The organism is Telmatospirillum sp. J64-1 (genome assembly GCF_006980715.1).
GTDB lineage: Bacteria > Pseudomonadota > Alphaproteobacteria > Rhodospirillales > Magnetospirillaceae > Oleiliquidispirillum > Oleiliquidispirillum nitrogeniifigens.
The window spans coordinates 1-57,671 of record NZ_SBHN01000019.1 but is presented as its reverse complement, the minus strand read 5'-3'; the positions used below and the strand labels follow the sequence as shown (position 1 = coordinate 57,671).

At 65.4% G+C, this 57,671-nt stretch carries 41 protein-coding genes (1 of these 41 running past the window's edge); 22 read left to right on the top strand and 19 right to left on the bottom strand.

All coding sequences use genetic code 11. The features are described from left to right. From EPD66_RS17165 to EPD66_RS17150, 4 genes are all read left to right on the top strand, one after another. A protein-coding gene (locus tag EPD66_RS17165; RefSeq protein WP_142849735.1) for a Tex family protein crosses the window boundary here: on the top strand, window positions 1–1,492 show its 3' portion. 848 nt of this gene lie to the left of the window's left edge; only the last 1,492 of its 2,340 coding nucleotides appear in the window; its start codon lies off the left edge, out of view; the stop codon is at window positions 1,490–1,492. 6 nt (window positions 1,493–1,498) lie between these two features. Continuing rightward, window positions 1,499–2,740, top strand: coding sequence for an ABC transporter substrate-binding protein (locus EPD66_RS17160; protein WP_142849734.1), 1,242 nt, complete (start codon window positions 1,499–1,501; stop codon window positions 2,738–2,740). Window positions 2,741–2,826: 86 nt separating this feature from the next. Next, window positions 2,827–4,602 (top strand): autotransporter assembly complex family protein, encoded by a 1,776-nt coding sequence (locus tag EPD66_RS17155; RefSeq protein ID WP_185961473.1) that lies wholly within the window; start codon window positions 2,827–2,829, stop codon window positions 4,600–4,602. 40 nt (window positions 4,603–4,642) lie between these two features. Next, window positions 4,643–9,094: a translocation/assembly module TamB domain-containing protein gene (locus EPD66_RS17150; protein ID WP_142849732.1), complete on the top strand. Its 4,452-nt coding sequence runs from the start codon at window positions 4,643–4,645 to the stop codon at window positions 9,092–9,094. Window positions 9,095–9,147: 53 nt separating this feature from the next. Here the strand turns inward: EPD66_RS17150 and EPD66_RS17145 are convergent, their stop codons facing one another. The 3 genes from EPD66_RS17145 to EPD66_RS17135 form a co-directional block, all read right to left on the bottom strand. Next, window positions 9,148–9,420, bottom strand: a complete 273-nt coding sequence (locus EPD66_RS17145) for a hypothetical protein (RefSeq protein WP_142849731.1) — start codon at window positions 9,418–9,420, stop codon at window positions 9,148–9,150. 86 nt (window positions 9,421–9,506) lie between these two features. Continuing rightward, entirely contained in the window at window positions 9,507–11,786 is a 2,280-nt protein-coding gene (locus EPD66_RS17140; protein ID WP_142849730.1) for an adenylate/guanylate cyclase domain-containing protein, read from the bottom strand. Next, window positions 11,783–12,163, bottom strand: coding sequence for a hypothetical protein (locus EPD66_RS17135; RefSeq protein ID WP_142849729.1), 381 nt, complete (start codon window positions 12,161–12,163; stop codon window positions 11,783–11,785). Before EPD66_RS17135 ends, EPD66_RS17140 begins: the two co-directional genes overlap by 4 nt. A gap of 92 nt (window positions 12,164–12,255) precedes the next feature. Between EPD66_RS17135 and EPD66_RS17130 the strand changes: the two genes are divergently transcribed. After that, window positions 12,256–12,909, top strand: a complete 654-nt coding sequence (locus EPD66_RS17130; protein WP_142849728.1) for a response regulator transcription factor — start codon at window positions 12,256–12,258, stop codon at window positions 12,907–12,909. 64 nt (window positions 12,910–12,973) lie between these two features. Here EPD66_RS17130 and EPD66_RS17125 read toward each other — a convergent pair whose 3' ends face one another. The 4 genes from EPD66_RS17125 to EPD66_RS17110 all read right to left on the bottom strand — a co-directional run bounded on the left by EPD66_RS17125 (window position 12,974) and on the right by EPD66_RS17110 (window position 21,611). Then, window positions 12,974–15,298: an NADP-dependent malic enzyme gene (locus tag EPD66_RS17125; RefSeq protein ID WP_142849727.1), complete on the bottom strand. Its 2,325-nt coding sequence runs from the start codon at window positions 15,296–15,298 to the stop codon at window positions 12,974–12,976. A gap of 327 nt (window positions 15,299–15,625) precedes the next feature. After that, the gene (scpA, locus tag EPD66_RS17120) at window positions 15,626–17,779 is read right to left on the bottom strand and encodes a methylmalonyl-CoA mutase (RefSeq protein ID WP_142849726.1); all 2,154 of its coding nucleotides are present in this window, start codon (window positions 17,777–17,779) and stop codon (window positions 15,626–15,628) included. Between the two features lie 69 nt (window positions 17,780–17,848). After that, a complete protein-coding gene (gene accC, locus EPD66_RS17115; RefSeq protein ID WP_142849725.1) occupies window positions 17,849–19,840 on the bottom strand; it encodes an acetyl-CoA carboxylase biotin carboxylase subunit in 1,992 nt (663 codons plus the stop codon). Window positions 19,841–20,078: 238 nt separating this feature from the next. Further along, window positions 20,079–21,611, bottom strand: coding sequence for an acyl-CoA carboxylase subunit beta (locus tag EPD66_RS17110; protein WP_142849724.1), 1,533 nt, complete (start codon window positions 21,609–21,611; stop codon window positions 20,079–20,081). Window positions 21,612–21,786: 175 nt separating this feature from the next. Between EPD66_RS17110 and EPD66_RS17105 the strand changes: the two genes are divergently transcribed. Next, complete coding sequence (locus EPD66_RS17105; protein ID WP_142849723.1) at window positions 21,787–23,235, top strand: short-chain fatty acyl-CoA regulator family protein; 1,449 nt, start codon at window positions 21,787–21,789, stop codon at window positions 23,233–23,235. A 127-nt stretch (window positions 23,236–23,362) separates the two neighbouring features. Continuing rightward, window positions 23,363–24,946: a sodium/solute symporter gene (locus EPD66_RS17100; RefSeq protein WP_142849722.1), complete on the top strand. Its 1,584-nt coding sequence runs from the start codon at window positions 23,363–23,365 to the stop codon at window positions 24,944–24,946. 69 nt (window positions 24,947–25,015) lie between these two features. On the opposite strand, the gene prfB is transcribed toward EPD66_RS17100, so the two are convergent. From prfB to EPD66_RS17085, 3 genes are all read right to left on the bottom strand, one after another. Then, a protein-coding gene (prfB, locus tag EPD66_RS17095; RefSeq protein ID WP_142849721.1) for a peptide chain release factor 2 occupies window positions 25,016–26,138 on the bottom strand; the annotation gives its coding sequence in 2 pieces (ribosomal slippage) (window positions 25,016–26,068 and window positions 26,070–26,138; 1,122 coding nt in all). Window positions 26,139–26,232: 94 nt separating this feature from the next. After that, window positions 26,233–28,893 carry a penicillin-binding protein 1A gene (locus EPD66_RS17090; RefSeq protein ID WP_142849720.1) on the bottom strand — a complete coding sequence of 887 codons (2,661 nt, stop codon included), beginning with the start codon at window positions 28,891–28,893 and terminating at the stop codon, window positions 26,233–26,235. Between the two features lie 104 nt (window positions 28,894–28,997). Next, complete coding sequence (locus tag EPD66_RS17085; protein ID WP_185961471.1) at window positions 28,998–30,209, bottom strand: N-acetylmuramoyl-L-alanine amidase; 1,212 nt, start codon at window positions 30,207–30,209, stop codon at window positions 28,998–29,000. Between the two features lie 607 nt (window positions 30,210–30,816). Between EPD66_RS17085 and EPD66_RS17080 the strand changes: the two genes are divergently transcribed. Both EPD66_RS17080 and EPD66_RS17075 read left to right on the top strand, forming a co-directional pair. Next, the gene (locus tag EPD66_RS17080) at window positions 30,817–33,480 is read left to right on the top strand and encodes a ribonuclease E/G (RefSeq protein ID WP_142849718.1); all 2,664 of its coding nucleotides are present in this window, start codon (window positions 30,817–30,819) and stop codon (window positions 33,478–33,480) included. Window positions 33,481–33,683: 203 nt separating this feature from the next. Continuing rightward, on the top strand, window positions 33,684–34,202 hold the full coding sequence (locus EPD66_RS17075; protein ID WP_142849717.1) for a hypothetical protein: 519 nt from the start codon (window positions 33,684–33,686) through the stop codon (window positions 34,200–34,202). 83 nt (window positions 34,203–34,285) lie between these two features. Here EPD66_RS17075 and EPD66_RS17070 read toward each other — a convergent pair whose 3' ends face one another. From EPD66_RS17070 to EPD66_RS17060, 3 genes are read right to left on the bottom strand one after another with little or no spacing between them, the layout of a single operon-like run. Next, complete coding sequence (locus EPD66_RS17070) at window positions 34,286–35,077, bottom strand: ferritin-like domain-containing protein (RefSeq protein WP_142849716.1); 792 nt, start codon at window positions 35,075–35,077, stop codon at window positions 34,286–34,288. Continuing rightward, window positions 35,074–35,538: a thioredoxin-dependent thiol peroxidase gene (gene bcp / locus EPD66_RS17065; protein WP_142849715.1), complete on the bottom strand. Its 465-nt coding sequence runs from the start codon at window positions 35,536–35,538 to the stop codon at window positions 35,074–35,076. Before bcp ends, EPD66_RS17070 begins: the two co-directional genes overlap by 4 nt. 15 nt (window positions 35,539–35,553) lie before the next feature. Next, entirely contained in the window at window positions 35,554–38,529 is a 2,976-nt protein-coding gene (locus EPD66_RS17060; RefSeq protein WP_142849714.1) for a bifunctional [glutamine synthetase] adenylyltransferase/[glutamine synthetase]-adenylyl-L-tyrosine phosphorylase, read from the bottom strand. Window positions 38,530–38,616: 87 nt separating this feature from the next. On the opposite strand from EPD66_RS17060, the gene EPD66_RS17055 reads away from it, so the two are divergent. Further along, window positions 38,617–41,751, top strand: a complete 3,135-nt coding sequence (locus EPD66_RS17055) for an AsmA-like C-terminal domain-containing protein (RefSeq protein WP_142849713.1) — start codon at window positions 38,617–38,619, stop codon at window positions 41,749–41,751. Window positions 41,752–41,761: 10 nt separating this feature from the next. Here the strand turns inward: EPD66_RS17055 and tyrS are convergent, their stop codons facing one another. After that, window positions 41,762–43,012 (bottom strand): tyrosine--tRNA ligase, encoded by a 1,251-nt coding sequence (gene tyrS, locus EPD66_RS17050; protein WP_142849712.1) that lies wholly within the window; start codon window positions 43,010–43,012, stop codon window positions 41,762–41,764. Between the two features lie 105 nt (window positions 43,013–43,117). Between tyrS and EPD66_RS17045 the strand changes: the two genes are divergently transcribed. Further along, window positions 43,118–44,233 (top strand): anhydro-N-acetylmuramic acid kinase, encoded by a 1,116-nt coding sequence (locus tag EPD66_RS17045; RefSeq protein WP_255448551.1) that lies wholly within the window; start codon window positions 43,118–43,120, stop codon window positions 44,231–44,233. 50 nt (window positions 44,234–44,283) lie between these two features. Here the strand turns inward: EPD66_RS17045 and EPD66_RS17040 are convergent, their stop codons facing one another. Next, on the bottom strand, window positions 44,284–44,997 hold the full coding sequence (locus tag EPD66_RS17040) for an alpha/beta hydrolase (RefSeq protein WP_142849711.1): 714 nt from the start codon (window positions 44,995–44,997) through the stop codon (window positions 44,284–44,286). A gap of 208 nt (window positions 44,998–45,205) precedes the next feature. On the opposite strand from EPD66_RS17040, the gene cysE reads away from it, so the two are divergent. The 10 genes from cysE to iscX all read left to right on the top strand — a co-directional run bounded on the left by cysE (window position 45,206) and on the right by iscX (window position 53,021). Then, window positions 45,206–45,943 carry a serine O-acetyltransferase gene (gene cysE, locus EPD66_RS17035; protein WP_142849710.1) on the top strand — a complete coding sequence of 246 codons (738 nt, stop codon included), beginning with the start codon at window positions 45,206–45,208 and terminating at the stop codon, window positions 45,941–45,943. A gap of 138 nt (window positions 45,944–46,081) precedes the next feature. Next, the gene (locus EPD66_RS17030; protein ID WP_142849709.1) at window positions 46,082–46,561 is read left to right on the top strand and encodes an Rrf2 family transcriptional regulator; all 480 of its coding nucleotides are present in this window, start codon (window positions 46,082–46,084) and stop codon (window positions 46,559–46,561) included. Between the two features lie 30 nt (window positions 46,562–46,591). Further along, entirely contained in the window at window positions 46,592–47,719 is a 1,128-nt protein-coding gene (locus EPD66_RS17025; protein WP_142849708.1) for a cysteine desulfurase family protein, read from the top strand. Between the two features lie 28 nt (window positions 47,720–47,747). Next, window positions 47,748–49,004, top strand: a complete 1,257-nt coding sequence (locus EPD66_RS17020) for an IscS subfamily cysteine desulfurase (RefSeq protein ID WP_221931017.1) — start codon at window positions 47,748–47,750, stop codon at window positions 49,002–49,004. An 18-nt stretch (window positions 49,005–49,022) separates the two neighbouring features. Next, window positions 49,023–49,424, top strand: a complete 402-nt coding sequence (iscU, locus tag EPD66_RS17015; RefSeq protein ID WP_142849707.1) for a Fe-S cluster assembly scaffold IscU — start codon at window positions 49,023–49,025, stop codon at window positions 49,422–49,424. Between the two features lie 55 nt (window positions 49,425–49,479). Then, window positions 49,480–49,821 (top strand): iron-sulfur cluster assembly accessory protein, encoded by a 342-nt coding sequence (locus EPD66_RS17010; protein WP_142849706.1) that lies wholly within the window; start codon window positions 49,480–49,482, stop codon window positions 49,819–49,821. A gap of 82 nt (window positions 49,822–49,903) precedes the next feature. After that, complete coding sequence (gene hscB, locus EPD66_RS17005; RefSeq protein WP_142849705.1) at window positions 49,904–50,542, top strand: Fe-S protein assembly co-chaperone HscB; 639 nt, start codon at window positions 49,904–49,906, stop codon at window positions 50,540–50,542. Between the two features lie 7 nt (window positions 50,543–50,549). Continuing rightward, complete coding sequence (gene hscA, locus EPD66_RS17000; protein WP_221931016.1) at window positions 50,550–52,445, top strand: Fe-S protein assembly chaperone HscA; 1,896 nt, start codon at window positions 50,550–50,552, stop codon at window positions 52,443–52,445. A gap of 33 nt (window positions 52,446–52,478) precedes the next feature. After that, complete coding sequence (locus EPD66_RS16995) at window positions 52,479–52,814, top strand: ferredoxin family 2Fe-2S iron-sulfur cluster binding protein (RefSeq protein ID WP_142849703.1); 336 nt, start codon at window positions 52,479–52,481, stop codon at window positions 52,812–52,814. 12 nt (window positions 52,815–52,826) lie between these two features. Further along, complete coding sequence (gene iscX, locus EPD66_RS16990; RefSeq protein ID WP_142849702.1) at window positions 52,827–53,021, top strand: Fe-S cluster assembly protein IscX; 195 nt, start codon at window positions 52,827–52,829, stop codon at window positions 53,019–53,021. Window positions 53,022–53,169: 148 nt separating this feature from the next. On the opposite strand, the gene EPD66_RS16985 is transcribed toward iscX, so the two are convergent. After that, complete coding sequence (locus tag EPD66_RS16985) at window positions 53,170–53,907, bottom strand: sulfite exporter TauE/SafE family protein (protein WP_142849701.1); 738 nt, start codon at window positions 53,905–53,907, stop codon at window positions 53,170–53,172. Window positions 53,908–54,008: 101 nt separating this feature from the next. On the opposite strand from EPD66_RS16985, the gene EPD66_RS16980 reads away from it, so the two are divergent. Then, complete coding sequence (locus EPD66_RS16980; protein WP_142849700.1) at window positions 54,009–54,722, top strand: FadR/GntR family transcriptional regulator; 714 nt, start codon at window positions 54,009–54,011, stop codon at window positions 54,720–54,722. Between the two features lie 3 nt (window positions 54,723–54,725). Here EPD66_RS16980 and EPD66_RS16975 read toward each other — a convergent pair whose 3' ends face one another. From EPD66_RS16975 to EPD66_RS16965, 3 genes are all read right to left on the bottom strand, one after another. Further along, window positions 54,726–55,100 (bottom strand): DUF2934 domain-containing protein, encoded by a 375-nt coding sequence (locus tag EPD66_RS16975; RefSeq protein ID WP_142849699.1) that lies wholly within the window; start codon window positions 55,098–55,100, stop codon window positions 54,726–54,728. A gap of 121 nt (window positions 55,101–55,221) precedes the next feature. Then, entirely contained in the window at window positions 55,222–55,458 is a 237-nt protein-coding gene (locus EPD66_RS16970) for a DUF2934 domain-containing protein (protein ID WP_255448550.1), read from the bottom strand. A 131-nt stretch (window positions 55,459–55,589) separates the two neighbouring features. Next, the gene (locus tag EPD66_RS16965; RefSeq protein ID WP_142849698.1) at window positions 55,590–57,080 is read right to left on the bottom strand and encodes a ribonuclease J; all 1,491 of its coding nucleotides are present in this window, start codon (window positions 57,078–57,080) and stop codon (window positions 55,590–55,592) included. Between the last annotated feature and the right edge of the window lie 591 nt (window positions 57,081–57,671).

Genomic DNA, 57,671 nt, shown 5'->3' with positions numbered 1-57,671 from the left:
GCGGGTGAAGATTCACCTGCATTTGGAGTTGGAACTGATGTCCCGGCTGCGCGAAAGCGCCGAGGAAGAGGCCATTGCCGTCTTCGCCCGCAACCTGAAGGCCCTGCTGCTGGCCGCCCCGGCGGGGATGCGCGCCACGATCGGCCTCGATCCGGGCCTGCGCACCGGCGTCAAGGTGGCGGTGATCGATGCCACCGGCAAGCTGGTCGATACCGCCACCATCTATCCCCATGTGCCGCGCAACGAATGGGACAAGTCCATCGCCGTGCTGGCCGCCCTGGCGATCCGCCACAAGGTGGAACTGATCGCCATCGGCAACGGCACCGCCTCGCGCGAGACCGACAAGCTGGCCGCCGACCTGATCAAGCGTCATCCCGAACTGAAGCTGACCAAGCTGGTGGTTTCCGAGGCGGGTGCCTCGGTCTATTCCGCTTCCGAAATGGCGGCCAAGGAATTCCCCGACCTGGATGTCAGCCTGCGTGGTGGCGTGTCCATCGCCCGGCGCCTGCAGGACCCGCTGGCCGAACTGGTCAAGATCGATCCCAAATCCATCGGCGTCGGCCAATACCAGCACGACGTCAACCAGACCCATCTGTCGCGTTCGCTCGACGCCGTGGTCGAGGATTGCGTGAACGCGGTGGGCGTGGACGTGAATACGGCATCGGTGCCGCTGCTGGCACGCGTCGCCGGGCTGACGCCGACCCTGGCGCGCAATATCGTCGAGTGGCGTGACCGCAACGGCGCTTTCCGCGACCGCAAGCAGTTGAAAGAGGTCGAGCGCCTGGGGCCGAAGGCCTTCGAGCAGGCGGCGGGCTTCCTGCGCATCCACAACGGCAGCAATCCGCTGGACGCCTCGGCGGTCCACCCGGAAGCCTATCCGGTGGTGCAGCGGATCCTCGCCCGCACCGGCCGCGACGTGAAATCGCTGATCGGCGATGTTCCCTTCCTGCGCTCGCTGGCGCCCGAGGACTTCACCGATGAACGTTTCGGCGTACCGACGGTCAGCGACATCATCGCCGAGCTGGAAAAGCCCGGCCGCGACCCGCGCCCAGAATTCAAGACCGCCGAATTCAAGGAAGGTGTCGAGAAGATCGAGGACCTGCAGCCCGGCATGATCCTGGAAGGCGTGGTCACCAACGTCACCAATTTCGGTGCTTTCGTCGATATCGGCGTCCACCAGGACGGGCTGGTGCATATTTCCCTGCTGGCCAACCGCTTCGTCAAGGACCCTCATGAAGTGGTGAAGGCCGGGGACGTGGTGCGCGTCAAGGTGATGGAGGTGGATGTCAAGCGCAAGCGCATCGGCCTGTCCATGCGCCTGGACGAACAGGCCGCCCGTCCGGCCTCCGGCGAGAAGCGCGAGCGGCGAGACGAGCGGCGGCCCGCACCGGGCAAGCCGCGCGACCAGCGCCCGCAGCAATCCCCTTCGTCCGGCGGCGCCATGGGCGGTGCGCTGGCCGAAGCCTTCGCCCGCGCCAAGCGCAAAGGGTGATCGTCCATGGTCCGGCTGTTCGGTGTGCTGCTTGGAGTGATGCTTGCCGCCGCCGCGCCCTCGGCGCGGGCGCAGCCGGTCCTGACCCTGCCCGAAGACCACATGGTGATCATCGGCTTCGTTTCCGGCCTTGGCGGGACGTCGGGCATTTACAGCCAGGACATCTATGACGGCCTGCGGCTGGGCCTGCGGCAATTGCAGGACCGTCTGGGCGGCATGGATGCCGAACTGATCGCGGCCGACGACCGCTCGGACCCCGAGGTTGCGGCCCAGGCCGTGCGGCGGCTGATCGAGCGGGATGCCGCCGACATCATCGTCGCGGGCGGCGACCCGGCGACCTTGCCGGCGATCCTGGAAGTCGCGGCGGCCTATGAACGCTTCGTCCTGGTCGCCAACCACGTCTCGGAGGAAGTCGCCGGGGAAGGCTGCAATCCCTTCCTGTTCGGCATGCTCGGCCGGATCGGTGCCGCCGACGAGATCATGGGGCGGTTCCTCCAGGGCCAGGGGTACCGCAACGTCTATCTGCTGGCCCCCGACAATGTACGCGGCGAGACCCATCTCGCCGCCTTCCGGCGCGGTTATACCGGCGATTTGGCCGATACGGTCGTGACCCGGCGCGGCCAGATGGAGTTCGGCCAGGAATTGCGGGCCTTGCGCCAAGCCAATCCCGAAGCCGTCTATACCGTCCATGGCGGCGGCCAGGCGGTCGAACTGGTGCGCCAGTATTATCGGGCCGGTTTGCGCGATATCTTGCCGCTTTTCGGCACCTGGACGACCTTCGACAGAACCACCTTGCCGGCGATGGGCGATGCGGCGCTGGACATCTACGACCTGGGGCCGTGGGCACGCAATCTCGAATACCCGTCCAATCAGAAGTTCATCACCGATTTCGAAAGCCAGTACAGCCGCCTGCCGTCCTCCATGGCCGCGGTGGGCTACGACACCGCCATGCTGATCGAGACGGCGGTGCGCTCGATCAATGGCCAGATGCGCAATGTCGAGGCGTTCCGCACCGCCTTGCGCCGCGCCGATTTCGCCTCGGTACGGGGAAACTTCCGCTTCGACAGCAACCATCAGCCGGTGCAGGACTGGTATCTGCGCCAGGTGGTCCGCAACGAGCAGGGCAAGATCGTTAACGAAATGCGCAGTGTCGTCGCAGCGGGCTGGCGCGATCCCCAAGCGGAACGCTGTGCCTTGCGCTGGACTCTTCCCCCGCAGCCGCAGACCGGTTCTCCCGCACGGCGCTGAGCCGCGGCAAGCCTTCCTCGCCAAAAGGCAAGGCATACCGCTAGCGCACTTGGGCTGGCGGGAAAGCGATGCTAAATAGCAGGGCGATGCCTCTTATTCGCGCCCTTCTCGCCTTTCTCGTGCTGGCCTTCGCCGTCTCTCCGGCGCTGGCGCAGGACGTGCCGTATCATGTCCATATCCGCGGAGTCGGGGAGGAATTGCTCGAGACCATCGAGCAGAATTCCCGGCTGGTGGGGCTGGCCGACCGTCCGCCGCCCAGCATGATCGCCTTGCGCCGCCGCGCCGAGGAGGACGAGGAGCGCCTGCTCGATGTGCTGAGCAGCCAGGGCTATTACGCCGGGACCGTCTCCGTCGCCATCGACGAGTCGGCCTCGCCGGTGAACGTGACCATCGATGTGGAACTGGGGCCGCCTTTCATCCTGACGGCCTATAACGTCCATACGCGCAATCCCGATCCCACCGCCCAGCCGATCACCATTCTCCTTGATGCCTTGGGGCTGAACCTGGGGTCGCGTGCCATTGCCGCCGATATCGTCGCCGCCCAGACCCGGCTGATCGAGGAACTTGGCCGCCATTCCTATCCCCTGGCCCGGGTTCTCGACCGCCGCGCGGTGGCGGATTTCGCCACCAACACCCTGACCGTCGACTTGACCATCGATACCGGTCCCTTCGCCCGCTTCGGCGAGGCGACGATTTCCGGCACCACCGATGTGGCGCCGATCTATGTGCGCCGCCGCCTGACCTTCGAGGAAAACGAAGCCTGGCAAAGCGACAAGCTGGAAGAAACCCGTCAGGTGCTGGCGCAGACCGGGCTGTTCGCGGCGGTGCGGGTGGATGCGGGCCGAGAGATGGACGAGGAAGGGCGGTTGCCGGTTGCGGTCTCCGTCACCGAACGTCCCCATCGCACCATCGGCGGCGGCATCGGCTGGTCCACCGCCATCGGCCCCAATGCCGAGGTCTTCTGGCAGCACCGCAACCTGTTCGGCGTGGCCGAGCGGCTGGACCTGGCGGCCCGCTACAGCGAGATCCGCACCGGCTTCGATGCCGCCTTCCGCAAGCCCGACCTGTTCGCGCGGAACCAGAACCTGCTGGCGACCTTCGTCCTCGAACAGCAGAATACCGACGCCTACGAAACCCGGACCATCGGGATCGGCGGGGCCTATGAATGGGTGGCGTCGGATCAGTGGACGCTGGTCGGCGGTGTCCAGATCGAATATACCCGCCAGACCGATTCGGTCACCGACGAGACTCAGGACTTCACCCTGGTTTCCTTTCCGACCGAGGCGCGGCGCGATACCACGGATGACTTCCTGAACCCGACGCAGGGCGGGCGCTTCTCGATACGCTATCAGCCCTTCGTGGACATCCTGGGCTCGACCACCAGTTTCCACCGCCTGGAACTCGCCGACAGCGTCTATCTCTCGCTGGACCAGGACAGCCGCTATGTGCTGGCCGGCTGGGCCTCGGTGGGCACGATCCTGGGGGCGGGGCATACCGATATTCCGGCGGATCGCCGCTTCTATGTCGGCGGCGGCGGCTCGGTGCGGGGCTATGGCTACCAGATGGCCGGTCCCCTGAACGCGTCGGGCGATCCGATCGGCGGCCGCTCCATGCTGGCCTTCGGCAGCGAATTGCGCATGCGCTTCGGCGAGAATTGGGGCGTGGTGCCCTTTGTCGAGGCGGGCAGTTCCTATGTCGACACTTATCCGGACCTCGGCGAGCGCCTGTTCTGGGGAGCGGGTTTGGGGCTGCGCTACTACACGCCTTTCGGGCCTGTCCGCGCCGATGTGGCCGTGCCTCTCAATCGCCGTTCCCAGGATGATGCCTTCCAGATTTATTTGAGTTTGGGGCAGGCATTCTAAGCGATTTTCTCCTACATTACGTTCTATGACACGTTCCGCATTGGCTGTACGCATCGCCGTAGGCATCGTCGTCGCGCTGGTGGTGCTGATCGCCGGTGCGACGGCCTTCATCCATTCCGAAACGGGCGGGAAATGGCTGACGGCGCGTATCGCTTCGGCCTTGGCCGGAGAGGATGGAGACGCCGAGGTCGAGGGCTTCAGCCTCTCCTGGCCCTTCCAGGCGCGGATCGACAGGCTGAGCATGGCCGACAGGGAGGGGGTGTGGCTGGACGCCCGGGGCCTGGCCCTGGTCTGGTCGCCGTCGGCCCTGCTGCGGCGCGATCTGATCGTCGACAACCTGGAAGCCAAATCCATCCGGATTTCTCGCCTGCCCGAGACGGAAGAGCGTCCGCAAGAGGAACGGGAAGGCCTGCCACGCTTGCCCGACCTGCCGGTGGACGTGGATGTGCGGCGCATTCAGGCGGTGATCCATCTGGACGAGGGCGTGGCGGGCGAGGCCGCCGCCCTGGCGCTGGACGGCAATCTGCGCTTGGCCAATGGTGCCGCTTCGACCGATCTCGACCTGCGCCGCATCGACGGCAGGCCGGCCCGGGCGGGTCTGGTCCTCGATTACGACGAGACCCGCAACCATCTGGGCGTGGACATGCGGATGGACCGCCATGCCGGGGCGCTGCTGATGGCCGTGGCGGGGCTGGAGGACATGCCGGAGCCTGCCGTTACCCTGCGTGGCGAGGGACCGCTGTCGGACTGGCAGGGGCGGCTGGACATGGTCGCGGCGCAGCGGCAATGCCTGGGGGCCGATATCGGCCTGGCGTTGGGCGATGCCCTGGGCGTGCGCGCCGACGGCCTGCTCGATCTCTCTTGCGTCGGTCAGGATTATCGGGCCCTGGCTCCGGAAGGGGTGACATTCGCCCTGGATGCCAGCCTGAACGAAGGCGACTGGCTGATCCGTGACTTGCGTGTCGCGGGCGAGGCATTGTCCGCCCAGGCATCGGGGCATCTGCGCGACGAGGAAATGACGCTGGACCTTTCCGCCCGTGTTCCCGAACTGGCGGCCTTGGCCGGTCTTGCCGGTGTCGAGATGATGGGGCCGCTGTCCTTCGCCGGTCATTTGGGGGGCACTCCGGCCGAGCCCAATCTGGAAGGACGCCTGGAAGCGGGCGAGGGCGGAGCCGCCGCGTTGCGCTGGCGTTCCATCGAAAGCAATTTCGCCGTCGCCGTGGCTGAGTGGATAAGCCTGCGCATGGATGCCGCCATCCACGGCCCGGCCACGGTCGAGGGCGAGTTGGGCCCCCTGGGCGACCGGCTGGACCTGCGTACCGTGGGGCGCTTGTCGCCCGAGACGGGACGGGTGGAAATCGAGGAGGTCAGCGCCCAGGCCGCCGCCCTGGCCCTTGCGGCATCGGGCGTGTTGGAGGATTGGGGCCTGAAGACGCAGATCGACCTGCGCGCCGAGGGTGATGCCGCCCTGCTGACCTCCGCCGCCGCCGAGGGCGAGGCGCCTGCGGAAGGAGAAGCCGCCGCAGGGGAAGGGCTGCGCGGCCTCCTGAAGTTGACCGGCCAGGTGACGGGCAATCTGCATGGGCCGGATCTGGTCGCGGCCTTCTCGGGCAATACCGAGAATTTCTCCATCGGCAATGCCATCGCCGACCAGGTGCTGGGACCGAGGCCGACGCTGGAAGGCCGCGTCCTGTTGCCGCCGGACGGAATCGTGATGGTCGAGCAGGTGGTGCTGGCCGGCGAGGGCGGGCGGATGCTCGTCCATGGTCAGGTCGGCGAGCAATACGACCTGCAGATCGATCTGGAAATCGCCGAAATGCTGCCCTTCGCCGTCGAGCCCATGCAAGGTGGCGGCGGCGGAGGGCGGGTGCCGGCCATCGCTCCCGGACGGCCCCTGACGGTCGATCCCATTCAGGACAATGGCGTCGCGCCGCAACAGCCTTTGCCCGAGACGGTGCCGCTGGAGATCGGGCCGTTGCAGGGACGAATCACCATCCGCACCCGTCTGATGGGGGCGCTGGATGCGCCGCGCCTGACCGGCACCGCCGAATTCGAGGGCCTGATGAATGACGAGCCCCTGTCGGCCCAGGCCCGTTTCGACCTGCCGCAGATCGGTGGCCGGGTGGCGGGGCGGGTGGAACTGGCGGCCAGACTGCGCGGCATGACGATCGATGGCGATACGCAGCTGAGCTTCGGCGAGGGGGAACTGGTCCTGAGCGATCTGTCCCTGCGCGGTCCGGGAGGGGCTGCCATCGGCGGCGATGTCCGAGTGGCGCTGGAGGAAGTTCTGGCCGAGGGGCGCCTGACCGGCGAGATCCGGGATATGGCGCCCTGGGGCCGTCTGGCCGAGATGGATTTGTCGGGTGCGACCTCCTTCGACCTGCGGCTGGTGCCCGCGCCGGGCCAGGCTGCGGCCATCATCATCGAGGGGCGGGATATCGCCCTGGGCGAGAATGCCGTCTCGCGCCTGGAAGCGCGGGTGGATGCCGGGAACCTGAGCGGCGACTCGCCCCAAGCGACCGCCATCCTGCGCGCCAGCGGTGTGGCGGCCGGTGGTTCGACCCTGACCAGTCTCGCGCTGGATGCCGAAGGCGGCGTCGAAAGCCTTGATTATACCCTCAGCGCCGACGGGCAGGCGGCGGATCATCCCCTGAGCCTGCGCTCGGCGGGGGTGGTCCGTCTGTCCGAGTCCCTGGCCCGCATCGCCAGCCTGGAAATGACCTATGCCGACCTGCCGCTGCGTCTGGTCGCGCCGACCGAGGTCGCCTTCGGCGACGATATCCGCCTGTCGCCGACCCAACTGGAGGCCGGACAGGGGCGGATCGAGATCGCGGGCAGCCTGGCCGGTGGGGAAAGGCTGGCGGGCAACCTTGTGCTCTCCGACGTACCCCTGTCCCTGGCCGAGCCCTTCGTGGGCGACCTGGGGCTGGCGGGGACCCTGCGCGGACAAGGCGCCTTGTCCGGCACTCTGTCCCGGCCGGAAGGCAGCCTGACCCTGCAAAGCGACGATCTGGCCTTGCGCCAGCTGGCCCTGACGGGCGGGCAGGCCCGGATTTCCGCCAATCTGGCCGAGAACGCCTTGGCGGCGGAGGGGAACGTCGCGGTGCCGGGTATCCTGTCCCTGTCCTTCGAAGCCGGTGTGCCGGTGGATTTGGATGGGCCGGAAATGCTGCCGCCCAACGGGGCGCTGGCGGGGCAGTTGAACTTCGACGGCGATATCGGCCGCATTACCGATGCCCTGCCGCTGGCTGCCCATCGCATTTCCGGTCCCGTCCAGGCCGCCTTCACCCTGGGCGGCACCGTCTCGGACCCGCAGGTCGGCGGCCAGGCCGCCATGAGCGGAGGGCGGTACGAGAATTACGACAGCGGCACCATCATCCAGGATATCCAGCTGACCCTGTCGGCCCGCGACAGCCAGTCCTTCGCCCTGGAAGGGCAGGGAACCGACGGCAGCGGGGGCCGGATGACGATCGGGGGGCAGGTGGAGATGGAGGAGAACGGCCTCTATTTCCGCGCCGAAGGGAATCTCAACAATTTCCAGGTGGTGCGCATGGATGAAGGCACCGCCTGGGCAAATGGCGCTCTTAATTTCGAAGGTCGAGACGATCAGGCGGCGCTGACGGGCAGGATCGACATCCTGCGCGCCCAGGTGGACCTGGATTCCGTGCGCGGCGGCGCCCAGGTGGTGACGCTGGACGTGATCGAGGTCAACCGTCCCGGCGGGCCGCGCGTGGTACTTGCCGAGGAAGGCGAACCGGGCGTGGATTTCACCGTGGCGCTGAGCGTCGAGTTGCGCGGGCAGCAGATTTTCGTCCGCGGCATGGGCGCCGATACCGAATGGCGCGCTGACCTCGTGGTGGGTGGGACGGCGTCCCAGCCGGAACTGATCGGCGAAGTGACGGCGGTGCGCGGCAATTACGACTTCCTCGGCCGTACCTTCCGCCTGTCGCGCGGGCTGCTGACCTTCGACGGCGGCGACCGCATCAATCCGGCCCTGGATGTGATGGCCGAGGCAGAGGCGGGCGATGTCACGGCCCAGGTGCTGGTCACCGGGCGGGCGGACCAGCCCAATGTGGAGATCGCCTCGACCCCCGCCTATCCGTCGGACGAAGTCCTCTCCCGGGTCCTGTTCGGCCAGGAAATGGGGGCGCTGTCGCCCATGCAGCAATTGCAGCTTGGCCGCACCGCCGCCGGGCTGGCCTTCGGCGGCGGCGGGCCGGGCTTCGATCCGGTGGGGCTGCTGCGCGGCGCCCTGGGGCTGGACATGCTGGAAATCGGCGGCGACGGCGAGGATGGTCCGGGCGTCACCGCCGGGCGCTATCTCGGCCGCGACATCTTCCTGCGCCTTGATCAGAGCGCCGCCGGTGCACGGGCGGCCATCGAAGTGGACCTGGGGCGGGGCCTGTCGCTGGAGGCCGAGGCCGGCCAGCATTTCGCCGATGATGCCGCCGCCAGCAGCGGCGTGGGCCTGCGCTGGCGGCGGGATTATTAAGGGATGGAAGCAAGGAAAGAGGAAGGAGGGGCGTCCTGTCCCTCCGGCCGCGCTTACTGCGGCGGCAGGTCCTCGACCATGATGCTTTCCCGCTGGACCGTCACCGGGGCGGCGGGCGGCGGCGGTTCGGGCGCGTAGGAGGCCGGCGCCGGCTGCGCTGCGGCGGGGGCGGCATTGGCCGCAGGCGCACCGGAACGTTCGCGCGAGGCGTTATGTTGTTCCTGGGTGACCTTGGTGAGATGGGCCACGGCATCGGGAATGCCGCAGCCGGCAAGGGACAGGGGAAGGGTCAACAGCAGGCAGGCACGCAGCTGCTTGCGCATCATGGAAACCTTTGTCTCTGGAGAACGGGAAACTGTCGAAACCATAGCAGGATGATTCGTGCGCTGCCATAGGATGGCGGAGCTGCTCCTCATTTGCTCTTCATCACCCAGACGCCATCCCAGCCGTCTCCCGGCGGCTCGCGTTGCAGCAGGGAGCAGCGCTTCACATACATGGCGGCCGCGGCATCCCCAGGATGCAGGGTCAGGGCCTCTTCGAATGCCTTCAAGGCCGCACCGAAGCGACCGTCGCGGTAAGCCTTTAGGCCGAAGCTGAAGGCGCTCAAGGCCTCCATCATATTGGGGAAAGTGGCATCATTGTGATAGTCCAGCACCTCGAACACGCCGACGGGCTGAGTCTTGCCCTTGACCACTACCTTGTCCACCTCGCGCAGGCGATAGGTACCGCGCAGCTTACATACCGTGTATTCGCTGACCAGCAGGCGCGCGCCATATTCCTTGCACGCGCTTTCCAGGCGGGCGGCCAGGTTCACACCGTCGCCGATGACGGTGTAATCCATGCGCTTGGGCGAACCGATATTACCCGAAACGACCATATCGGTGTTCAGGCCGATGCCCATTTCCACTGGCTTTCGGCCCTGGGCAAGGCGCTGGGCGTTCCATCGATCCAGTTCGCGCAGCATCGAGATGGCGGCCCGTACGGCGCGGTCTTCATCGTCGTCATGGGCCAGTGGCGTGCCGAAGACGGCCATGATGGCATCGCCGATGAACTTGTCCAGCATCCCGCCCTGGTTCTGGATGCAATCCACCATGATGGTGAAATATTCGTTCAGCAGGCTGACGGTGCCCTGGGCGCCCAGTTCCTCGGTCAGGGTAGTGAAACTGCGCACATCCGAGAACAGGATGGTCGCCATGCTGGACTGGCCGCCCAGGATGTCTTCCCCCGTGCCCAGCAGCTTGTCGGCCAGGGTCGGGTCCATGTAGCGCGCCATGGTGGATTTCATGCGCTTTTCGTTGCTGATATCCTCGATGACGACCATCGAGCCCGGCTTGGCCTCGCCCGCCGCTCGTAAGGGCTGGACGGTGACGTTGACCGAACGCTGTTCGCCATCGGCGCAGACCAACTGCGCATCCATCAGCACGTCTACGCCCTGGCTTTCGCGGACATGCTCCAGCTTTTCGCCCAGCCAGGCATTGGGGCCGCTGAAATACTCGGTGGCAGTCTGTTTCAGAATGGCATCGGGCTCGCAGCGCAGGATGCGCAAGGCGGCGGCGTTGCAGGTGACGATCTGGCCTTCGGCATCAAGCGTAACAACGCCGTTGGTCATGCTTTCCAGGATGCCTTCGTTGTAGGTCTTGATGGCCTGCACGTCCTCGAACAGCTTGGCGTTTTCCAGGCCGATGGAAATTTGTGAGGTGAAGGCCTTTAGCCGTGCCTCGTCCTCTGCCGTGAAGGCCCCGCCGCGCTTGTTCAGAACCTGAGTGACGCCGATTCGCTTGCCGTTCTTGTTGATCACGGGAACGCAGAGGATCGAGCGCGTGAAGAAACCGGTCTTGCGGTCGAAGGCGGGATTGAAGCGCAGATCGGCATAGGCATGAGGAATGTTGATGCTTTCGCCCGTGGTGAAGACCGCACCGGCGATGCCCAGGTGGTTGGGCATACGGATCTGGCTGGTCCCCAGTCCCTGGCCGACTTCCGTATAAAGCTCGCCGCTCTTCTCGTCATTGATGAACAGTGTGGAACGCTCGGCGTTGAGCATGCGGGTAATGGCCGAGATGATCTTCTGCAGCATGGGGCCGAGCTTCAGCTCGGTACTGATTTCCGAGACCACCGACAGGAATTCCAGTTCCTGCTGCCGGGCGTGCTCGATGGTTTCCACCGTGCGATGGCTTTCCAGTACGATGGCGGCCTGGCGGATCATGGCCTGGAGCAGTTCCAGGTCGTCCTCGGTGAAGTTGCCGTCGTTCTTGTTCAGAAGCTGTGCCACGCCGATGATGTCACCGCGCAGGGTGCGCAAGGGTGCGCAGAGGATGGTGCGGGTGGTGAAGCCGGTCATGGCGTCGATCTCGCTGTTGAAGCGAGGGTCGGCATAGGCGTCGTGGATGACGCAGCCTTCGCCGGTGGTGAAGACATGCCCGGCCACGCCGGTATGGTTCAGCAGGCGGATTTCACGGCTGAACTTGCCGTCGTCGATGCGCGAGAACAGCTCCTTCGTGGCGGGATCGTTCAAGAAGATCGAGCCACGTTCACTGTCCAGCGTGCTCACGGCGATGCGCCGCAAGGTTTGCAAGGCCTCCGACAGGTTGGCGGAAACGGCCATGCGGTTGGAAACATCCAGCAGCAGCTCGGTGGTTTGCCTGCGGTCGAGAGGGGCATCGATCAGGGGCAAGCTGCGATTGTCGGCACTCATTCCTGCTGCTCCAGACTCTCGCGCAACGCCTGTATCATGGCCTGCAATTCCCGCTTCTCGGCCTCGTGCTCCTGAAGCTGGCGCTGCTGCGTTTCCAGGAAGCGGTGGCGCTGGGCGTCCATCTCGTTGCGCATGGCGTCGATGGTCGCCTTGAGCTGGCCGATCTCGTCATGGGCGGCGGACAGGGCTTTCTGCACCCGTTCCTGTTCGCCGATGCGCTGGGTCTCCAGCATATCACGCAGGGCGTTGATGGTGGCCTTCAGTTCGTCACGTTCCGCCGAGGCGCTGGCGGCCGCTTCTTGCCGGCGACGTTCCTCCTCGAAACGCTGGTGCCGCAGTGCCTCGTCCCGCTCTTTTTCCGTGTCCCCGGGCACCATCTTTCCACCTATATGACTAAGTCTCTCTTCGCCTGCGTAGCTCTTTCGGGTAATGTGCATCATATTTTATGCGATTTGAATGGAAAGAACGAATGCAGGCAGCGAAGCCAGTATCGATCCTCCTTGTCGAGGATCAGGAACTGATTCGCCAAGGCATCGCGGCTTTGCTGGGTGCGGTGCCGGGCGTGATCGTTACAGGGCAGGCCGGGGATGGCCTGCAAGCGGTGCGGCAGGCGAGCAAATTGGAGCCGGATGTGGTGCTGATGGACCTGTCCATGCCGATCATGGATGGGGTCGAGGCGACGGGAGAGATCAAGAAACGCCGTCCTTTCATCCGGGTCCTGGCGCTGACCGTGGCGGATTGTGAGAAGAAGGTCGCCGACGTCCTGCGTGCCGGGGCCGACGGCTATGCGCTGAAACAGGCCGGGCGGGACGATCTGGTCGCCGCGATCAATTCCGTCATGCGCGGCGAGCGCTATCTCGGCGCTGGGCTGTCGCGCAGCATGGTCGAACGCTATTTGGCCGCGCCGCCGGAAGCCAATCCGTTGGCATTGCTCACCCCGCGCGAACGCCAGGTGCTGAAGCTGATCGCCCAGGGGCATCGCAACCGCGACGTGGCCGAGCAATTGTTCATCAGCATCAAGACGGTGGACAGCCACCGCACCAACATCATGCAGAAACTGGACCTGCATAACGCTGCTGAACTGGCGACCTTTGCCATTCGGGCAGGCCTGGTAAACGCGTAGAAGATGGCTGCACGAGACATAGATGAAAAGAAGCCCGCCACCCGGAGGTGGCGGGCTCTCTTGTTCAGACCTCGACCGGTTCCGCCTTGGCTTGGCGGAGTTTCGGGCGCTGGCTGGCTTCGTGCTGCTGGGCGTCGACGACGGCCAGGGCGGTGAGGTTGAGCAGGCCGCGCACGGTGACCGAGGGCGTGGCGATATGCACGGGCGCGGCGGCCCCCAGCAGGATCGGCCCGACGGACAGGCCGTCGCCCAGGATCTTCAGCATGTTGAAGGCGATATTGGCGGCATCCAGGGTCGGCATGACCAGCAGGTTGGCCTGTCCCTTGAGGCGCGAATCCGGCTGGATATGGCTGCGGATGCTTTCCGACAGGGCGGCATCGGAATGCATTTCGCCATCCACTTCCAGATCGGGATGGTTTTCCTCGATCATCGCCAGGGCTTCCCGCATCTTGCGGGCCGAGCGGCTGTCGGCGCTGCCGAAATTGGAGTGGGAGAGCAGGGCGGCCTTGGGCTCGATGCCGAAGCGCCTCACTTCCTCTGCCGCCAGTACGGTGATCTCGGCGACCTGGGCGGCGTCGGGCTCTTCGTTGACATAGGTGTCGGTCACGAAGAAGGTGCCCTTTTCCAGGATCAGCAGGTTCATGGCCGCCGCCGTCTTCACGCCCTTGCGCAGGCCGATGACGTCGGTGACATGCTGGAAATGGCTCTGATAGCGGCCCGACGAGCCGCAGACCATGGCATCGGCCTCGCCGGATTTGACCAGCAGCGCGGCAAAGACGCTGGGACGGGTGCGCACCACCGTTGCGGCGTAATCGGGCGAGACGCCCCGGCGGCGCATCAGGCGGCGATAGGTTTGGGTATAGTCTTGGTAGCGCGGGTCGCGGATGACATCGACGATCTCGGCATCCTCGCCGTCGCGCAGGCGCAGGCCCAGTTTGGCGATGCGTTCCTCGATGACGTCGCGGCGGCCGATCAGGATGGCGCGTTGGACGATACCTTCATCCACGGCGGTCTGGGCGCAGCGCAGCACGCGTTCGTCCTCGCCCTCGGCATAGACGACGCGCTTGGGGGCCTGCTGGGCACGCTCGAAGACCGGCTTCATGGCGAGGCCGGAGCGGAAGACGAAACGCCCTAGTTCTTCCCGATAGGCGCGGAAATCGGTGATCGGGCGGGTGGCAACGCCCGAATCCATGGCGGCCTTGGCCACGGCCGAGGCGACTTCGACGATCAAGCGCGGGTCGAAGGGCTTGGGCAGCAGGTATTTCGGCCCGAAGCGCAGCTCTTCGCCGCGATAGGCCGCCGCCACCACGTCCGAGGGCTCGGCCAGGGCGAGGTCGGCGATGGCCTCGACGCAGGCGATCTTCATTTCTTCGTTGATGGCCGTCGCGCCGACATCCAGCGCGCCGCGGAAGATATAGGGGAAGCACAGCACGTTGTTGACCTGGTTCGGATAATCCGACCGGCCGGTGGCGATGATGGCGTCGGGACGGGCGGCATGCGCCTCTTCGGGGGTAATTTCCGGATCGGGATTGGCCAGGGCTAGGATCAGCGGCTTGTCGGCCATGGTCTTGACCATCTCGCCGGTCAGCACGCCCGGGCCGGACAGGCCGAGGAAGATATCCGCCCCCCGCACCGCGTCTTCGAGGGTGCGCGCCGAGGTGTCGCGGGCATAGGCTTCCTTGAAGGCGTTCATGCCCTGGTTGCGGCCCTTGTAGACCACGCCCTGGCGGTCCACCATGGTGACGTTCTCGCGCTTCAGCCCCATGCCGATCAGCAGGTCCAGGCAGGCGATGCCCGCCGCGCCGCCGCCGATGGTCACCACGCTGACGTCTTCCAGGCGCTTGCCGACGATGCGCAGGCCGTTCAGCGTGGCCGCGCCGACGACGATGGCGGTGCCGTGCTGGTCGTCGTGGAAGACCGGGATCTGCATCCGGTCGCGCAGCTTGCCCTCGACCTCGAAGCATTCCGGCGACTTGATGTCTTCCAGATTGATTCCGCCGAAGGTCGGCTCCAGGCTGGCGATGATCTCCACCAGCTTGTCCGGGTCCTTCTCGTCGATCTCGATGTCGAAGACGTCGATCCCGGCGAATTTCTTGAACAGGACGGCCTTGCCCTCCATCACCGGCTTCGAGGCCAGGGGGCCGATATCGCCCAGGCCCAGCACGGCGGTACCGTTCGAGATGACCGCGACCAGATTGGCCCGCGACGTCACCTCGGCCGCCTGGTCGGCATTTTCCACGATGGCGTCGCAAGCCGCCGCGACACCGGGGCTGTAGGCCAGGGCCAGGTCATGCTGGGTCGCCATGGGCTTGGTGGCGGCGATGGCCAGCTTTCCGGGCCTGGGAAAGCGGTGATAGTGCAGAGCCTGTTTTTTCAGGTCGCTGGACATGTTTCCTCGTTTAACTTGTTTATGGTTAATGAAGGGTGGAGGTTTCTCCTTAACCGATTCTCTTAGAATCGAAGTCGGCGGCAAGCAACAGCTTTCCGGGATATTCTGGCGTAAGACATAAAAAAACCGGCCCAAGGTTTGGTGCCGGTGGGTTTTTTATTGTGCAATGCAGTAATCGTCTCTGCCCTGCACAATGGATTTGGTAATACCAGAAATATTCCCGTCACATTTTCCTTTCGCTTGAAACTGTAACGGCGGCTCCCTCCTCCCAGCCGCCGTTTCCTTCGCTCACCTGGCACGGCCTCTTTTATGATGGGCCGTTGTGCCTCACGCCGCGCTGGCGCGTTGGGAGCGGATGATGCCGAGGATCTGCGCCGCGGCCTCGGGGATGTTGGTGCCGGGGCCGTAGATGGCGGCGACGCCGCAGGCCTTGAGGAAGTCGTAATCCTTCGACGGGATGACGCCGCCGCAGACGACGATGATGTCTCCGGCCCCGGCCTTCTTCAGTTCCTCGACCAGTTGCGGCACCAGGGTCTTGTGCCCGGCGGCCTGCGAGGAGACGCCGACGACATGGACGTCATTCTCGACAGCCTGGCGGGCGGCCTCGGCCGGAGTCTGGAACAGCGCTCCGACATCGACGTCGAAGCCGATATCGGCGAAGGCGGTGGCGATCACCTTGGCGCCGCGGTCATGGCCGTCCTGGCCCATCTTGACCACCAGCATGCGCGGGCGGCGGCCTTCCTCGGCGGCGAAGGCCTCGATATCCTGCTTGATCCGGGCGAAGCCCTGGTCGCCCTCGTAATGGGAGCCATAGACGCCCGAGATCGAGCGGATCTCGGCGCGGTGGCGGCCGAAGGCCTGTTCCATGGCATCCGAGATCTCGCCCACCGTGGCGCGTAGCCGCGTCGCCTCGATGGCGGCGGCCAGCAGGTTGCCCTCGCCCGAGCGGGCCAGTTCGGTGATCTTCGCCAGGGCTTGGCGGCAGGCGGCCTCGTCGCGGGTTTCGCGGATCTTCTTCAGCCGGGCGATCTGTGCCTCGCGGACCTTGGCATTGTCGACGTCCAGGGTCTCGATCGGCTCTTCCTGCGGGGGGCGGTATTTGTTGACGCCGACCACGACCTCTTCACCCCGGTCGATGCGCGCCTGTTTGCGCGCGGCGGCTTCCTCGATCTTCATCTTGGGCATGCCGGTCTCGACGGCCTTGGTCATGCCGCCCAGCGCCTCGACCTCCTCGATCAGCTTCCAGGCCTCCTCGGCCAGGCTGGCGGTCAGGCTCTCGACGTAATAGCTGCCGGCCAGCGGATCGACGACATGCGGGATGCCGCTTTCCTCGGCGATGATGAGCTGGGTGTTGCGCGCGATGCGGGCCGAGAAAGGCGTCGGCAGGGCGATGGCCTCGTCCAGCGCGTTGGTGTGCAGGCTTTGCGTTCCGCCCAGCACGGCGGCCATGGCCTCGATGGTGGTGCGGATGACGTTGTTGTAGGGGTCCTTCTCGGTCAAGGACACGCCCGAGGTCTGGCAATGGGTGCGCAGCGCCAGCGACATCGGGTTCTTGGGGTCGAACTGCTTCATCACCCGCGCCCAGAGCAGGCGGGCGGCGCGCAGCTTGGCGACCTCCATGAAGAAGTTCATGCCGATGGCGAAGAAGAAGGACAGGCGCGGGGCGAATTCATCGACATGCAGCCCGCGCGCCTGGGCGGCGCGCACATATTCCAGGCCGTCGGCGATGGTGAAGGCCAGTTCCTGCACCGCCGTCGCCCCGGCTTCCTGCATGTGGTAGCCGGAGATCGAGATCGAGTTGAAGCGCGGCATGTGGCGCGCGGTGTAGTCGATGATGTCGGCGACGATGCGCATGCTCGGCGCGGGCGGATAGATATAGGTGTTGCGGACCATGAACTCCTTGAGGATGTCGTTCTGGATGGTCCCCGAGAGCTTGTCCGCGCTCACGCCCTGTTCCTCGGCGGCGACGATGTAGCCCGCCAGGATCGGCAGCACCGCGCCGTTCATGGTCATCGACACGCTCATCTCGTCGAGCGGGATGCCGTCGAACAGGATCTTCATGTCCTCGACCGAATCGATCGCCACGCCGGCCTTGCCGACATCGCCGATGACGCGGGGATGGTCGGAATCATAGCCGCGATGGGTGGCGAGGTCGAAGGCTACCGACAAGCCCTTCTGACCCGCCGCCAGGTTGGCGCGGTAGAAGGCGTTGGATTCCTCGGCCGTCGAGAAGCCCGCATATTGGCGGATGGTCCAGGGCCGGTTGGCATACATCGTCGCGCGCGGGCCGCGCACATAGGGCGGAAAGCCCGGTAGGCTGTCCAGATGTTCCAGTCCCTCGAGATCGGCGGCCGTGTAGAGCGGCTTGACCGCGATACCTTCCGGCGTCGTCCACACCAAAGTCTCGGGGGAGGCGCCCTTCAGGTCCTTGCTTGCCAGGGACTGCCAGTCCGCAAGCGTCTTCTTGGGGAAATCGGACATTCTGGACCTCCTTGAATTGGGGGCTGGAGGGGCGTCCCCCTCCAGCGGGCTTCCCTTTATTATTGTTGTTTACGCGGCGAATTCGACGATGATCTGATCCACGGCGAGGCTCGCGCCGGGCTGGGCGTGGATCTTGCCCACCGTGCCGTCCCGCTCGGCGCGCAGGACGTTTTCCATCTTCATCGCCTCGACCACGGCCAGAACCTCTCCGGCCTTGATCTCCTGGCCCTCTTCGACGGCGACGCTGACCAGTAGGCCCGGCATCGGCGAGAGCAGGAATTTCGACATGTCCGGCGGCTCCTTGTGCGGCATCAGCGCCTGGAGTTCCGCCCCGCGCGGGCTCAGCACCAGCGCCTCGGCCGAGGAACCGGCATGGGAGAGCCGGTAGCCTGCGCCCTTGCGGTCGATCTGCACGCAGACCGACTGTTCCTTGATCTGGGCGCGGAACAGGGGCTGGCCGAGCTGCCACTCGGTGCGCACGTCCACCGCCTCGCCGCCGATCACCACTGCCCAGCCGGTGGCGGCGCTGCCACGTACCTGCACCGGGGTCTGTTTGCCGTTCAGGATCACCACCCAGGACTCGCCCACCTTGGCTTCCAGGCCCGGAAGCTGGCCGGAGATCGAGGCTTCGCGCAGCGCCTCCATGTGACGCACCACGGCGGCCACCGCGACCAGGATGTCGGGGTCTTCGGCCGGCAGGGACGAGGCGGTGAAGCCCTCGGGGAATTCCTCGGCGATGAAGTTGGTGGTGAGATTGCCCGCGACGAAGCGCGGATGGGCCATCAGGGCCGCGAGGAAGGGAATATTGTGGTTCAGCCCGCGGATGTAATACTCGTCGAGCGCCGTGCGCATATGCGTGATGGCGGCCTCGCGGGTGGGGCCGTAGGTGATCAGCTTGGCGATCATGGGATCGTAGAACATGCTGATCTCGCCGCCCTCGTAGACGCCGGTATCGACGCGCACATAGGGGCCTTCGGCGGGCGGCTGGTAGCGGGTCAGGCGGCCCGTCGAGGGCAGGAAGCCACGGAAGGGATCTTCGGCATAGACGCGGGCCTCGACGGCCCAGCCGTTGAGCTTGACGTCTTCCTGCCGGATTGTCAGTTCCTCGCCATTGGCGATGCGGATCATCCATTCCACCAGGTCCAGCCCGGTGACCAGTTCGGTCACCGGATGTTCGACCTGCAGACGGGTGTTCATCTCGAGGAAATAGAAGTCGCGGTTGGCGCCGACGATGAACTCGACCGTACCGGCGGATTTGTAGTTGACGGTCTTCGCCAGGGCTACCGCCTGCTCGCCCATGGCGCGGCGGGTTTCCTCGTCGAGGAAGGGCGAGGGGGCTTCCTCGATGACCTTCTGGTGACGGCGCTGGATCGAGCATTCACGCTCGCCCAGATAGATGCAGTTGCCATGCCCGTCGGCCAGGACCTGGATCTCGATATGGCGGGGCTGCTCGATGAATTTCTCGATGAAGACGCGGTCGTCGGCGAAGGAGGCCTTGGCCTCGTTGGTGGCCGAGACGAAGCCTTCGCGGGCTTCGGTGTCGTTGTGCGCCAGGCGCATGCCCTTGCCGCCGCCCCCGGCGGAGGCCTTGATCATCACCGGATAGCCGATCTCGTTGGCGATCTTGACCGCTTCCTCGGCATCCTTGATCACGCCCATATAGCCGGGCACGGTCGAGACACCGGCTTCTTTTGCCAGTTTCTTCGATTCGATCTTGTCGCCCATGGCGAAGATGGCATGGGCATCGGGGCCGATGAAGGTGATGCCGGCCTTCGCCAGGGCCTCCTGGAATTCGCGCTTCTCCGACAGGAAGCCATAGCCGGGATGAACCGCCTGGGCGCCCGTCTTCAGGCAGGCCTCGACGATCTTCTCGACCTGCAGATAGGACTGCGCCGAGGGCGGCGGCCCGATATGCACGGCCTCGTCGGCCATCTGCACATGCAGCGCCTCCTTGTCGGCATCGGAATAGACGGCCACCGTCTTGATGCCCATCTTGCGCGCGGTCTTGATGACCCGGCAGGCGATCTCGCCACGATTGGCGATCAGGATTTTCTCGAACATGATCTTCTCATTGCCCCCAGATGCGCGTTCTCGATGAGCGGTGGTGCTGGCGATGGCCAGGGTTATGAGCCACCAAGACACCAAGGCACAAAGAAGACGGAGCGCTGCTGCCCGATGCCTCGGTCAGGACCGGCAGGTGAATATTAACTGCTTCGCTCCTTAACGGGCGAAGCCTTGGTGTCTTTGTGCCTTGGTGGCCAATCGCCATCACGGATGCCCGCATCACCGCCTCAAATCCTCAGAGCGGAATATTGCCGTGCTTGCGCCACGGATTTTCCAGCTTCTTGTCCTTGAGCATGGCGAGCGAGCGGCAGATGCGCTTGCGGGTGGCATGCGGCATGATGACGTCGTCGATGAAGCCGCGATGGGCCGCCACGAAGGGATTGGCGAATTTCTGCCGGTATTCCTCGGTGCGCTCGGCGATCTTTTCGGCATCGCCGATATCCTGGCGGAAGATGATCTCGACGGCGCCCTTGGGGCCCATCACTGCGATCTCGGCGGTCGGCCAGGCGAAGTTGACGTCGCCGCGCAGATGTTTCGAGCTCATCACGTCATAGGCCCCGCCATAGGCCTTGCGCGTGATCACCGTGATCTTGGGCACGGTGCATTCCGCATAGGCGTAAAGCAGCTTGGCGCCATGCTTGATGATGCCGCCGAATTCCTGGGCCGTGCCGGGCAGGAAGCCGGGAACGTCGACGAAGGTCACGACGGGGATGTTGAAGCAGTCGCAGAAGCGCACGAAGCGCGCCGCCTTGCGCGAGGAATCGATGTCCAGGCAGCCCGCCAGCACCATCGGCTGATTGGCGACGATCCCCACCGTCGCGCCGTCCATGCGCGCGAAGCCGGTCAGGATGTTGCCCGCGAAATCGGGCTGGATCTCGAAGAAATCGCCTTCGTCCACGACCTTGGTGATCAGCTCCTTCATGTCGTAGGGCTTGTTGGGATTGTCCGGCACCAGGGTGTCGAGGCTCATCTCCATGCGGTCCGAGCGGTCGGACGTGGGGCGCACGGGGGGCTTCTCGCGGTTCGAGGCGGGCAGGAAATCGATGAAGCGGCGCAGTTGCAGCAGCGCCTCGACATCGTTCTCGAAGGCCAGGTCGGCCACGCCGGATTTCGAGGTATGGGTGATCGCCCCGCCCAGTTCCTCGGCCGTCACCGCCTCATGCGTCACCGTCTTGACCACGTCGGGGCCGGTGACGAACATGTAGGAGCTGTCCTTGACCATGAAGATGAAGTCGGTCATGGCCGGCGAATAGACCGCGCCGCCCGCGCAGGGGCCCATGATCAGGGAAATCTGCGGCACCACACCCGAGGCCATGACGTTGCGCTGGAACACTTCGGCATAGCCGGCCAACGAGGCCACGCCTTCCTGGATGCGCGCGCCGCCCGAATCGTTCAGGCCGATCACGGGGGCGCCGACCTTGATCGCCTGGTCCATGATCTTGCAGATCTTTTCGGCATGGGCTTCGGACAGCGAGCCGCCGAACACGGTGAAGTCCTGGCTGAAGACGAAGACCAGACGCCCGTTGACCGTGCCGTAACCGGTCACCACGCCGTCACTGACCACCTTCTGCTGGTCCATGCCGAAATCCGAGCAGCGATGCTCGACGAACATGTCCCATTCCTCGAAGGAATCGGCGTCCAGCAACAGCTCGATACGTTCCCGTGCCGTCAGCTTGCCCTTGCCGTGCTGCGCGTCGATGCGGCGCTGACCGCCGCCAAGAGCGGCTTGTCTCCGTTTTTCGTCTAGCGCAGCGATAATCTCGGTCATGACTATCCCTCTGGTCGTTGCCGGCGGCCCTTTGCCCCACTTCCCTTCGATTTATTCGCAGGCCCGGGGTCATGGCAACTAAACCAAGGGAGGCCCGGGGCGACAAAAGGGCGGATTTGCGAAAGGATGTGTGTTAGCAATAAGTGGTTTTGCAAATTTTGTTAATCCCCGAGCCATGCAGAAAAAACTTTTCGTCGGTCCGAAGCTGCGCCGCCTGAGGGAGGCCAAGGGCATGACGCAGGTCGCGCTGGCCCAGGCCCTGAGTGTCTCGGCCAGCTATCTCAACCAGATGGAAAACAACCAGCGCCCGCTGACCCTGCCGGTGCTGCTGCGTATCTGTTCCATCTTCGAGATCGACCTGACGACCTTCGTCGAGGACGAAGAGGCCCGGCTGGTCGCAGATCTGCGGGAAGCCCTGGGCGATCCGCTTTTTGCCGGTGGCGGCATCAGCACGACGGAATTGCGCAATGTCGCCGCCGCCTCGCCCGAGGTGGTCCGCCGTCTGCTCAGTCTGCACCAGGCCTACAAGAAGCTTCAGGAACAGGTGCAGTCGCTGGCCGACGGCCTGTCGAGCCAGGAAAGCGGGCCCAGCCTGGCCGGGCCGCAATTCCCTTATGAGGAAGTGCGCGACTACTTCCACTACTGCAACAATTATGTCGGCGCGCTGGACGAGGCGGCCGAAACGCTGTGCCGGGAAGAGGAATTCCGCATCGGCGACATGCAGGCCGATTTGATCGCCTATCTGAAGCGCCGCCATGACGTGCGCGTGAAGATCGTGTCCGACGATGACGGCGCCACGGCCATGCGACGCTACGACCCGGTCAGCGGAACACTCTATTTGTCGGCGCAGCTGGACGTGGCCAGCCGCAGCTTTCATCTGGCCCATCAGATCGCCTTGCTGGGTCATGGCGAGACCATCGACGAGTTGATCAACGACGCCTCCTTCACCTCCGAGGATGCCAAATCCATTTGCCGCGTCGGCCTTGCCAACCAGTTCGCCGGGGCCCTGCTGATGCCCTATCAGATCTTCGCGCGGCAGGCCCGGGCGCTACGCCATGACGTGGAACAGCTGCAAAGCCGCTTCGGCACCAGCTTCGAGCAGGTCTGCCATCGTCTCAGCACCTTGCAGCGTCCCGGCGCGCGCGGCGTTCCCTTTTATTTCGTGCGGGTGGACCGGGCGGGGAATATCACCAAGCGCCACAGCGCCACGCAATTCCACTTCGCCCGCTTCGGCGGCGCCTGTCCCTTGTGGAATGTGCACGAGGCCTTCGCCCAGCCGGGCAAGATCCTGGTCCAGCATGCGCGGATGCCCGACGGCGTGAGCTATATCTGCATCGCCCGCACCATCACCAAGAGCGGCGGCGCCTATCTGCGTCCCAGCCGGGAATTCGCGGTCGGCCTGGGCTGCGAGGCGGCTTATGCCTCGGAAGTGGTCTATTCGGCCGGGTTGGACGTCAGCAACGATTCCGCCGCCGTGCCGATCGGCGTCAATTGCCGTATCTGCGAGCGCACCGACTGCCAGCAGCGGGCCTTCCCGCCGGTGGGCAGCGAGGTGTCGGTGGACGAATTCCACCGCAGCTTCGTTCCCTATCTCTTCGCCCGCCGCCAAGCCCCGGTGGGCTGAGGCCTGCCGCGTCAAAGGGCGCCTCCGTCCGGCTTCCCCTTCGATGCCGCATTTCCCCGAAAGGTGACGAGCGGTTGCCGCTTCCCGTCCGGGCTCTCACATGCTGCTCCAGCAATGGGAGGAGAGCATGCCGGATCTCGAGGTCAGCACACTCGACTACAGCATCGTCGGGCTATATGTGCTGGTGATCCTGGGAATCGGCTTCTGGGCGGGGCGCAAGAAGGAGAATTCCGAAGGCTATTTCCTTGCCGGGCGCAGCACGATCTGGCCTTTGGTCGGCTTCGCCCTGATGTCGGCCAATCTCTCGGGCACCTCCTATATCGGCTTGGCCGGGGCGGGCTATCACGACGGCATCGCCGTGTGGAATTACGAGTGGATGGCCACGCTGGTGCTGGTCTTCTTCACGCTGTTCATCCTGCCCTTCTATCTGCGCTCGAAGGTCAACACGATGCCGGAATTCCTGGAATGCCGGTATGACCGACGCTCGCGCTACGCCTTCTCCGCCTTCTCCGTCTTTACCGCCATGTTCATCGACAGCGCCGGGGCGCTGTTCGCGGGCGGCATCACCCTGCACCTGCTGTTCCCCGAGGTGCCCTTGTGGATCCTGATCGTCATCATCGCCGCGCTGGGCGGTGCCTATGTGGTCCTGGGCGGCCTGCGGGCGGTGGTGGTCACGGACACCATCCAGGGCGTGCTGCTGCTGACGGCCGGGGGCATCATCTTCTATTTCGTTTTCCAAGAACTGGGTTCGTGGTCGGCGGTGCGTGCGGCGGCGCCGGAGGACGGCTTCTCCGTCATCAAACCGGCGGATGACGACTTCCTGCCCTGGCCGGGCATCTTCACCGGCGTGTTGTGGCTGGGCTTCTATTACTGGACCACCAACCACATCGTGGTGCAGAAGGTGCTGTCGGCCAAGTCGATCGACCATGGCCGCTGGGGTGCCCTGTTCGCCGGTTTCCTGCAACTGCCGCTTCTCTTCCTGCTGGTCCTGCCGGGCACGATGGGGCGGGAGATCTTTCCCGAGCTGGACGATCCCGATCAGATCTGGCCGGCTTTGGTCTTCGGCTATCTGCCGGATGGGCTGCGCGGGCTGGCCTTCGCGGCCCTGGTGGCGGCGCTGATGTCCACCCTGGATTCGGTGCTGAACGGCGCCTCGTCGCTGGTCGTCAACGATTTCATCAAGACCCGCAAGCGGCAGTTCAACGAGAAGACGCTGCTGCTGATCAGCCGCCTGATGGTCGTCGTCTTCATGGTGGTGGCGGCGCTCTGGGCGCCGGTGATCCTGCAATTCCAGGGGATCGTTGAATATTTCCAATCCTTCCTCGGCTACATCACCATGCCGGTGGTGGTGGTCTTCCTGGGCGGATTGTTCTGGTGGCGCGGCACGCGCCATGGCGCCTTCTGGACGCTGGTGATCGGCACGCCGCTGGGGCTGCTGGGATTCCTGGGCGGCGAGATCTTCGAATGGTTCGACCTGCAATTCCTCTACGGCGCAGGCATCATGCTGGCCTTCAGCACGGCGCTGTATGTCGGCATCAGTCTGGCGACCGAAGCGCCGGATGCGGAAAAGGTGAAGGGCTATATCTGGACCCGCAAGACTTGGCAGGAGGAAAGCCAGGAACTGGCGGGCACGGCTTGGTGGCGCAATTACCGCTATCTCTCGGCGGGTCTGGTGGCGGTGACGATCGTGCTGGTGGGCCTGTTCGTCTGACGGGACAGGCTGACCTGCAAAAGAAAAGGCGCGGAAGAAACTTCCGCGCCCTTCTTAACCAGAATGAAGTTATTCGGCGTTGGCCTTGTCGTCGCCATGGATCTTGGCGGCCAGCGAGGCGGCCATGAACTGATCCAGGTCGCCGTCCAGCACCCCCTGGGTATCGGAGGTTTCCACCCCGGTACGCAGGTCCTTGATCATCTGGTAGGGCTGCAGCACGTAGGAGCGGATCTGGTGGCCCCAGCCGATCTCGGTCTTGGAATCGGCTTCGGCCTGGGCGGCTTCCTCGCGCTTCTGGAGTTCCGCCTCGTACAGGCGGGCCCGCAGCATGTTCCAGGCGGTGGCGCGGTTCTTGTGCTGCGAGCGGTCGCTCTGGCAGCTCACCACGATGCCGGTGGGGATGTGGGTGATGCGGATCGCCGAATCGGTCTTGTTGACGTGCTGACCGCCCGCGCCCGAGGCACGGAAGGTATCGATGCGGCAGTCCTTCTCGTTGATCTCGATCTCGATATTGTCGTCCACCACCGGATAGACCCAGACCGAGGAGAAGCTGGTATGGCGGCGGGCGGCCGAATCGTAGGGCGAGATGCGCACGAGGCGATGCACCCCGCTTTCGGATTTCAGCCAGCCATAGGCATTCAGGCCCGTGATCTTGAGGGTCGCGGATTTGATGCCGGCTTCTTCGCCCGAGCTTTCTTCCAGCAATTCGACCTTGTAGCCGTGCTGTTCCGCCCAGCGGGTATACATGCGCTGGAGGATGTAGGCCCAGTCCTGGGCTTCGGTCCCGCCGGCGCCGGCATTGATTTCCAGATAGCAATCGTTGGCGTCGGCCTCGCCCGAGAGCAGCGATTCCAGCTCGCGCTTGCGGGCTTCGTCGCGCAACTGGCGAATCGTGTTCTCGGCGTCGTCGACCATTTCCTGGTCGCCTTCGGCCTCGGCCAGTTCGGCCAGTTCCAGGGCGTCGGCCAAGCCGTTTTCCAGGCTGCGATAGCCGCTGATGGCGTTATCGAGCTTGGTGCGCTCGCGCATCACCTTCTGCGCAGCTTCGGCATCGTTCCAAAGATTGGGGTCTTCGGCGATGGCGTTCAGTTCGTCGAGGCGTCTAAGGGCGTTATCCCAGTCAAAGATGCCTCCTCAGCAGTGCCATCGACTGCTTGATCTCATCGGCCATCGCTTCGATTTCGGCGCGCATGTGCCAGTTGCTCCACTGTTTTCCGAAAATCACGAAGGGCCGTTTTACGGAAAACGGCCCTTCGCTTCAACCCTGCTGGATGCGGGATCGGGGATCAGTACAGCCCGCCCGCCTCGGGTACGGCCACCGGCGGCGGCGAGGCGGCGGGGGCGGGCCAGGCATAGCCGCCCGAGGGCCCGCCGGGGACCGGCTGCTGGGTGTAGATGCCTGCCGGCTGGGGCGGTGCCTGGGGCTGCTGGAAGTCCGGCTGCGGCTGGCTCACCATCGGCACGCCTTCCGACGGGGCCGCCGGGGAAATCTCGACCGAGAAGCCGCCTTCGGTGGGGGCGGGCAGGACGTCGAGGCCATAGCCGTAATTGTCGAAGCTGGGGAAGACGTCACCGCCCAGGACGGAAGGCGACATATCCGCTGTCGGCACGTTCTCGGGCTTGAAGGCTTCCCAGATGACGTTGCGGTCGCCGGGCTGGGCCGGGCGGCCGGTATCGGCATTGACGCGCACCAGGCGGATGCCCGGCGGCACGCGGAACGGCGTCGCCGGCTGATCCTTCAGGGCTTCGGCCATGAAATCCTTGAAGATCGGAGCGGCGACGGTGCCGCCGGTTTCCCGGCTGCCTAAAGTGCGCGGCTCGTCGAAGCCGACGAAGACCCCCACGGCAAGGTCGGGGGAAAAGCCGACGAACCAAGTGTCGTGGACATTGTTGCTGGTGCCGGTCTTGCCGGCGATCGGACGGCCCAACTCGGCGATGCGGCGGCCGGTGCCGCGCAGAACCACGCCTTCCAGGATGGACACCATCTGGTAGGCGCTGCGCGGGTCGGCCAGCTGCTCGCGCGTGTCGGGCAGGTGGGGCATACCCTGATTGGTGTAATGCTCGGAAAGGCAGCCTTCGCAGTCGCGCTGGTCGTGGCGGTAGACGGACCGTCCCTGGCGGTCCTGGATGCGGTCGATCAGGGTCGGCGTGATCCTCTTGCCGCCATTGACCATCATGGCATAGGCCGAGGTCAGGCGCAGGACGGTGGTTTCGCCCGCGCCCAGCGACATGGACAGGACCTTGGGCAGCCGGTCGGTGACGCCGAACTTCTCGGCATATTCGGCGATGTCGTCCATGCCCACGGCTTCGGCCAGCCGCACGGTCATCAGGTTGCGCGATTTTTCCATGCCGACGCGCAAGGTCGTCGGGCCCAGGAAGTCGCGGCTATAGTTCGACGGCGTCCAGAGGGGAAGGCCGGGGCCTTGCGAGAGGCTGATGGGGCCGTCCAGCACCAGCGACGACGGCGAAAAGCCCTTGTCCAGCGCGGTCAGGTAGACCAGCGGCTTGAAGGCCGAGCCGGGCTGGCGCAGGGCCTGGGTGGCGCGGTTGAACTGGCTGCGCTGGAAGGAGAAGCCGCCCGCCATGGCGAGAACGCGGCCGGTATGGGGATCCATGGCGACCAGGGCGCCTTCCACATCCGGGATCTGGCGCAGGGTATAGCTGCCTTCGGGCAGGTCCTTGCCGTCGAGCCCCTTGCGCACGGCCTCGACCAGGATCACGTCGCCGGGCTGGACGACATCGGCGGCGGAACGCGGTGCGCGGCCGACGCGCTGGCCTTCCAGCCAGGGCCGGGCCCAGTTCATCTCGGAGAAGGGAATAAGGGCGCGCGTGCCGCCGCGCAGACCGATCTCGGCCCCCTTGGCATCGGTGGACAGGACCACCGCCGTTTCCCAACTGGGCAGAGCGCCGCGGGGACGGGCCACCTCGCTCAGGCGCTGGGGCCAGCCGCCGCTGATCTCGATGCGGGTGACGGGGCCGCGCCAGCCATGGCGGCGGTCGTAATCCATCAGGCCTTCGCGCAGGGCGCGGGTGGCGATGGCCTGGAGGCGCGGGTCCATGGTCGAACGCACCGACAGGCCGCCTTCATACAGGACGCGCTCGCCAAAGCGGGCGGCGAGTTCGCGGCGGATGTCCTCGGCGAAATAATCGCCTTCGCGCACGACCTCGGTCTCGGCGCGGCGCCGCAAGGCCAAGGGCTCGCGCATGGCGGCTTCGGCCTCGGCCCGGGTGATGTGGCCGTCGTCGAACATGCGTCCGATCACCCAGTTGCGCCGTTCCACCGCCGCCTGCGGGTTGCGCAGGGGGTTGTAGTTGTTGGGCGCTTTGGGCAGGGCGGCCAGGAAGGCCGTCTCGGCGATGGTCAGCTCGTCCAGGCTCTTGTTGAAATAGTTCATGGCGGCGGCCGCCACGCCATAGGAGCCGAAGCCGAGATAGATCTCGTTGAGATAAAGCTCGAGGATGTGGTCCTTGCTGAAGGCGCGCTCGATGCGGAAGGCCAGCAGCGCTTCCTTGATCTTGCGGTCGAGGGAGACCTCGTTGGTCAGCAGGAAGTTCTTGGCCACCTGCTGGGTGATGGTCGAGGCCCCCACCGGGCGCCTGTCGCCGCCGAGATTGCGCAGGTTGACGATCACCGCGCGGGCGATGCCGGTCCAGTCCACGCCGGGATGGCGGTAGAAGTTCTTGTCCTCGGCCGACATGAAGGCGTTGGTGACGCGCTGGGGCATGGCCGAGATCGGGACGAAGGTCCGCTTCTCGGAGGCATATTCGGCAACCAGCCGCCCGTCGCCGGCATAGACACGGGTCGTCACCGGCGGCTCGTAATGGGCCAGTTGCTGGTAGTCGGGCAGGTCACGCCCGAAATGCCACAGCAGATACAATGCGCCGCCTGCGCCGGCGATAGCCAGCAACAGCAGCAGCGAGAACGTGATGGCCAGGAAGCGAAACATTTTTCCCAGGATGTGATACGAACCGCGCCGCCGCGAGGCGACCTACCCTAAGGGCCTAACGCTGAATTGCGGCAAGCTTATGGCCCCGATGAATGGCGGGGGCGTCAGGACCCGCGCGCCTTTTGTATTTGAGTGAAGTACCGGTCCACGGACCGGGCCAATGTACGAGCCAATTTGGCCCTGTATTGGTCCTGACGCAACAGGCGCTCGTCTTCCCTGTTCGAAAGATAGCCCAGTTCTACCAGGACGGAGGGGATGTCGGGCGCCTTCAGGACGGCGAAGCCGGCGAAACGGTGGGTATTGCGCAGCAAAGTGACTTCCTTGCCCAAGTCTTCGATCAGCTTGCCTGCGAAACCTGCCGACAGATTCATGGTCTCGCGCTGGGTCAGGTCGAGCAGGATGCTCGAAACCTCGGGCGATTCATGAGACAGGTCCAGGCCGCCGATCAAGTCGGCCTTGTTTTCCTTTTCGGCCAGGGCGGCGGCTTCGGCGTCCGAGGCCCGCTCGGACAGCGTATAGACGGATAGGCCGCGTAGGGACCGGTTGTTGTGCGAGTCGGCATGCAGCGAAATGAACAGTTCGCCTCCGGCCCGGCGGGCGATGGCCACACGCTCGCGCAAGGGAATGAAGATGTCGCGGTCGCGGGTCAGCACCACCTGATAGCGCCCGGTCTTTTCCAGTTCCGCCTTCAGCAGGCGCCCCATCGCCAGGGTCAGGTCCTTTTCATAAAGGCCGCTGACGCCGATGGCGCCGGGATCGACGCCGCCATGGCCGGGATCTATGACCACGACGGGTTTGGCGGGCCGTGCGGGATTGGGCAGGGGCACGGCCGCCGCGACCTTGGCCTCGGCGGCCAGGGCCGCCTGGGCACCGGCCGGACTGGTCGGCTGGCCGGCATCGGCGGGCACCGGGGTGTTGCGCATCGCCTGTTCGGTGCTGTTCTCCAGATCCAGCACGAAGCGCCAGCCGAAGCCGTCGCGCGGCGGGATGACGAAGGCCGCCTGGACCGCCGAGGGACGCGACAGGTCGAGCACAAGCCGCCCGGTGCCGGGACGGAACAGGCCGTAGCGGAGATTGGCGATATGGCCCACCGGCTGGGGCAGGGTGGTCTGCGCCTTCCAGTCGATTTCCGGCAGGTCGATGACCACGCGATAGGGGTCGACCAGAGTGAAGACGCGGAAGTCGATCTTGTCGGAAAGGTCCAGCACGAAGCGGGTCTTCGTCTGGTGATCACCGGCGCGCAAGGCGGTAACCGCCGGCTTGGCCCAGGCAGGGGTGAAAGCCGTCGTCAGTCCGGACAGCACGAAGACTGTCAACAGGAGCGCTAGGAATCGCAGCAAAACCGATACGAGCGCCATCAGCCGGGGACCCTTTGCCACATGATGGCCTTACTACCATCAAAGTTGTATCGGGTTCAATTCCAAAGGCATTGATTCCCTTGACACTCGTTCTGATTCAACCGGGGGTGCGGGGGGCGTCAACTGATTTCCGCCAAGAGAAAGAAGGTGATTGTAGAATGGCGGCCCTGCGGTTATTTTGAATCCTGCGAGAGCCCGCATCCGGGCCGTATCTCCTTGTGAGAGCGGTTGTTTGGCCCCTGACGCCCGAGACCCGATGGGAAGATGACTCCGTTGGGTGAGGTGGTGTTTTTTTGGGCCGGTTCCCGGCCCGGCGGCGGCGAAGCCGGCTGATCCGTCCCCAGACGGATGGCCATGCCATAGTATCTTTTTTTGCGAGAAATTCCGAAGCAGGGCGCGCAGCCCGTTTGGTTCCCAGCCATGACCGACGTCTTCCTGACATCCAAGACAGTCTTTGCGGGATCAGCCGATGGCGCCGCCGGCTTCGCCGGATCGAACACCTGCCCCTACCGCCGTGCAGCCTTGGGCGCGCGCCGCGGATCGGCAGCGTCTTGGAGACACGACATTGGTAAAACGTATGTTGATCGACACCACGCACCGGGAAGAAACCCGGGTCGTGGTGGTGAATGGGACCCGCCTGGAAGAGCTTGACGTCGAGACGTCAACGAAGAAACAGCTCAAGGGCAATATCTATCTGGCCCGCGTGGTCAGGGTCGAACCGTCGCTACAGGCAGCTTTCGTCGAGTATGGCGGCAACCGCCACGGTTTCCTGGCTTTTAGCGAAATCCATCCCGATTATTTCCAGATTCCCGCCTCGGACCGGCAGGCGCTGCTGCGCGAACAGCGCGAATCGATGCGCGAAAGTGCCGAGAGCATCGCGGGGGAAGCCTCGACCGACGCCGTCGAGGATGAAATGGGCAAGGAGCCCGACACCGTCCCCCTCGAAACCGTCGTCGAAAGCGCCAAAGCGGCGGCCGAGGACGAGGACGACGGCGATCTGGGCGGCGATGACGCCGAGGACGACCGCCGCCGCCGCCGCGCGATGCGCCACTACAAGATCCAAGAAGTCATCAAGCGCCGGCAGATCATGCTGGTGCAGGTCGTCAAGGAAGAGCGCGGCAACAAGGGCGCGGCGCTGACCACCTATCTCTCCCTGGCGGGCCGTTACTGCGTACTGATGCCCAACACCGCCCGTGGCGGCGGGGTGTCGCGCAAGATCACCAACACCGCCGACCGCCGCCGCCTCAAGGCCATTACCAGCGAACTGGATATTCCCGACGGCATGGCGGTGATCGTGCGGACCGCCGGCTCGGAACGCAGCCGCTCCGAAATCCGCCGAGACTACGAATACCTGCTGCGCCTGTGGAACAATGTGCGCGAGCTGACGCTGAATTCCGTCGCTCCGGCCCTGGTCTACGAGGAAGCCAACCTCATCAAGCGGTCGATCCGCGATCTCTATTCCCGCGATATCGAGGAAATCCTGGTGGACGGCGAGGAAGGTTACCGCCTCGCCAAGGATTTCATGCGCATGCTGACGCCGAGCCATGCCAAGCGCGTCCAGCCCTATCGCGATCCCTTGATCCCGCTGTTCCACCGCTATCAGGTGGACAGCCAGCTTGATCAGATGCATAGCCCCATCGTGCAGCTGCGTTCGGGCGGCTATGTGGTCATCAACCAGACTGAGGCTCTGGTCGCCATCGACGTCAATTCCGGCCGCGCCACCAAGGAGCGCCATATCGAAGAGACGGCGCTGAAGACCAACCTGGAAGCGGCCGAGGAAATCGCGCGGCAGCTGCGCCTGCGCGACCTGGCGGGCCTGATCGTCATCGACTTCATCGACATGGAAGACAGCCGCAACAACGCGGCGGTGGAGCGCAAGCTCAAGGAAGCGATGAAGCATGACCGGGCGCGCATCCAGCTGGGCCGCATCAGCGGTTTCGGCCTCTTGGAACTGTCTCGTCAGCGCCTGCGCCCCAGCCTGCAGGAAACCAGCTTCCAGACCTGCCCCCACTGCAACGGCACCGGCACCATCCGGTCGGTGGAATCCACCGCCGTCTACATCCTGCGCGCCATCGAGGAGGAAGGCATCCGCAACCGCTCGGCCGAGGTCACCGTCACGGTGCCGACAGGGGTTGCGCTCTATATCCTCAATCACAAGCGCCAGGCCCTGGCCGAGATCGAGCAGCGCTATAATTTCCGCGTCTTCCTGCAAGGCGACGACAGCCTGATCCAGCCCGATTACCGCATGGATCGGGTCAAGTCTGAGCATCCGCGCATCGACGAGGCGGCGGCCCGTGCCGCCATCAGCCAGCAGGCGCCGACCGAGATCGAGGAAGAGGACGAGGTCGAGGACGAAGCCCTGGCCGAAGAGGGTGAAGCCGCCGAAGGGGCGAACGGTCACGCCGATGCTGGGAATGGCGAAGAGGATGGTGGCCGCAAGCGTCGCCGCCGCCGCAAGCGCCGCCGCCGCAACGGCGAGGACCGTGCCGAGGCGATGGGCGCCGAACAGGCTGACGAGGACGGAGAAGAGGAGGGCGAGGACGCCGAAGAGGCTGCCGAAGCCCCTGACTCCGTCGAAGCCGCCGAGGGTGAGGCCGAAGAGGTTCAGGCCGAAACCGGCGAGGAAGACAGCGGCCGCAAGTCGCGCCGTCGCGGCAAGCGCGGTGGCCGTCGCCGCCGCCGGAGCGAAGGTGAGGCCCAGGGCGAGACCGAAGGGCAAGCCCTGGAAGGCGGTGAGGCCGTGGAGGCCGTCGACGCCGCCGAGGCTGCCGCTGAGGAAGAGGCTGCCCCGGCTGAGGAAGCGCCTGCCGCGCCGGTGATGGCCGAAAGCGTGACGGCGGAAGAGACCGTCACGGAAACGGCTCCGGCCGTCGCGGATGCCGAAGCGGCGCCGCAGGAAACGGGAGAAGCCGCACAGGTCGAAGCCGCGCCCAAGAAGCCGGTCCGCCGCCGCCGCAAGGCTGCCGAAAGCGAGGCGGAAGCCGAGGCCGCTGCCCCCGCCGCCGAGGAAAAGCCGAAGCGCCGCCGCACGCGCCGCAAGGCCGAAGAAGAACAGCCCGCGCCGGAAGCCGCCGAGGGTGCGGCGGAACAGCCCCAGGCTGCCGAGCCGGTGCCGGAAGCGACTCCGCAGCCGGAACAGCCCCAGGAGCAGCCTTCGCCTTCCATGGCCGAAGCCGCCGAAACCGCTCCCACTCCGCCGCCCCGGCGCGGCTGGTGGAGCCGAGGCTGAGACGGGTTTCCCGATTCTTCTGCCGGGAAAGGGGCGCGGTTCCAAACCGCGCCCCGTTTCGTTTGAGAGGGGCCTGCCGCCGATTGTGCGTTGCACCTTTGGCTGGTTAAGGATAAGTTAATAAAAATGGGGCGGGTATTGTTGCCGTTTTGATAAAATTTTAAGTGTCGCCCCTCTCTATTTTCCGGTCTGCGAGGCGGATCATGCATATGCGCAAAGAAAACGACATCGGCTCTCTTGCTACCCTCGTTTCCCTGCTCGAAGAGCAGGCGACCGAGATCCTGGAGATGCGCCATATGGCGGAACGGGCGATGAGCAACAGCACATTCGCCGATTACACCGCTTTCCGTCAGAAGGTGGTGGAATTCGAGATGTTCTCGATGATCGTCGAACACCGCATCCAGAACATGATCGGCAGCCATGACGGGCGCTTGCAGTACCAGTTGGAGCGGCTGAACATCCGCGTGCTCAATCACCTGATCGGGGCCAGCGTGCGCTTCTTCGAGGCCATGTCCGGCGGCAACCTGCCGCTGGGATCGCGGGAATTGTTCATCAGCGAGCTGAAGGCGCTTTACGACGCCAAGCAGCAGCTTTCGAATATCAGCTGTGCGACCGACCTGCCCGAGGATGCGGAACGCAACATGCGCCGCGCCGAGAAGATCCTGCGTGAAATCATCGAGCGCGCGCCCAGCCTGCTGGATTTCTCGCGCAAGCCGGACTGAACCGCCGGGTCTGCAAGAAGACCTCGGCTCGCCCCGCCCTTCGAGACGCCGCCAAGGCGGCTCCTCGGGGCGAGGCTATTCCCTTATTTCGCCAAGGGCTCGTAATAGTTTCTGTCCATGCCTGCCAGCAGGCGGGCTTCATGGTTGAAGGGTGCTTTCAGGCCGCCCGGGAAATTGGCGCGGTGGATGCGGTGAAAGGCGTCCACGGGGTCTTCCCCCAGCCGGCGCGAGATTTGGTCGAACCAGCGCGTGCCGGCGGCCACATGCTTGATCTCGTCGCGGAAAATCACTTCCAGCGGAGCGATGCTCTCGAGGTCGCCATTGGCGCGGAGGCGCTCGATGGTGGTCGGCGTGGTGTCCAGGCCGCGCGCCTCGAGGGTCATCGGCACCACGGCCAGCCGCGCCCGCAGGTCGTGGGCGGTCTTGGTAGCGGCCTGCCACAGGCCGTCATGGGCGGGCAGGGCGCCGTAGAAGGAGCCGAGATCGCGCAGGATGGCGTCGAGCATACGGAAATGCTCGGCCTCCTCGACCGCCACCTCGACCCAATCGTCATAGAAGCCCTTGGGCAGGTCTTCGTGGGTGAAGCGGGCGATGATGTCCCAGGCCAAATCGATGGCGACCAGTTCGATATGGGCCAGGGAATGCATCAGGGCGATGCGTCCGGCCACGCCCCCGTAGGACCGCTTGGGCATGCGGTTGGGCGGCAGCAATTCGGGCTGCGCGGGCCGTGCCGGACGGTCGGGCGGCGGGCAATGGCCGATTTCGCTGATCCGCCCGGCCCGCCAGTCTTCCCCGATTTCAGCGGAAAGACGCAGCTTTTCGGCGGGATCGGGCGCCGTCAGGACAGCGCAGGCCGCTTGAGCGAGAGTGGTCACAGCGCCTTCGCGGCCTCCAGCACTTCCTCGACATGGCCCTTGACCTTGACGCCGCGCCAGACGCGCCGGATCACGCCGTCGGCGTCGATCAGGAAGGTCGAGCGTTCGATGCCCATATAGGTCTTGCCGTAATTCTTCTTTTCCTTCCACACGCCATAGGCTTCGCAGACCGCGCCGTCCTCGTCCGAGGCCAGGGCGAAGGGCAGTTCGTACTTGGCCTTGAATTTGTCGTGGCGGGCCGGGCTGTCCTTGGAAATGCCGATGATCTCGGCCCCCGAGGCGGAGAAATCGGGCATGGCGTCGCGGAAGCCGCAGGCTTCGGTGGTGCAGCCGGGGGTGTCGTCCTTGGGATAGAAATAGACGATGACCTTGCGCCCCTTCAGTGCCGAAAGGGTCAGGCTGCCGCCGCCGTCGGTGGGCAAGGTGAAGTCGGGGGCGGGGTTGCCGGCGTCGATAGTCATGGCGCGGTGGGTCTCCTATTTCTGTTCGTTGGCCGCTTGCGCGGCGCGATAGGGTTCGGCGGGTTTGTCGATCAAGCGGACGAAGATGTCCAGTACCTGCGCGGCGATTTCCGCCATCTGCGTCTTCAGACTGTCGAAATCGCTGGCTCCGGCGGCGCGGATCAGCAATTCCTTCAGCCCGCGCGGCGCATCCTCCTCGGTGAAGGCGCCTTCGATGGTCTGGCGCAGCACGCTCTGCACCGTGGTCCACAGATGCAGGGCGTCGCACAGCAGAGTGCCTTCCTTTTCCTCCAGCAGGCCCAGTCGGACGGCCTGGCGCAGGACGTCGGCGGTGCCGTGGGCCAGGATGGAGGGATGGCTGCGGGCATGGCGCAGTTGCAGATACTGGGCGATGAATTCGATATCGACCAACCCGCCCCGGCGGTGTTTGACGTCCCAGATGGACGTGCCCTTGTGCTCCTTGGCCATGCGGGCGCGCATGTCCGAGACGTCGACCAGCAGCTTGCCTTCGTCGCGGGGACGGCACAGGGTGTCGCGGGTGATCTCTTCGATCCGTTCCACCAGGCGGGTCGGGCCGCTGATGACCCGGGCCTTGGTCAGGGCCATGTGTTCCCAGGTCCAGGCCGCCTCGTCGTGATAGCGGATGAAGGAGGTCAGGCTCGAGGCGATGGGACCGGCATTGCCCGAGGGACGCAGGCGCATGTCGACCTCATAGAGGACGCCTTCGCCGGTCTTGGCGGTGATCGCGGTCAGCAGGCGTTGGGTCAGCCGGGCGAAATAGACGCTGGGCACCAGGGGCTTGGGGCCGTCGGATTCTTCCGCCCCGTCCGGCACGTCGTAGATCAGCACCAGATCCAGATCGGAGGTGGCGGTCATCTCGCGGCTGCCCATCTTGCCCATGGCGATGATGGCTACCCCGGCATCGGCGAAGCCGCCATGCAGCCGGGCGAAGTCCTTCTCGACATAAGGATGCAGGCGCGAGATCACGGTATCGGCGATATCGGTCAGGGCGCGGGCGGCCTGCGAGGCGTCGATGACGTTGCGCAGGGTCAGCACGCCCACCTGGAATTTGTGGTCGTTGGTCCAGCGCCGGCAGATATCCAGCGCTTCCTGGAAATCGAAGGCAAGGGCAAGCTGCTTGTCCAGTTCCTGCCCCAGGAGATCGGGGCCGGGGGGCGGATCGAAGAAACCCGGCGCCAGGACGCTGTCCAGCAGATTGACCCGCCGCGCCAGATGTTCGGCCAGGCGGGGGGCGTCGCCCATGATGTCGGCCACCAGGTCGAGCAGGCCGGGATGGGCGTGGAACATGGAAAACAGCGGCACGCCCGCGGGCAGGCGAGAGAGGAATTCGTTGAACTTGGCAAAGGCCGCATCCGGATTGGCGGTCTGCGACAGGGCTTTCAGCAGGGTCGGGGTCAACTCGGTCAGCAATTCGCGGGCGCGGGTCGAGCGCGTGGCGCGGACGCGGCCGTGATGCCAGCCGCGAATATCGGCGGAAACGGCAGACGGATTGCGGAAGCCCATTTCGGCGATGGTGCGCAGGGTTTCCGGATCGTCCTCGCCGCCGGTGAAGACTAGGTTGCCGGCATCGGATAGCGAGGGGGCGTCCTCGAAGAGATGGGCGTAGTGATGCTCGACCCGTTGCAGGCGGCGCACCAGGGCCTGGGAAAAGTCCTCGATCCCCTGGAAGCCGGCGAAGACGGCCAGATGGCGCAATTGCTCGGGGTCCTTGGGCAGCTCTTGGGTCTGCTTGTCGTCGATCATCTGCAGGCGATGTTCGAGATCGCGCAGGAAGACATAGGCCTCGACCATTTCCTCGGCGACGTCCGGGGCGACATGGCCTGCCTGGGCCAGGGCGCGCAGGGCCTCGACGGTACGCGGGCTGCGCATTTCCGGGTCGCGTCCGCCCCAGATCAGCTGCTGGGTCTGGGCGAAGAACTCGATCTCGCGGATGCCGCCGCGTCCCAGCTTGATGTTGTGCCCGGCCACGGCGATGGTGCCGCCGCCGCGATGGGCGTGGATCTGCCGCTTGATGGAATGGATGTCCTGAATGGCGGCGAAGTCCAGCGACTTGCGCCAGATGAAGGGGCGCAGCAGGGAACGGAAGAACTGGCCGCTTTGCTCGTCGCCCGCGACCTGACGGGCCTTGATCATGGCGGCGCGTTCCCAGTTCTGGCCGAAGGCTTCGTAATAGGTTTCGGCGGCGCTGAGGGAAACGGCGGCGGGGGTGGAGCCGGGATCGGGGCGCAGGCGCAGGTCGGTGCGGAAGACGTAGCCGTCGGCCGTCCGCTCCTCCAGGATCTTCACCAGGTCGCGGGTCAGGCGGACGAAGGCTTCCTGCAGGGATTTCCGGCCGGTATAGGTGATCTTCTCGTCGTCGAAGAAGACGATCAGGTCGATGTCGCTGGAATAATTCAGCTCCCCCGCTCCCAGCTTGCCCATGCCGATGACCACGAGGCCGCTGTCCCGTTCCGGATCGTCGGGATAGGGCAGAGTGAAGTCGCCGTTCTCGGCGGCCTTGCGCAGTAGATGGCGGCAGGCCAGGCGAATGGCGGTTTCCGCGAACAGGCTGATGGCGCCCGTCACCTGGTCCAGCTTCCACGCCTTGCCGATATCGGCCAGGGCGATCAGCAGGGCGGTGCGGCGCTTGCCGATGCGCAGGCCGCGCATCAGCCGGGCCTGGTCCCCCTCGGCGCCCAAATCTTGCCACAACCCGCTGATCAATGCCTCGAAGACGGCATCCGGGCCTTGGGCCATAATGTCGCGCAGGAAGGCCGGTTCGCGCAGCAGGCATTGGCCGAGGAAGGGCGAATTGCCGAAGACGGCCTCGAGTAGGGCCCGGCTTTCCGGCTGTTCGGCCGCGTCCCGGATGAAGCCGGAAAGCCCGGAATCGTCGGTGGCCGAGGCCAGTTCGAGCCAGCGTTCGAAGCCGCGGTCGCGGCGTTCCGGGTCGGCGGGCTGGGGCAGGGCGAGGGGAAGAGGTGGAAACATCTACTGGCGCAATTTCCAACAGTGTGCTTTTTCTCACACTGCGCAAAGCTCCTGCGGGGGTCAAGGTCAACATGGTAGGGGTTGAAAGTGGTCCACGAGGGGGTCGCTAGGCTGTTTCGCCTGCTGGGCGCCCTTCTGGCTGTCCTGTTGCTGACCCTGCCGATCCTCGCATGGCGGCTGGCGCAGGCGCCGCTGACGGTGGATTTCCTCAATCCCTATATCTCCGAGGCCCTGTCCGCCGCCGACGGTTCGGTGCGGGTGGAACTCGACAGCACCGTGCTGGCCTGGGGCGGGGCCCAGCGGGCCCTTTCGGTGCGGGCGCTCAATGTGCGGGCCCTGGATTCCCGGGGACGCCGGATGGTCAGCCTGCCGGAACTGGCGCTGACGCTGTCGGGCCCGGCCCTGCTGCGCGGGGAACTGGCGCCGCGCAGCATCGAACTCAGCAACATGCGCATCCGCTTGGTGCGCGAGGCCGATGGGCGCTTCCGCTGGCTGCCCGGGCAATTGCCCGAAGGCGAAGAGGTGGACGAGGCCGACGCCTCGGGGGCGTTGCTGACGATGATCGCCGCCGAGTTGGCCGCGCCGCTCGGCAGCGGCATGGCCGGGGACCTGGAGCGGCTGCGCATCGCCGATACCGACCTGACCCTGATCGACCGTGCCCAGGGCATTCGCTGGCATGTCACCGATACCGACATCATCCTGCAACGGGACGAGGACGGCGTGGTGGCCGAAGTCTCGGGGCGGCTGGGCGTCGAGGGCGAGGAAAGCGCCATTTCGGTCATCGCCAGCTATTCCCGCAACGACGACAGCATCGAAGGCGAAACGGCTTTCCAGGCCATCCGTCCGGCGCGGCTGGCGCTGTTGAACGAGACTTTGCAGCCGCTGACCGCGCTCGACCTGCCGCTGGACGGCCTGTTGTCCTGGCAGGGCAATCTGAAAAGCGGGCTCGAAAGCCTGCGCGCCCATGTCCAGGGCGGGGAAGGACATCTGAGGCTGGACGAGCCGCTCGGACTGACCTATCCCATCGCCGCGCTGTCGCTGCATGCGGATCTGTCCGAGGGCCTGACCCGGCTGGAGCTGCCGGAATTGTTCGTCGATCTGGGCGGCCCCACATTGCTCGTCGAGGCCCTGGCCGAGGAGGTCGAGGGGCGGGCCCTGGTCAAGGCCGATGCCATGCTGCGCGACGTGGCCGTGGACATGCTGCCCCGCCTGTGGCCGGAAACGGCGGGGCGCCAGGCCCGGGAATGGGTGCTGCGCAATCTCGAGAACGGCCATGTGCCGGAGGCGACGGCGACCCTCTCGGCGACGGTGCCCCTCGACGCCCCGGAAGAGACCATGATCGACGCCCTGAACGGCACCATCCAGGCCCAGGGCGTGACGGTGCATTACCTGCGTCCGATGCCGCCGGTGCTCGATGCCCGGGCGGCGATCACCTTCGATCAGAAGAGTTTCGACATCCATGCCCAGGGGGGCGGCGTGCAGGGGCTGAGCCTGCGTAACGGTACGATCCGGCTGCTGGACCTGCACACCAAGGACCCGCATGCCGACATCAACCTGGAAATCGCCGGGCCGGTGCCCAGTGCGCTGGGGCTGATCGACAGCGAACCCTTGGGCTATGCCCGGCAATTGGGGATCAGGCCCGCCCAGACCCGGGGCGACAGCGTCACCAAGCTGCATCTGGCTTTCCCCTTGGAAGCCGATCTCAAGCTCGACGACATCGGCGTGAAGGCCGAGGCGCGGGTGAGCAACATCCGCCTGCCCAAGGTGTTGATGGACCTGGATCTGAGCGGCGGCACCCTCGACCTGACGGTCGATGCGAAGGGCATGGACGTGGCCGGGTCGGTGGTGCTGGGCACCATTCCGGCGGAACTGAACTGGCGCGAGAATTTCACCAAGGGCGAGTTCCGCAGCCGCTACCGGCTCAAGGCGCCGCGCGTGACCCAGGAACAGCGTGCCAGCCTGGGGCTGGATTCCGTGCCGTTCATCGCGCCGTGGATCGACGGCCCGGTGGCCGCCGAGGTGGAGGCGGTGACGCGGGACGGCGGGCATGCGCGGATCGAAGTCAAGGCCGATCTCGCCGCCGCCGCGATGGAATTGCCGGGCCTGGGTTGGGAAAAGGATGCCGGAACCCCCGGCAGCGCCACGGCCGTCGTCGAGGTGCGGGGGCAGCATCTCCATGCCGTTCCGCATTTCAGCGTGGACAGCGCCGGTCTGCAGGCCGAGGGGCTGGTTTCCTTCACGCAGGGACGTATCGAGCGGGTGGATTTCCTGTCCTTGCGCTATGGCCGTAACGATGTCGCGGGATGGATCGGATTCCAGCCGGGAGAGGCGCTGGAGATATCCCTCCGCGGTCCGGCCTTCGATGCGGAACCCCTGCTGTCCGACCGCCGCAGCGTTGCGGCGGCGGAGGGAGGCAAGGACAAGGATGAGTCCCTGCCGCCCATGACCATCCGCGCCGAGCTGGGCCAGATGTGGGTCAGCGCCGTCGGCAGCCTGGATAACGTGGTGGCGCGGCTGGAGCGGGACGATAAGGACTGGCGGCTGGTCCGCCTGGACGGCTGGGTCACGCCCAAGGACAGCGTGCAGATGGAACTCGCCCCCAACCTGACGGGGCGGCAGGTGACGGTGACCTCGGACAATGCCGGGGCGGTGCTGCGCGCCTTCAATCTGTTCGACAATATCATGGGCGGGAAGATGACCATCCAGGCCAGCTTCGACGATTCCGACCCGCGCCAGCCCCTGTCCGGCACCGCCAGCATCAGCGACTATTCGGTGGTGCGGGCGCCTGTCCTGGCCCGTCTCCTGTCCGTCGCGGCCGTGACGGGAATCGTGGACGAATTGCGTGGCGAAGGCATCAGCTTCTCGACGGCGGAAGCACCGTTCACCTTCGTCGACGGCGTTCTCCAACTGCACGATGCCCACGCCTATGGCGCTTCGCTGGGGCTGACCGCCCAGGGCCAGCTGGATTTGAAGGGCGGGGTGATGGCGCTGGAAGGAACCATCGTTCCCATGTACGCGCTGAATTCCGCCTTGGGGAATATCCCGATTCTCGGCCAGTTGCTGACCGGAACGGAAAAAGGTGGCGGCATCTTCGCCGCCACCTATCGCATGACGGGACCGTCCAGCGATCCCTCGATCTCGGTCAATCCCTTGGCCGCCCTGGCGCCCGGCTTCCTGCGCCGGTTGTTCGGCTTTACCGGGGATGTGCCGGTGGTGGAGTAGCCTGCCGCCCTCAGGACGCCTTCACCAGGACATGACGCTTCTTGCCGGCGGACAGCTTGATGACGCCGTCGCGCAGGTCGCCGGCACCGACCGGCTGGTTCTCGTCGGACAGGGCGGCATCGTTGACGCGGGCGCCGCCGCCCTTGATCAGGCGGCGCGCTTCGCCGTTGCTGGCGGCGAGGCCGGCGCGGGCGAAGAGGGCGAAGGCGGGGATCCCGGCGGCCAGTTCGTCCTGGGGGATTTCGATGGTGGGCAGGTTGTCGGACAGGCTGCCCTGTTCGAAGACGCGTTTCGCGGTTTCCGCGGCTTCCTCGGCGGCTTCGGTGCCATGGGCCAGGCGGGTGGCCTCGAAGGCGAGCACCTTCTTGGCGTCGTTGATCTCGGCCCCTTGCAGGGCTTCCAGCTTGGCGATCTCGTTCAGCGGCAATTCGGTGAACAGGCGCAGGAAGCGGCCGACATCGGCATCTTCGGTGTTGCGCCAGAACTGCCAGTAATCATAGGGCGACAGGCGTTCGGCATTGAGCCAGACGGCGCCCTGGCCGGTCTTGCCCATCTTGGCGCCCGAGGCGGTGGTGATCAGCGGCGAGGTCAGGCCGAACAGGTCCACCTGGTCGACGCGGCGGCCCAGCTCGACGCCGTTGATGATGTTGCCCCACTGGTCCGATCCGCCCATCTGCAGCATGCAGTCATGGCTGCGGTTCAGCACCAGGAAGTCGTAGGCCTGGAGGATCATGTAGTTGAATTCCAGGAAGGACATCGGCTGCTCCCGCTCCAGCCGCAGCTTGACCGAATCGAAGGTCAGCATGCGGTTGACCGAGAAATGGCGGCCGAAATCGCGCAGGAAGGCGATGTAGTTGATCCGGTCCAGCCAGTCGGCGTTGTTGACCATCTCGGCATCGATCTCGCCCTTGCCGAAGGTCAGGAACTTGGCGAAGACCTGCTGGATCCCGGCCATGTTCCGCGCGATGTCCTCGTCGCTCAGCATCTTGCGGGCTTCGTCGCGGCCGGTGGGGTCGCCGATCCGCGTGGTGCCCCCGCCCATCAGCACTATGGGCTTATGGCCGGTCTTCTGCAGCCAGCGCAGCAGCATGATCTGGATAAGGCTACCCACATGCAGGGAATCGGCGGTGCAGTCGAAGCCAATATAGGCCGTGCGCCGGCCGCTGGCGAGTTGCTCGTCCAGCCGCTCGAGATCGGTGCATTGATGCATGAATCCGCGCTCGGTGACGATGCGCAGGAAGTCGGAGCGGAGCGTCGTCATGACCTGTCCAGAATCGCTTGGAAAAAGAGGCGGCAATCGCTTGCCGGACGAGGGGTCCTTTAGCACAATCGGTTAGATGACACAATTCTTGGGGGCGAAGACGGCGTGACCTCGTATCTTACCGCTTTGGGCCTGATGAGCGGCACCTCCCTGGACGGCGTGGACGCCGCCCTGGTGGAAACCGATGGCGAGACGGTGCGCGCCACCGGCCAAGCCCTGACCGTGCCTTATCCCGACGATCTGCGCGCGCGCCTGCGGGCGGTGCTGGGCGCCGACGGGGCGGAGCGGGAGGCCGAGATCGGGGAAGTCGAGCGCGACATCACCCTGTTCCATGCCGAAGCCGTGGCGACCCTGCTGGGCGTGGCGGGCCTGCCGTCCTCGGCGGTGGATGTGATCGGTTTCCACGGCCATACCATCCTGCACCGGCCCAAGGAGCGCCGTACCCGTCAGATCGGTGACGGCGCGCTGCTGGCGCGCAGCACCGGCATCCGCGTGGTCAACGACTTCCGCACCGCCGATGTGGCGGCGGGCGGGCAGGGGGCGCCGCTGGTGCCGGTCTATCACGGCGCCCTGGCGCGGGGCTTCGAGCGTCCGCTGGCGGTGCTGAATATCGGCGGCGTGGCGAATATCACCTTCATCGACGAGGACGGTTCGCTGCTGGCCTTCGATACCGGGCCGGGCAATGCGCTAATCGACGATTGGGCGCTGAAGCATACCGGGCGGCCGGTGGATGAAGGCGGGGCGCTGGCCGGATCGGGCCGGGCCGGAGAGGCGGCTCTGGCTGCCTTTGCCGCCCATGACTTCTTTGCCGCCAAGCCTCCGAAATCGCTGGATCGTGACGATTTCCGCAGCTTCGCCACGGGGCTGGTGGAGGGCATGGACGCCGCCGACGGCGCGGCGACCCTGACTGCCTTCACCGCCCAGGCGGTGGCGCTGGCGCAGGTGCACCTGCCCCGGCCGCCCCGGCGCTGGCTGGTCTGCGGCGGCGGACGGCGCAACCCGCGCATCATGGCGGCGCTGGCGGATATCCTGCCGGTTCCGGTCGAGGCGGTGGAGAGCGTGGGCTGGGACGGCGACGCCCTGGAGGCCCAGGCCTTCGCCTATCTGGCGGTGCGCAGCCTGCGCGGCCTGCCGCTGACCTGGCCCGGCACCACCGGCGGGCCGAAGCCCATGCCGGGCGGCCGCGTCCACGACCTGCCGGTGCTGGCAGAAAGCCGGTGACGCGGCGGCGGGGCTGAAAGAGAAAAAGCGGGCCGAGGCCCGCTTTTTTTCTATTCCGCCGGTTCCAGTTCGGCGTCTTCCTCGTCTTCGTCCTCCAGGACGGGGGGCGGAAGGGGCCGTTCCTTGGGCAGCAGAGCGACGTCCAGATAATCGTCGAGTGCCAGGTTCAGATGCTCGGTGCGGTTCGAGAAGAAGTGGGTCGCGCCTTCGATCAGGCGGTAGGTCACTTCGATATTACGCTGGCTGTTGAGTTTCTGGGCCAGCTTCGCGACGGCGGCTTCGGGCACGATCTTGTCGTGGGTGCCGTGCAGGATCAGCCCCGAGGACGGGCAGGGCGCCAGGAAGGAGAAGTCGTAGCCGTTGGCGGGCGGCGCCACCGAAATGAAGCCGTCGATCTCGGGCCGGCGCATCAGAAGCTGCATGCCGATCCAGGCGCCGAAGGAAAAGCCGCCGACCCAGCAGGACGAGGCATTGGGATTGAGCGCCTGCATCCAGTCGAGGGCCGAGGCGGCATCCGACAATTCGCCTTGGCCGTTGTCGTATTTGCCCTGCGAACGTCCGACGCCGCGGAAGTTGAACCGCAGGGCCGAGAAGCCGCGCCGGACGAAGGCATGATACAAGGTGTAGACCACCTTGTTGTTCATGGTGCCGCCGTGCCGGGGATCAGGGTGCAGCAGCAACGCCACAGGCGCGTTGGGAAGCTTGCTATGGTGGTAGCGCCCTTCGAGTCGGCCTTCGGGGCCGTTGAATATGACTTCAGGCATCTTGCTCCGCACTACTTAAAGCGCCGGCCCCGGCGAAACCTGACGCCGGGACTCAGGGATGTGAATATCAGGGCTAGAAGTCCGGTTAATCATTCTTGACCGGTTTGGTCGGACATCCTATATTCCCTCTTGAACGAGGTGCCGTCCTAAAGGGCATGCGGATGGGCTTCGTAATTGTATTGTCAGGCATATTAGCATACTTGCAGCCATGGTTTTCAAGAAACTTAACGAAGATATCGCATCCATCCGCGCCCGCGATCCAGCCGCCCGCTCCACTTTGGAGGTGCTGCTGTGCTATCCGGGACTGCATGCACTGATCTTTTACCGCATCGCGCATGCGGCATGGAACAGGCGTTTGCGTCTTTTGGGGAGGTTCCTGTCGCATTTGGGAAAAATGCTGACGGGGATCGAGATCCATCCCGGCGCTCAGGTGGGGGCGCGCCTGTTCATCGACCATGGCACCGGCGTCGTGATCGGCGAGACGGCCGTCATCGGGGATGATTGCACCCTCTATCATGGCGTCACCCTGGGCGGGACCTCGCTGCACAAGGGCAAGCGCCATCCGACCCTCGGCAACGGCGTCATCGTCGGATCGGGTGCCCAGATCCTGGGTCCCATCACGGTCGGGGACGGGGCGCGGATCGGGGCCAATGCGGTGGTGCTGACCGACGTGCCGAAGGACGTGACGATGGTCGGCATCCCGGCACGGATGATCATGCGCCGCAAGGATGTGGACGAGAAATTCTGCGCCTACGGCGTGCCCTCCGAGGATCTGCCTGACCCGGTGGCGCGCGCCATCGAAAGCTTGCGCGCCCAGGTGAGCGTCCTGGCGAACCGGGTGGAGGAGCTGGAAGGCGAGCTTGAAGGACGGGAGCGGTCACAGCCGACCCATCCCCGCGTGATTTCGAGCAAGGACGAGCCGCCTGCCGCCGCTTCCGGCGGTTGACGGTGAAGACAAGGGACGCCGCTTTCGGCGGCTGACGGATTGTAGAGTGGGATACAGGGCCTTCCGATTTGCGGGTCAAGGTCCGGCCAAGAATAGCCGCTGGGGTGACCCGGAGGCCGAAAGCAAGGAGTAAGGGACGTGAAACTCAGCACTAAAGGCCGCTATGCGGTGATGGCCATGGTCGATCTTGCCAGCCATTCCAAGGGAAGCCCCGTGGCTCTGGCCGATATCGCGGAACGCCAGGAAATCTCGCTGTCCTATCTGGAACAGCTGTTCGGCAAGCTGCGCAAGGGCGGCCTGGTCAAGAGCGTGCGCGGTCCTGGCGGCGGTTACCTGCTGTCGCGTCCGGCGCCGCAGATGCGCATTTCCGACATCATCCTGGCGGTGGACGAGCCGATCCAGACCACCCGCTGTACCCCCGGCTCGCCGGCGGGCTGCCACAGCAACAACGGCCGTTGCCTGACCCATGACCTGTGGGAAGAGCTGGGCAACCACATCTACCTGTATCTCAGCTCGGTGGCCCTGTCCGACGTGGTGGAACGTCGCGTCCTGGGGACCAGCGGCATGTTCCACGGCAGCCACCAGCAGAACAGCGACAGCACGGTTGCCGCCGAGTAATACGGGTTCGATAAAGGAGTTCCGACAGCCATGACACGCGCCGCCTATCTCGACTGGAACGCCACTGCGAAGGTGCGTCCAGCCGTGATCGCGGCGATGGCGGAAGCCTTGGCCGAAGGGGGCAATCCGTCTTCGGTCCACCGCTTCGGGCGTCAGGCCAAGCGCCGCCTGGAACAGGCCCGCGACGCGGTCGCCGCTCTGGTCGGGGCCTGCGCCACCGAGGTGACCTTCACCTCGGGCGGCACCGAGGCCAACGCCCTGGCCCTGCAGGGCAGCGGACGCGAGCGTGTCCTGGTTTCCGCGGTCGAGCATCCTTCGGTGCTGAAGGCGGTGGCGGAGGCGGAACTGATCCCGGTCGATACCGAGGGACGGGTGGATCTGGCGGCGCTGGAGCATCTGCTGGCCAGCGACAGCCGCCCGGCCATCGTGTCGGTGATGGTCGCCAACAACGAGACGGGCGTGATACAGCCCGTCGCGCAGGTGGCCGAGATCGCCCATCGCCATGGCGCGCTGGTCCATGCCGATGCCGTCCAGGCGGCCGGCAAGATCGCCCTGTCCATGGCGGAACTGGGGGCCGATCTGATCAGCCTGTCGGCGCACAAGCTGGGCGGGCCGCAGGGTGTCGGCGCTCTTGTCGCCGCCCATGACGGGGTGCCGCTGAAGCCCCTGCTGCAAGGCGGGGGGCAGGAGCGGCGCCTGCGGGCGGGGACGGAGAATCTGCCCGGCATCGTCGGCTTCGGCGAGGCGGCGCGCGAGGCGCTTGAGGGTTTGGAGGGCATGGCCCGCGTTACGGCTCTGCGCGAGCGGCTGGAACGCGAGGCCCAGGCCCTGGGGGGAACGGGCATGGTGCTGTTTGGCGGGAATGCCGAACGCCTGCCCAATACCTCCTGCCTGGCCCTGCACGGCGTCAAGGCCGAGTTGCAGGTGATGGCTTTGGATCTGGCCGGGGTGGCGGTAAGCGCCGGTTCGGCCTGTTCCTCGGGCAAGGTCACGGCCTCCCATGTGCTGCAGGCCATGGGGGCGGCGGAACGGCTGGCGTCATGCGCCATCCGGGTCAGCCTGGGCTGGGACAGCACCGAGGAGGATGTTGAAATGTTCCTGGCTGCATGGGGCAAGTTGGCCTCGCGCGCCGGAAAGAGCGACGGTATTGCGGCGTGATGCGCCGCACGAGGAAGGGAATGACCACATGACCGCTGTGACGCAGGACAAGAAGCAGGGTATCGGCAACGTCCGCAAGATGCCCATTTATCTCGATTACCAGGCGACCACCCCCTGCGATCCGCGCGTGGTCGAGGCCATGCTGCCCTGGTTCACCGAGAAATTCGGCAATCCGCATTCGCGCAACCACGCCTATGGCTGGGAAAGCGAGGAAGCGGTCGAGAAGGCGCGTGCGCAGGTCGCCGCCATCATCGGCGCGGATCCCAAGGAAGTGATCTTCACCTCGGGCGCCACCGAATCCAACAACCTGGCGCTCAAGGGCGTGGCTCACTTCTACAAGGACAAGAAGGACCACATCATCACTTGCGTGACCGAGCATAAATGCGTGCTCGACAGCGCCCGCCACCTGGAGCAGGAAGGCTTCAAGGTCACCTATCTGCCGGTCAAGCAGAACGGCCTGATCGACCTGGACCAGCTGCGCGACGCCATCACCGACAAGACCGCCCTGGTCTCGATCATGGCGGTCAACAACGAGATCGGCGTGATCCAGCCGCTGGCCGAGATCGGTGCCATTTGCCGCGAGAAGGGCGTGTTCTTCCATACCGACGCCGCCCAGGCCGTCGGCAAGATCCCGCTCGACGTCAACGAGATGAAGATCGACCTGCTCAGCGTCTCGGGCCACAAGTTCTATGGCCCCAAGGGCATCGGTGCGCTTTACGTCCGCCGCCGTCCCCGTGTGCGCCTGCAGGCCCTGATCAATGGTGGCGGCCAGGAACGCGGCATGCGTTCGGGCACCCTGGCGACCCCGCTTTGCGTCGGCCTGGGTGAGGCCTGCGCCATCGCCCAGGCGGAAATGGGAGCCGAGACCGAACGCCTGCGCATGCTGCGCGACCGCCTCTACAAGGGCATCATGGACCAGCTGCCGGAAGTCTATCTGAACGGCGACTTCGACCAGCGCATCCCCGGCAACCTCAACCTCAGCTTCGCCTATGTGGAAGGCGAGGGGCTGATGATGGGCATCAAGGATCTGGCCGTGTCCTCCGGTTCGGCTTGCACCTCGGCCTCGCTGGAGCCGTCCTATGTGCTGCGCGCCCTGGGCGTCGACATCGAAATGGCTCATACCAGCCTGCGGCTGGGCCTCGGCCGCTTCTCCACCGAAGAGGATGTGGATCAGGCGGTCGAGCATATCGTCACCTCAGTCAAGCGACTGCGTGAGATGAGCCCGCTGTGGGAAATGGCCCAGGAAGGCGTGGACATTAAGTCCATCGAATGGGCCGAACACTGATTTCTGGAGGAAAAGAAAATGGCGTATAGCGACAAGGTCGTCGATCACTACGAAAACCCCCGCAATGTCGGCTCGTTCGGCAAGGACGAGGCCGGTGTCGGCACCGGCCTGGTCGGCGCTCCGGCCTGCGGCGACGTGATGAAGCTGCAGATCAAGGTCAGCCCCGAAGGCATCATCGAGGATGCCAAGTTCAAGACCTTCGGCTGCGGTTCGGCCATCGCGTCCAGCTCGCTCGTCACCGAATGGGTGAAGGGCAAGACCCTGGAGGAAGCGGCGGCCATCAAGAATACGGAAATCGCCCAGCATCTGGCTCTACCGCCGGTCAAAATCCACTGTTCGGTGCTGGCCGAGGATGCTATCAAGGCCGCGATCTCCGATTACAAGGCCAAGTCCGGGGGCAAGACCGAGGCGGCGGAATGACGTCGTCTCCGATCTGGTCGGAGAAGAAGGTAATTCTGCTAGGACGGAGTGGGGCATGACGGAACGCAAGGCGCCCATAACTATCACCGAAGCCGCGGCCGAGCGCGTCAAGGCGCTGCTTGCCAGCCGCGGCAAGCCCTCGGTCGGCATCCGCATCGGTGTGCGCACCAAGGGCTGCTCGGGGATGTCCTACACGCTGGAATTCGCCGACGAGAAAACGCCCTTTGACGAAGTGATCGAAAAGGACGGCGTGACCGTCCTGATCGATCCCAAGGCCTCCATGTTCATCTTCGGGACCGAAATGGATTTCGTCGAAGAGAAGATGCAGTCGGGCTTCGTCTTCCGCAATCCCAACGAAAAGGGCCGGTGCGGCTGCGGCGAATCCTTCCACGTCTGATGTCGCCGACGGACTTTTCTTCCTACGATGCCGACCGGAGCTTGCGGGTTCCGGCGGCTTCGGTCCCTGCTACGGGTTGACCATGAACCAGACTCCAGAAGTTCAGAACCCGGGCGCAGAGGTCACTCCCTGCTGGTCCTGCAAGGGACCCGTTGCCGGCCGCGCCTTGTTCTGTTCCACCTGCGGCGCGATCCAAGGGCCGGGCAATCTCGACCATTTCACGCGCCTGGGCCTGCCCCGGCGTTTCGCCGTGGAACAGGCCGAACTGGACCGCCAGTATTTCGGCTTCCAGCGGCGCCTGCATCCCGACCGTTTCGCCACGCGCAGCCCGCGCGAGAAGGCGCTGTCCCAGGTCCAGGCCACCGCGCTGAACGAGGCCTACAACACGCTCAAGGACCCGCTCAAGCGCGCGGCCTATCTGCTGCGCCTGTCCGGCCGCAAGGTCGATGTCGAAAGCGCGGGGACCATCGACGATCCCCAGTTGTTGATGGAATCGATGGAAATGCGCGAGGCCCTGGCCGAGGCGGACAGCGTGGAGGAGGTTTCGCGCCATCTCTCCGAAGCCGAGGCCAATATCGCCGACAGCCACAAGGATCTGGCCGCGGCTTTCGCCGCCGACGACCTGGACGAGGCGGGACGGCTGGTCACGCGACTGAAATATTTGGGCAAGCTGGCCGACGAGGCGCGACAGCGCCGGGCCAAGCTGGCCGCGATGAAGTGAGGCTTTGATGCTGCTGCAAATCCACGAACCCGGCGAGACGCCGCTCCCGCATGCGGACGAGCGCGGCCTGGCCGTCGGGATCGATCTCGGGACCACGAATTCCGTCGTCGCCATTGCCCTTGATGGCTCGCCTGCCGTCCTGCGCAATGCCGAAGGCTCGGGCTTGGTGCCGTCCGTCGTCGCCTATAGCGAGGACGGCTCCGTCGTGGTGGGCAAGGAGGCCAGCAAGCAGCTTCTCGACCGCCCCGAAACGGTGGTCAGTTCCGTCAAGCGCCTGATGGGGCGTGGCGCGGGCGATGTGAAGGCCTTGGCCGGAACCTTGCCCTTCGTGCTGGACGAGGCCGCCGAGGGCGGCATGGTGCGTCTGAAGGTCGCCGGACGCTCGCTGACGCCGGTCGAGGTTTCGGCCGACATCCTGCGCGCCCTGAAGGCCAAGGCCGAGGAAAGCCTGGACGGCACCGTCGGCCGGGCGGTCATCACCGTGCCCGCCTATTTCGACGACGCCGCCCGCAGCGCCACCAAGGATGCCGCCAAGCTGGCGGGAATCGAGGTTCTGCGCCTGGTCAACGAACCCACCGCCGCCGCCTTGGCCTATGGCCTGGACAATGCCGCCGAGGGGCTTTACGCCGTCTACGACCTGGGGGGCGGCACCTTCGACATTTCCCTGCTGCGCATGGAAAAGGGCGTCTTCCAGGTGCTGGCCACCGGCGGCGATGCGGCCTTGGGCGGCGACGACTTCGATCATGAAGTGGCGGAATATTTCCTCGCCGAACGGGCGCGCGAGCTGGGCGAGGCGCAGATCACCCCGGACGAGGCCAAGCAGGCCCTGATGACCGCCCGGCTGGCCAAGGAATGCCTGAGCAGCCGCGACAGCGGCGAATGGGTGATCGAAGTGGACGGACGGCAGAGCCGCCATGTCCTCGACCGGAACGGCTTCGAGGCCCTGATCGCCGCCGAGGTGGACCGCACCATCGAGCTTTGCCGCAATGTCCTGGAGGATGCGGGCGTGCAGCCGCAGGACGTCCACGGCGTGGTGCTGGTGGGTGGTTCGACCCGCGTGCCGCTGGTGCGTCGCCGCGTGGCCGAATTCTTCGGCAAGGAACCGCTGGCCGACATCAATCCCGACGAGGTCGTCGCCGTGGGCGCCGCCTTGCAGGCAGAAGCCCTGACGGTGGGATCGGATACCCTGCTGCTGGACGTGACGCCGCTGAGCCTGGGTATCGAGACCATGGGCGGCATAGTCGAGAAGGTGATCCCGCGCAACACGCCGATTCCCGTGGCGATGGCCCAGGAATTCACGACCTACCAGGACGGCCAGTCGGCGATGGCTATTCACGTGCTCCAGGGCGAGCGCGAGATGGCCGACCAGAACCGCTCGCTCGCGCGCTTCGAACTGCACGGCATTCCGCCGATGACGGCCGGGGCGGCACGTATCCGCGTCACCTTCGCGGTGGATGCCGACGGGCTGCTGACCGTCAGCGCCGAGGAAACCACCACCGGCGTCGAGCAGCATGTGGCGGTCAAGCCGTCCTACGGCCTGACGGACGACGAAATGGCGCAAATGCTGCGAGACAGCATGGAACATGCCCGCGAGGACATGGAGACTCGCCTGCTGGCCGAGGCCCGTGTCGAGGCCCGCCGGGCCGTCCTGGCGGTGCGTTCCGCGTTGGATGCCGATCAGGACCTCTTGTCCGATGACGAACGAACGGCTATCCATGCGGCCATGAACGGTGTCGAAGAGGCGGTGGCGGGCGTGGACCGCGATGCCATCTCGGCTGCCGTCGAGGCGCTGGACGGCGCCACCCGGTCTTTCGCCGAACGCCGCATGGATCGCGGCATCCGTTCGGCCCTGGCGGGGGTGAGCGTGGACCGGTTGGAAAACAAGGTGGAAGGGCGGGACTGATCCCGCTCCCGCATTAGCATGGAGAGAGGCTGAATGCCCAAGATGACCTTCATCGACCCGGACGGCACCCGGCATGAAGTCGAGGCGCCCGAGGGCCTGTCGGTCCTGGAGATCGCCCACCGCAACAAGATCGAGCTGGAAGGTGCCTGCGAAGGCTCGCTGGCCTGCTCGACCTGCCATGTGATCGTGGCGCCGGAATGGTTCGACAAGCTGTCGGAAGCCAGCGAGGACGAGGAAGACATGCTCGACCTGGCCTTCGGCCTCAGCTCGACCTCGCGCCTGGGTTGCCAGATCATCATGAGCAAGGATCTTGACGGCCTGGAAGTGTCCCTGCCTGCCGCCACCCGCAACATGATGGTCGACAAGTAAGGGCATTCCGCCATGAAGTGGACCGATATCCACGATATCGCCATTGAGCTGGAAGAGGCTCATCCCGATGCGGACAACGTGAACCTGCGTTTCACCGATCTGCATCGCTGGGTCTGCGAACTTCCCGGCTTCGACGACGATCCGCAGAAATCGAACGAAAAGATCCTCGAAGCCATCCAGATGGCCTGGATCGAGGAACGCAGCTAAGGCTGAGGCAAGGGCGCCCTTTAGGGCGCCCTTGTTGTTTGCAGGATTTCTTGAGCTCCTGACGAGCGGACCAAAGGCTTCCAGGGGATCCAAGGGCCTAAGGCCCTTGGCGGGTGCAGGGCGGCGCCCTGCATATTGCCCCTTATTCTCACCCCATGAAGAACAGCACCGCCATCACCAGCCCGACGACCACGATGCCGCCGCGCAGCAGGGCGGGGGGCAGACGGCGGGCGACGGAGGCTCCGGCATAGCCGCCCAAAGTGGCGGCGACCATCATGATGGCGGCTTCGGGCCATTCGACGATACCGGCGGCGGCGAAGGTGACGGCGGCGATCAAGGCGAGGACGGCCGAGAGCACGTTCTTCAGGCCGTTCATGCTGTTCAGGTTGACCATGCCGAGCAGACTGAACAGGGCCAGCAGTAGGATTCCCAGGCCGCCGTTGAAATAGCCGCCATAGATGGAGACGACGAACAGCGAGACCACCACCGTCAGGCGGCTGTTCGCGGCACGTCCGCGCAGCCACAGGGCCAGCTTCGGTCCGAAGGCGAAGAGGGCGGTGGCGATCAGCAGTAGCCAGGGCACGATGCTGCGGAAGACTTCGGCAGGCGTGACCAGCAGCAGCAAGGCCCCGGCCAGGCCGCCCAACAGGCCCACGACCAGCAGGCCGGGAATGCCGATTCCGGCGACGGGCGAGAGATCCTTCCGGAAACTGACGGCGCTGCCGATATAGCCGGGCAGCACCGCCACGGCGCTGGTGGCATTGGCCTGGATGGGCGGCATGCCGGTGAAAATCAGCGCCGGCAGCGTCAGGAATGTGCCGCCGCCCGCCACGGCATTGAGCCCGCCCGCCAGGAAGGCGGCCACGGCCAGCAATAAGAAGGACAAATCCGTTCTCCCTGAATGTCGTTCCTGCGTCCTGTGCGGCGCAGCTTGACTCCAGCTATGGCGGGAGGCGAGATTGGTCTGATAATTGGTATGAAAAAGGAATGAGGGGAAATATGGCCCAGCGCCAGTCCAGAAGCACCGGCTTGGAGCGTCTCCGGACCTATCTTGCGGAACAGGGTTTCGAACCGCAGCAGAAACTGCCGCCCGAGCGGGAACTGGCCCCGCTGCTCGGCATCAGCCGTACGACCCTGCGCGCCTGCCTCGAAACGCTGGAAACGGAAGGGCTGGTCTGGCGCCATGTCGGGCAGGGCACGTTCTACGGCAAGCGGCCGGGCAGCAATGCGGTGCGTCTGTCCCTGCTGGTCGAGATGGCTTCCCCCTGGGACATCATGGAGGCCCGCCTGCTGCTGGAGCCGCAGGTGGTGGTGGCCGCCAGCAAGGCCGCGACGCCCGACCAGATCGCCTTCCTGCGCTCCTGCGTGAAGGCGGGACGGGAAGCGAAGAACATCCATCGCTGCGAAGTGGCCGATGCCGAATTCCATTCCGCCCTGGCCCGTGCCACCGGCAATCCCGTCTTCGTCAGCTTCCTGGAATTCCTGGCGGGCGCGCGGGGGAGGGCACGCTGGCAGCGGGAATGGCTGCGCACCTATCACCATATCGGTGAGGACGAATTCCGCGGCGGCCACAGCGACCACCACCAAGCCATCGTCGATGCCATCGCCGCCCGCGATGCCGTGCGGGCCGAGGCCATGATGCGCCATCACCTGACGGCGGTGTATGACGCGATGAAGCAGGCGGCCGGGGAAGGAGTATAAGGGCTACTGGCTGTAGCCCTTGCTGGTGCGCGTCTGGTCGATGCTGCCGCGCTCGGACTGGCCTTGCGCATCCGGCGGATCCTCGCTGTTTTCCTTGCGGGCGGCATGCTTGAAGTCGGGATGGTCGCGGCGCTGCCAGTCCGGGTCATGCTCGGCCCGGGCCTCGCCCTGATGCACGGCGCGTCCTTCGGCCTGTTTCTGCGCCAGATAGTCCTGGTCGGCGTCGTTGCCCAAATCCTCCCCGGCGCCGGACAATTCCCTTTCCGCCTGGGCCCAATGGTCGAACTCCTTTCCTTCCGGTCGCCCTTCGGCCTCCCAGATCTCGTAGGCGCGCCGCCGCACCTGTTCCATTCGATTGCTCTGGGACGTCCATCCCATGGCGTCTCTCCTTTTCCGAAGTTCGGGGCGGGGGCGTAAGGCGTGATGCAGTCAATCTGCATCACGCTCTAGATTTATATTCTTGCCCTCGCCGGGCGCGCGTCTCCGCTCGCTCGACGCTCTAGTGCTGGCTGTCGTCGGGATGTTCGGCATCGCCCGGCCGGGCGTCGAAACCGGCCTCGGCGAAGACTTCCCGCTCCGCCTGGGCCCAGTGCTCATGCTGATGGCCGCTGGGCCGCCCCTGGCTTTCCCAGATTTCATAGGCCCGCTGGCGGATCTTGTCATAGGCCGCATCGGCCAGCATGCTTTCATCCATGTCGGGCGGGACTTTGGTGGTCGGGGCTTTCTTTCCTTCCATGGTCCTTCTCCTGTCTGGGGCGCGACGATCCTGATTGAACAGGCCGGGGCAGGGATGGTTCATGGTTCGAAAGGGCGGGCATGAAAAAAGCGGGAAGACTGGCTTCCCGCTTTGCTTCCATCAGGCCGTGATCACTCGGCGGCCTTGCGTTCCTCGGCCTCGGGGACGATGGGACCGGTCCAGGGGATCAGCGCGCGGCCGTCGAAGGCCAGGCGGCGGGGCTTGATGCGGTCGACCAGTTCCGTGCCGTCCAGGCCGACGCGCAGGATATCGCCGTCGCTCACCACCGTGGCATCCTCCACCCCGCAGGACAGGGCCAGGCTGGCATGGGCTTCCAGATGCTCGGGCATGCCATGGACCGGTACGGCGAAGCGGGGGCGGATCAGCCGGTACATGCGTTGCAGGTCTTCACGCCGCGGGTGGCCCGAGACATGGACGGGGGCCTCGGCGGGGGTGATCACCTCGATGCCGCGCTTGGTCAGATGGTGGCGGATCTCGTCGATGGCGGCTTCGTTGCCGGGGATGGCGCGGGCCGAGAAGATCACCGTATCGCCGCGTTCCAGCCACAGCTCCCGGTGATCGTCCCGCGCGATGCGGCTCAGGGCGGCGCGTTCCTCGCCCTGGCTGCCGGTGCAGAGCAGGACCAGGTTGCGCCGGTCCGTCCACGAGGCCTCTTCCAGGCTCATGAAGGGCGGGATGTCGTCGAGATAGCCGGAGACGCGGGCGATGGCTTCCATGCGCAGCAACGAACGCCCGGCCAGCACCACCTTGCGGTCATTGGCCTTGGCCGCCAGGGCGACGGCCTTCATGCGGGCGATATTGCTGGCGAAGCCGGCGACGGCGATGGCGCCCTTGCGCCCGGCGAAGGCGGCGGCCAGCCCGGCGCGCGCTTCGGCTTCCGATCCGGTGCTGCCCTCGACGGTGGCATTGGTGCTGTCGCACATCATTGCCAGCACGCCTTCATCGCCCAGGCGCTTCAGGGCCTCCATATCGGCCAATTGCCCGACACCCGGTTCCGGATCGAACTTCCAGTCGCCGGTATGGAAGACGGTCCCGGCATTGGTGCGGATCGCCAGGCCGAAGGGTTCCGGTATGGAATGGGTCATGGCGATGGGCTCGATGCGGAAGGGCCCGACCTTGAATTCCTTGCCGCCCTGGAAGCTGTGCAGGCGCACGTCCCCCAGGCTGCCCGCCTCCTTCAGCCGGTCGCGGATCAGCCGGGTGGCGAAGGGCGAGGCATAGATGGGGCAGGAGAGACGCGGCCAGAGATGATGGATCGCGCCGATATGGTCCTCATGGCCATGGGTGACGACCAGCCCGACCACGTCCTGCATGCGCTGTTCGATGAAATAGGGATCGGCCATCACCGAATCGATGCCCGGCGCCTCGTCGCCCATGAAGGCGACCCCGGCATCGACGATCAGCCACTTCCCGGCATGGCCGTAAAGCGCCATGTTCATGCCGATGCGCGAACAGCCGCCCAGGGGCAGGAACAGGATTTCATGCTCGCCCGGACGCGGCCCCGTCGCCTTGCGGCGGACAAGCGCCCGCTTGGGCGCGGTCTTGGGCAGACTCGTGCCGTGATGCGGCGCCTTGCGCCGCTGCTTCTTCAGGATTTTCATTCTTCTTCTTTGCAACAAAAGCCGGCATTCGACGCTGCCGGACCAGCGTGCATCGCTCGTCGATGCTGAATCTCGTGTGAAGGAGGGCGATCCGTGATCGCCTGTCATTCGCCTCCCAAGGCTGCGGCCGGTGACGGGCGCCCTGGGAGGCCCTTCCGCCTGTGTCATCGGCGGCGCCAGGGGAGGGGGCTGCCAGTCCGACGACGCGGAAGGAAGGGGAATTCCGTGTGTGGGCCATTTTGGCCCATTGGTCAAGGAAGCTGTAGATGGCGCGCGGAAGCGGCCCGCGCAAGACCGATGCGGAAAAATGAAAGTGGCATGAAAAAAGCTGTTGACCTTGGGGTGTTGGTTGGCCTAAAAACCGGCCTCCCGACGACGGGACGGACGGCGAGGCGGCGCGATGCGCCGGTAGGATTGTCCGGGCTCTTTGACAAGTGAAGACGGAAGGGATGCGCAGGCGGCGGTGACCGGAAATGGTCTTGCTTCTTGTGCATCTTAAAAGAGAAACACGCTCTATTGAGATATGTGCAGGAAGCGAGCTCTTGATTGCTGACATGGTCAGCAAGTCAACTTGAGAGTTTGATCCTGGCT

Bases quoted from the DNA above. Each gene is read 5' to 3' on its own strand.
- EPD66_RS17025 (WP_142849708.1), top strand. From the start codon at position 46,592: ATGACACGCGCCGCCTATCTCGACTGGAACGCCACTGCGAAGGTGCGT.
- EPD66_RS16980 (WP_142849700.1), top strand. From the start codon at position 54,009: ATGAGGGGAAATATGGCCCAGCGCCAGTCCAGAAGCACCGGCTTGGAG.
- EPD66_RS16965 (WP_142849698.1), bottom strand. From the start codon at position 57,080: ATGAAAATCCTGAAGAAGCAGCGGCGCAAGGCGCCGCATCACGGCACG.
- EPD66_RS16975 (WP_142849699.1), bottom strand. From the start codon at position 55,100: ATGGGATGGACGTCCCAGAGCAATCGAATGGAACAGGTGCGGCGGCGC.
- cysE (WP_142849710.1), top strand. From the start codon at position 45,206: ATGGTTTTCAAGAAACTTAACGAAGATATCGCATCCATCCGCGCCCGC.
- EPD66_RS17040 (WP_142849711.1), bottom strand. From the start codon at position 44,997: ATGCCTGAAGTCATATTCAACGGCCCCGAAGGCCGACTCGAAGGGCGC.
- EPD66_RS17130 (WP_142849728.1), top strand. From the start codon at position 12,256: ATGCAGGCAGCGAAGCCAGTATCGATCCTCCTTGTCGAGGATCAGGAA.
- EPD66_RS16995 (WP_142849703.1), top strand. From the start codon at position 52,479: ATGCCCAAGATGACCTTCATCGACCCGGACGGCACCCGGCATGAAGTC.
- EPD66_RS17135 (WP_142849729.1), bottom strand. From the start codon at position 12,163: ATGGTGCCCGGGGACACGGAAAAAGAGCGGGACGAGGCACTGCGGCAC.
- scpA (WP_142849726.1), bottom strand. From the start codon at position 17,779: ATGTCCGATTTCCCCAAGAAGACGCTTGCGGACTGGCAGTCCCTGGCA.
- accC (WP_142849725.1), bottom strand. From the start codon at position 19,840: ATGTTCGAGAAAATCCTGATCGCCAATCGTGGCGAGATCGCCTGCCGG.
- EPD66_RS17075 (WP_142849717.1), top strand. From the start codon at position 33,684: ATGCATATGCGCAAAGAAAACGACATCGGCTCTCTTGCTACCCTCGTT.
- bcp (WP_142849715.1), bottom strand. From the start codon at position 35,538: ATGACTATCGACGCCGGCAACCCCGCCCCCGACTTCACCTTGCCCACC.
- EPD66_RS17145 (WP_142849731.1), bottom strand. From the start codon at position 9,420: ATGATGCGCAAGCAGCTGCGTGCCTGCCTGCTGTTGACCCTTCCCCTG.
- EPD66_RS17100 (WP_142849722.1), top strand. From the start codon at position 23,363: ATGCCGGATCTCGAGGTCAGCACACTCGACTACAGCATCGTCGGGCTA.
- iscU (WP_142849707.1), top strand. From the start codon at position 49,023: ATGGCGTATAGCGACAAGGTCGTCGATCACTACGAAAACCCCCGCAAT.
- hscA (WP_221931016.1), top strand. From the start codon at position 50,550: ATGCTGCTGCAAATCCACGAACCCGGCGAGACGCCGCTCCCGCATGCG.
- iscX (WP_142849702.1), top strand. From the start codon at position 52,827: ATGAAGTGGACCGATATCCACGATATCGCCATTGAGCTGGAAGAGGCT.
- EPD66_RS17125 (WP_142849727.1), bottom strand. From the start codon at position 15,298: ATGTCCAGCGACCTGAAAAAACAGGCTCTGCACTATCACCGCTTTCCC.
- EPD66_RS17155 (WP_185961473.1), top strand. From the start codon at position 2,827: ATGCCTCTTATTCGCGCCCTTCTCGCCTTTCTCGTGCTGGCCTTCGCC.
- EPD66_RS17105 (WP_142849723.1), top strand. From the start codon at position 21,787: ATGCAGAAAAAACTTTTCGTCGGTCCGAAGCTGCGCCGCCTGAGGGAG.
- EPD66_RS16970 (WP_255448550.1), bottom strand. From the start codon at position 55,458: ATGGAAGGAAAGAAAGCCCCGACCACCAAAGTCCCGCCCGACATGGAT.
- EPD66_RS17140 (WP_142849730.1), bottom strand. From the start codon at position 11,786: ATGAGTGCCGACAATCGCAGCTTGCCCCTGATCGATGCCCCTCTCGAC.
- hscB (WP_142849705.1), top strand. From the start codon at position 49,904: ATGAACCAGACTCCAGAAGTTCAGAACCCGGGCGCAGAGGTCACTCCC.
- EPD66_RS17020 (WP_221931017.1), top strand. From the start codon at position 47,748: ATGACCGCTGTGACGCAGGACAAGAAGCAGGGTATCGGCAACGTCCGC.
- EPD66_RS17010 (WP_142849706.1), top strand. From the start codon at position 49,480: ATGACGGAACGCAAGGCGCCCATAACTATCACCGAAGCCGCGGCCGAG.
- EPD66_RS17060 (WP_142849714.1), bottom strand. From the start codon at position 38,529: ATGTTTCCACCTCTTCCCCTCGCCCTGCCCCAGCCCGCCGACCCGGAA.
- EPD66_RS17090 (WP_142849720.1), bottom strand. From the start codon at position 28,893: ATGTTTCGCTTCCTGGCCATCACGTTCTCGCTGCTGCTGTTGCTGGCT.
- EPD66_RS17160 (WP_142849734.1), top strand. From the start codon at position 1,499: ATGGTCCGGCTGTTCGGTGTGCTGCTTGGAGTGATGCTTGCCGCCGCC.
- EPD66_RS17110 (WP_142849724.1), bottom strand. From the start codon at position 21,611: ATGACCGAGATTATCGCTGCGCTAGACGAAAAACGGAGACAAGCCGCT.
- tyrS (WP_142849712.1), bottom strand. From the start codon at position 43,012: ATGACGACGCTCCGCTCCGACTTCCTGCGCATCGTCACCGAGCGCGGA.